General features: G+C 63.1%; 47 protein-coding genes (2 of these 47 only partly in view). 36 read left to right on the top strand and 11 right to left on the bottom strand.

The genetic code is table 11. The annotated features are described in order from the left end of the window. The 4 genes from tsaD to groL all read left to right on the top strand — a co-directional run. On the top strand, positions 1–1,633 hold the 3' portion of the coding sequence (gene tsaD / locus L8V00_RS01290) for a tRNA (adenosine(37)-N6)-threonylcarbamoyltransferase complex transferase subunit TsaD (protein ID WP_269943990.1). 929 nt of this gene lie to the left of the window's left edge; only the last 1,633 of its 2,562 coding nucleotides appear in the window; the start codon falls outside the window, past its left edge; it ends in the stop codon at positions 1,631–1,633. Between the two features lie 74 nt (positions 1,634–1,707). Next, positions 1,708–2,136, top strand: coding sequence for a hypothetical protein (locus L8V00_RS01295; RefSeq protein WP_035003066.1), 429 nt, complete (start codon positions 1,708–1,710; stop codon positions 2,134–2,136). Between the two features lie 177 nt (positions 2,137–2,313). Next, entirely contained in the window at positions 2,314–2,613 is a 300-nt protein-coding gene (gene groES, locus L8V00_RS01300; protein WP_011274097.1) for a co-chaperone GroES, read from the top strand. A 12-nt stretch (positions 2,614–2,625) separates the two neighbouring features. Beyond that, on the top strand, positions 2,626–4,245 hold the full coding sequence (gene groL / locus L8V00_RS01305) for a chaperonin GroEL (RefSeq protein WP_049049767.1): 1,620 nt from the start codon (positions 2,626–2,628) through the stop codon (positions 4,243–4,245). A 94-nt stretch (positions 4,246–4,339) separates the two neighbouring features. On the opposite strand, the gene L8V00_RS01310 is transcribed toward groL, so the two are convergent. After that, complete coding sequence (locus L8V00_RS01310) at positions 4,340–4,645, bottom strand: WhiB family transcriptional regulator (protein WP_005291806.1); 306 nt, start codon at positions 4,643–4,645, stop codon at positions 4,340–4,342. A gap of 490 nt (positions 4,646–5,135) precedes the next feature. Between L8V00_RS01310 and L8V00_RS01315 the strand changes: the two genes are divergently transcribed. Both L8V00_RS01315 and L8V00_RS01320 read left to right on the top strand, forming a co-directional pair. Further along, positions 5,136–5,705: a sigma-70 family RNA polymerase sigma factor gene (locus tag L8V00_RS01315; protein ID WP_269944071.1), complete on the top strand. Its 570-nt coding sequence runs from the start codon at positions 5,136–5,138 to the stop codon at positions 5,703–5,705. A 45-nt stretch (positions 5,706–5,750) separates the two neighbouring features. After that, positions 5,751–6,686, top strand: a complete 936-nt coding sequence (locus L8V00_RS01320) for a hypothetical protein (RefSeq protein ID WP_049049769.1) — start codon at positions 5,751–5,753, stop codon at positions 6,684–6,686. Here L8V00_RS01320 and L8V00_RS01325 read toward each other — a convergent pair whose 3' ends face one another. Then, positions 6,687–7,085 (bottom strand): DUF5319 domain-containing protein, encoded by a 399-nt coding sequence (locus L8V00_RS01325; RefSeq protein WP_034985018.1) that lies wholly within the window; start codon positions 7,083–7,085, stop codon positions 6,687–6,689. A gap of 270 nt (positions 7,086–7,355) precedes the next feature. Between L8V00_RS01325 and L8V00_RS01330 the strand changes: the two genes are divergently transcribed. The 6 genes from L8V00_RS01330 (at position 7,356) to L8V00_RS01355 (ending at position 14,352) form a co-directional block, all read left to right on the top strand. After that, positions 7,356–8,516: an ATP-binding protein gene (locus L8V00_RS01330; protein ID WP_269943991.1), complete on the top strand. Its 1,161-nt coding sequence runs from the start codon at positions 7,356–7,358 to the stop codon at positions 8,514–8,516. 169 nt (positions 8,517–8,685) lie between these two features. Beyond that, a complete protein-coding gene (gene guaB, locus L8V00_RS01335) occupies positions 8,686–10,221 on the top strand; it encodes an IMP dehydrogenase (RefSeq protein WP_049049852.1) in 1,536 nt (511 codons plus the stop codon). A 27-nt stretch (positions 10,222–10,248) separates the two neighbouring features. Next, the gene (locus tag L8V00_RS01340; protein ID WP_035003074.1) at positions 10,249–11,412 is read left to right on the top strand and encodes a GuaB3 family IMP dehydrogenase-related protein; all 1,164 of its coding nucleotides are present in this window, start codon (positions 10,249–10,251) and stop codon (positions 11,410–11,412) included. A 35-nt stretch (positions 11,413–11,447) separates the two neighbouring features. After that, the gene (locus tag L8V00_RS01345; protein ID WP_269943992.1) at positions 11,448–11,879 is read left to right on the top strand and encodes a hypothetical protein; all 432 of its coding nucleotides are present in this window, start codon (positions 11,448–11,450) and stop codon (positions 11,877–11,879) included. A gap of 49 nt (positions 11,880–11,928) precedes the next feature. After that, positions 11,929–13,518, top strand: coding sequence for a glutamine-hydrolyzing GMP synthase (guaA, locus tag L8V00_RS01350; protein ID WP_269943993.1), 1,590 nt, complete (start codon positions 11,929–11,931; stop codon positions 13,516–13,518). A 135-nt stretch (positions 13,519–13,653) separates the two neighbouring features. Further along, entirely contained in the window at positions 13,654–14,352 is a 699-nt protein-coding gene (locus tag L8V00_RS01355; protein WP_269943994.1) for a hypothetical protein, read from the top strand. Between the two features lie 85 nt (positions 14,353–14,437). Here L8V00_RS01355 and L8V00_RS01360 read toward each other — a convergent pair whose 3' ends face one another. Further along, complete coding sequence (locus L8V00_RS01360; RefSeq protein ID WP_269943995.1) at positions 14,438–14,860, bottom strand: hypothetical protein; 423 nt, start codon at positions 14,858–14,860, stop codon at positions 14,438–14,440. Positions 14,861–15,068: 208 nt separating this feature from the next. On the opposite strand from L8V00_RS01360, the gene L8V00_RS01365 reads away from it, so the two are divergent. Genes L8V00_RS01365 through L8V00_RS01375 form a run of 3 tightly spaced genes read left to right on the top strand, consistent with a single transcriptional unit; the run spans position 15,069 to position 18,768 of the window. Further along, complete coding sequence (locus L8V00_RS01365) at positions 15,069–15,914, top strand: hypothetical protein (protein ID WP_269943996.1); 846 nt, start codon at positions 15,069–15,071, stop codon at positions 15,912–15,914. Further along, positions 15,898–17,703 (top strand): Y-family DNA polymerase, encoded by a 1,806-nt coding sequence (locus tag L8V00_RS01370; protein WP_269943997.1) that lies wholly within the window; start codon positions 15,898–15,900, stop codon positions 17,701–17,703. Before L8V00_RS01365 ends, L8V00_RS01370 begins: the two co-directional genes overlap by 17 nt. 36 nt (positions 17,704–17,739) lie before the next feature. Further along, the gene (locus tag L8V00_RS01375; RefSeq protein ID WP_269943998.1) at positions 17,740–18,768 is read left to right on the top strand and encodes a sucrase ferredoxin; all 1,029 of its coding nucleotides are present in this window, start codon (positions 17,740–17,742) and stop codon (positions 18,766–18,768) included. A 78-nt stretch (positions 18,769–18,846) separates the two neighbouring features. Here the strand turns inward: L8V00_RS01375 and L8V00_RS01380 are convergent, their stop codons facing one another. Genes L8V00_RS01380 through L8V00_RS01390 form a run of 3 tightly spaced genes read right to left on the bottom strand, consistent with a single transcriptional unit; the run spans position 18,847 to position 21,532 of the window. Beyond that, positions 18,847–19,527 (bottom strand): methionine ABC transporter permease, encoded by a 681-nt coding sequence (locus L8V00_RS01380; RefSeq protein WP_034984925.1) that lies wholly within the window; start codon positions 19,525–19,527, stop codon positions 18,847–18,849. Then, positions 19,527–20,627 (bottom strand): methionine ABC transporter ATP-binding protein, encoded by a 1,101-nt coding sequence (locus tag L8V00_RS01385; RefSeq protein ID WP_035003087.1) that lies wholly within the window; start codon positions 20,625–20,627, stop codon positions 19,527–19,529. The genes L8V00_RS01380 and L8V00_RS01385 overlap by 1 nt, the downstream gene beginning before the upstream one ends. A gap of 44 nt (positions 20,628–20,671) precedes the next feature. Then, a complete protein-coding gene (locus L8V00_RS01390) occupies positions 20,672–21,532 on the bottom strand; it encodes a MetQ/NlpA family ABC transporter substrate-binding protein (protein WP_034985012.1) in 861 nt (286 codons plus the stop codon). A 302-nt stretch (positions 21,533–21,834) separates the two neighbouring features. Between L8V00_RS01390 and L8V00_RS01395 the strand changes: the two genes are divergently transcribed. Both L8V00_RS01395 and L8V00_RS01400 read left to right on the top strand, forming a co-directional pair. Beyond that, positions 21,835–25,155: an error-prone DNA polymerase gene (locus L8V00_RS01395; RefSeq protein ID WP_269944072.1), complete on the top strand. Its 3,321-nt coding sequence runs from the start codon at positions 21,835–21,837 to the stop codon at positions 25,153–25,155. Between the two features lie 80 nt (positions 25,156–25,235). Beyond that, the gene (locus L8V00_RS01400; RefSeq protein ID WP_269943999.1) at positions 25,236–26,660 is read left to right on the top strand and encodes a CE1 family esterase; all 1,425 of its coding nucleotides are present in this window, start codon (positions 25,236–25,238) and stop codon (positions 26,658–26,660) included. Between the two features lie 51 nt (positions 26,661–26,711). On the opposite strand, the gene L8V00_RS01405 is transcribed toward L8V00_RS01400, so the two are convergent. Then, positions 26,712–27,920 carry a DUF4272 domain-containing protein gene (locus L8V00_RS01405; RefSeq protein ID WP_269944000.1) on the bottom strand — a complete coding sequence of 403 codons (1,209 nt, stop codon included), beginning with the start codon at positions 27,918–27,920 and terminating at the stop codon, positions 26,712–26,714. Positions 27,921–28,021: 101 nt separating this feature from the next. Between L8V00_RS01405 and L8V00_RS01410 the strand changes: the two genes are divergently transcribed. Next, positions 28,022–29,815 carry an alpha/beta hydrolase family protein gene (locus tag L8V00_RS01410; RefSeq protein WP_269944001.1) on the top strand — a complete coding sequence of 598 codons (1,794 nt, stop codon included), beginning with the start codon at positions 28,022–28,024 and terminating at the stop codon, positions 29,813–29,815. A gap of 176 nt (positions 29,816–29,991) precedes the next feature. Beyond that, the gene (locus tag L8V00_RS01415; protein WP_049049782.1) at positions 29,992–31,269 is read left to right on the top strand and encodes an alpha-hydroxy acid oxidase; all 1,278 of its coding nucleotides are present in this window, start codon (positions 29,992–29,994) and stop codon (positions 31,267–31,269) included. A 10-nt stretch (positions 31,270–31,279) separates the two neighbouring features. Here L8V00_RS01415 and L8V00_RS01420 read toward each other — a convergent pair whose 3' ends face one another. Next, positions 31,280–32,563, bottom strand: a complete 1,284-nt coding sequence (locus tag L8V00_RS01420) for a saccharopine dehydrogenase family protein (protein WP_269944002.1) — start codon at positions 32,561–32,563, stop codon at positions 31,280–31,282. A gap of 30 nt (positions 32,564–32,593) precedes the next feature. On the opposite strand from L8V00_RS01420, the gene L8V00_RS01425 reads away from it, so the two are divergent. The 8 genes from L8V00_RS01425 to L8V00_RS10045 all read left to right on the top strand — a co-directional run bounded on the left by L8V00_RS01425 (position 32,594) and on the right by L8V00_RS10045 (position 42,284). Continuing rightward, positions 32,594–33,109 carry a tRNA (cytidine(34)-2'-O)-methyltransferase gene (locus tag L8V00_RS01425; RefSeq protein ID WP_269944003.1) on the top strand — a complete coding sequence of 172 codons (516 nt, stop codon included), beginning with the start codon at positions 32,594–32,596 and terminating at the stop codon, positions 33,107–33,109. 236 nt (positions 33,110–33,345) lie between these two features. Further along, positions 33,346–36,576, top strand: coding sequence for a DUF6923 family protein (locus L8V00_RS01430; protein ID WP_269944004.1), 3,231 nt, complete (start codon positions 33,346–33,348; stop codon positions 36,574–36,576). Positions 36,577–36,823: 247 nt separating this feature from the next. Further along, on the top strand, positions 36,824–38,314 hold the full coding sequence (locus tag L8V00_RS01435) for a SpaH/EbpB family LPXTG-anchored major pilin (protein ID WP_269944005.1): 1,491 nt from the start codon (positions 36,824–36,826) through the stop codon (positions 38,312–38,314). Positions 38,315–38,347: 33 nt separating this feature from the next. Then, a complete protein-coding gene (locus tag L8V00_RS01440; protein WP_269944006.1) occupies positions 38,348–39,265 on the top strand; it encodes a class C sortase in 918 nt (305 codons plus the stop codon). 12 nt (positions 39,266–39,277) lie between these two features. Further along, positions 39,278–40,195, top strand: coding sequence for a pilin N-terminal domain-containing protein (locus L8V00_RS01445; RefSeq protein ID WP_269944073.1), 918 nt, complete (start codon positions 39,278–39,280; stop codon positions 40,193–40,195). 262 nt (positions 40,196–40,457) lie between these two features. Beyond that, positions 40,458–41,000: a hypothetical protein gene (locus L8V00_RS01450; protein WP_269944007.1), complete on the top strand. Its 543-nt coding sequence runs from the start codon at positions 40,458–40,460 to the stop codon at positions 40,998–41,000. A 74-nt stretch (positions 41,001–41,074) separates the two neighbouring features. Continuing rightward, entirely contained in the window at positions 41,075–41,932 is an 858-nt protein-coding gene (locus L8V00_RS01455; RefSeq protein WP_269944008.1) for a bifunctional methylenetetrahydrofolate dehydrogenase/methenyltetrahydrofolate cyclohydrolase, read from the top strand. Next, positions 41,925–42,284: a DUF3017 domain-containing protein gene (locus L8V00_RS10045; protein WP_269944009.1), complete on the top strand. Its 360-nt coding sequence runs from the start codon at positions 41,925–41,927 to the stop codon at positions 42,282–42,284. The genes L8V00_RS01455 and L8V00_RS10045 overlap by 8 nt, the downstream gene beginning before the upstream one ends. Here the strand turns inward: L8V00_RS10045 and metX are convergent. The 3 genes from metX to L8V00_RS01475 all read right to left on the bottom strand — a co-directional run bounded on the left by metX (position 42,281) and on the right by L8V00_RS01475 (position 48,076). After that, complete coding sequence (gene metX / locus L8V00_RS01465; RefSeq protein ID WP_269944010.1) at positions 42,281–43,468, bottom strand: homoserine O-acetyltransferase MetX; 1,188 nt, start codon at positions 43,466–43,468, stop codon at positions 42,281–42,283. The two genes, L8V00_RS10045 and metX, sit on opposite strands and share 4 nt — an antisense overlap. A 34-nt stretch (positions 43,469–43,502) precedes the next feature. Then, complete coding sequence (locus L8V00_RS01470; RefSeq protein WP_269944011.1) at positions 43,503–44,834, bottom strand: O-acetylhomoserine/O-acetylserine sulfhydrylase; 1,332 nt, start codon at positions 44,832–44,834, stop codon at positions 43,503–43,505. Positions 44,835–45,847: 1,013 nt separating this feature from the next. Next, entirely contained in the window at positions 45,848–48,076 is a 2,229-nt protein-coding gene (locus L8V00_RS01475) for an NADP-dependent isocitrate dehydrogenase (RefSeq protein WP_269944012.1), read from the bottom strand. A 259-nt stretch (positions 48,077–48,335) separates the two neighbouring features. Between L8V00_RS01475 and L8V00_RS01480 the strand changes: the two genes are divergently transcribed. The 9 genes from L8V00_RS01480 to L8V00_RS01520 form a co-directional block, all read left to right on the top strand. Continuing rightward, positions 48,336–49,580, top strand: a complete 1,245-nt coding sequence (locus L8V00_RS01480; protein WP_269944013.1) for an MFS transporter — start codon at positions 48,336–48,338, stop codon at positions 49,578–49,580. Positions 49,581–49,639: 59 nt separating this feature from the next. Then, entirely contained in the window at positions 49,640–50,650 is a 1,011-nt protein-coding gene (locus L8V00_RS01485) for an exodeoxyribonuclease III (RefSeq protein ID WP_269944014.1), read from the top strand. Beyond that, positions 50,644–51,510 (top strand): trimeric intracellular cation channel family protein, encoded by an 867-nt coding sequence (locus tag L8V00_RS01490; RefSeq protein WP_269944015.1) that lies wholly within the window; start codon positions 50,644–50,646, stop codon positions 51,508–51,510. The genes L8V00_RS01485 and L8V00_RS01490 overlap by 7 nt, the downstream gene beginning before the upstream one ends. A gap of 11 nt (positions 51,511–51,521) precedes the next feature. Beyond that, entirely contained in the window at positions 51,522–52,553 is a 1,032-nt protein-coding gene (trpS, locus tag L8V00_RS01495) for a tryptophan--tRNA ligase (RefSeq protein ID WP_035004405.1), read from the top strand. Positions 52,554–52,668: 115 nt separating this feature from the next. After that, positions 52,669–53,751: a YhjD/YihY/BrkB family envelope integrity protein gene (locus L8V00_RS01500; protein WP_049049791.1), complete on the top strand. Its 1,083-nt coding sequence runs from the start codon at positions 52,669–52,671 to the stop codon at positions 53,749–53,751. A 47-nt stretch (positions 53,752–53,798) separates the two neighbouring features. Next, complete coding sequence (locus L8V00_RS01505) at positions 53,799–55,118, top strand: adenosine deaminase (protein WP_269944016.1); 1,320 nt, start codon at positions 53,799–53,801, stop codon at positions 55,116–55,118. Between the two features lie 63 nt (positions 55,119–55,181). Beyond that, positions 55,182–56,207, top strand: a complete 1,026-nt coding sequence (locus L8V00_RS01510; RefSeq protein ID WP_420840015.1) for a sugar ABC transporter substrate-binding protein — start codon at positions 55,182–55,184, stop codon at positions 56,205–56,207. After that, entirely contained in the window at positions 56,204–57,199 is a 996-nt protein-coding gene (locus L8V00_RS01515; RefSeq protein ID WP_269944017.1) for an ABC transporter permease, read from the top strand. The genes L8V00_RS01510 and L8V00_RS01515 overlap by 4 nt, the downstream gene beginning before the upstream one ends. Continuing rightward, positions 57,200–57,671, top strand: the 5' portion of a protein-coding gene (locus L8V00_RS01520) for an ATP-binding cassette domain-containing protein (RefSeq protein ID WP_269944018.1). The gene runs 314 nt beyond the window's last position; 472 of the gene's 786 nt are visible here — the first part of the coding sequence; it begins with the start codon at positions 57,200–57,202; its stop codon lies off the right edge, out of view.

The following is a 57,671-nucleotide window of genomic DNA, read 5'->3' on the forward strand; positions in this document are numbered from 1 at the left end:
CGAGGATTCCCCCTGGTCAGCGGAAGCCTTCGCCAGCGAGATCGCCGCGCCGCACACGCACTGCCTCGCCCTGGAGGTCGCCCCCGAGGCAGCTGCAGACTCTGCCGATGGCCCCAGTGAGCCCCAGCTGATCGGCTACGCCATCCTGGCCGTCGGCGGCCCGGCTAACGATCCGGAGGCGGAAATCCACACCATCGGCATCATTCCCGAATGGCAGGGGAGGGGCCTGTCCAAGCTGCTCATGGACCCGCTGGTCGCCGTCGCCGACCGCCTGCGCGCCCCCATCTTCCTCGAGGTTCGCACCGACAACCGCCCCGCCGTGGGGCTGTACGAGCGCTACGGCTTCGCCATCGAAGGCACCCGCCGCGCCTACTACCAACCCTCGGGTGCCGATGCCTTCACCATGGTGCGCCCCGGTTTTGTTTCTGACGCCACCCCGGCCCCAGATACCGAGACTTCAAACCGGCCTACCTACATCATGGGCATCGAAAGCTCCTGTGACGAGACCGGCGTGGGCATCGTCGCCAGCACGGCAACTGCTGGCGAAGGTAAAGCTGGCGGTGACGGTGCTGCAGCCGGTGGCGAAGCAGAAGCTGCCGACGGTGCTGCGAAGTTGGAGATCGTGGCGAACAAGGTGGCCTCCTCCATGGAGCAGCACGCCCGCTTCGGGGGAGTGGTTCCGGAGATCGCCTCCCGCGCCCACCTGGAGGCCATGCAGCCGACGATGCGCGCCGCTCTGGCGGAAGCGTGCGCGAATGTCCCCGGTTTCCGCACTCCGGACGTTGTGGCCGCCACCGTTGGACCCGGCCTGGCCGGAGCCCTGCTGGTAGGCGCCGCCGCCGCGAAGGCCTACGCCCTGGCATGGGAGGTGCCCTTCTATGGCGTGAACCACCTGGGCGGGCACGTGGCTGTCGGAACTCTTGACGAGGGAGCTGCGGGAGGCTCCACCGAGGGCGCTGGCGTTGGCACCGACCTCAGCAACGCCATCGCGCTGCTGGTCAGCGGCGGGCACACGCAGATTTTGCACGTCACAGGCGTGGGTGCCCCGATGGAAGAACTCGGCAGCACCCTGGACGATGCCGCGGGCGAAGCCTATGACAAGGTCGCGCGCTTGCTGGGTCTGGGCTACCCAGGCGGTCCGGTGATCGACCGACTGGCTGCGCAAGGTGACCCCAAGGCCATCGCCTTCCCGCGTGGCATGATGCGCCAGCAGGATTCGCGCTACGACTTCTCCTTCTCCGGGTTGAAGACCGCCGTCGCCCGCTACGTGGAGAATGCGGAAAAAGAGGGTGCGAGCCTGCCCATTGAAGACGTGTGTGCTTCCTTCCAAGAGGCAGTGGTGGACGTGCTCGTCACTAAGGCGCTGCGCGCCTGCGAAGATAAGGGCGCCCGCGTGATGCTGCTTGGCGGAGGTGTTTCCGCGAACAGGCGCCTGCGTGAGGTGGCTGCCGAAAGGTGCGGAGATGTGGGCGTCGAACTAAAAATCCCGCAGGCAAAGCTCTGCACCGACAACGGCGTGATGATGGCGGCACTCGCCGCGCGCCTCGTTGCGGCGGGGGAGGAGCCGAGCGGTTTATCGACGCCTACCGACCCGTCGCTGGACGTGGAAGAGCCTGTCCTGCGCAATCGCTAATTTGCTGGCAAGATGTTCTGTGACTGTCTAAAAACTCACAACTTTTTCATCACACAACAAGCTAGGAGCTCAATATGCCACGCAGCATGCTGGTAACGCCGGACCTGCAGACGAAGGAAATGGACATTGATCTGTCGGAGGCCGCCGACGTTCTGGGCGGTAGCGAGCAGGATCGCCTGCACGTGGTTTTCGTGGAGAGTGGCCTGACCGTCGCCGCGATTTACTCCTCCGACGCACGCAAGGCGGAGAACCCGGAGCCGAACCCGCTGGCTTCCATGGGGCGCAAGGAGCAGGAGACCGGCGACTCCAGCTTCATCTCTGACCCGGCTCGCGCGATCCTCGGCCCCGTGCTGTTCGTCGGCGACGAGGGAGCAGGGCTGACCGACGAGGACATCGAGTCCATCCACAACGGCATCCGCGCAGTTGAGAACTACAAGGAAGACAACGCCAAGGATTACGAGCTGTGGTACAACGCGGTGGTTAACCTGACCAAGGGGGTCTAGCTCCGGGGATCTAGCACCGGGGTTGGTTGAGCGTTAGCACTTGCGAGGGTAGAGTGCCAGATAGGTTGTTTGACTCACAGTTGTTCACCCGCGACGACGGCTGTATCTGGAAAACCAACCGGCACAACAGTTCACAAGAGTGAAACCTACAGCTCGAATACACGGAGGTATTCAATCGTGGCTAACGTCAACATCAAGCCCCTTGAGGACCGCGTCCTCGTCCAGATCGTCGAGGCGGAGACCACTACCGCATCCGGCCTGGTCATCCCGGACTCCGCTAAGGAGAAGCCGCAGGAGGCCACCGTCATCGCTGTCGGCCCCGGCCGCTGGGCAGATGACGACGACCGCATCCCGATGGATGTGAAGGAGGGGGACACCGTCGTCTTCTCCAAGTACGGCGGCACCGAGCTGAAGTACAACGGCGAAGAGTACCTGCTGCTGACCCAGCGCGACATCCTCGCTGTCATCGAAAAGTAAGCGGGTAGCTGCATGTCAAAACTCATCGCATTTGATCAAGAGGCCCGCGAGGGCCTGCAGAAGGGCGTAGACGCCCTGGCGGACGCGGTGAAGGTGACCCTAGGCCCGCGCGGCCGCAACGTCGTGCTGGACAAGGCCTTCGGTGGCCCGACCGTAACCAACGATGGCGTGACCATTGCGCGCGACATCGACCTGGAGGATCCCTTCGAGAACCTGGGTGCCCAGCTGGTTAAGTCCGTTGCCATCAAGACCAACGACATCGCCGGCGACGGCACCACCACCGCTACGCTGCTGGCACAGGCTCTGATCAACGAGGGGCTGCGCACCGTGGCAGCCGGCGCCAACCCGATCGCCGTGAACCGCGGAATCGCCCAGGGCACCGAGCGCGTTGTGGAACTGCTGCGCGAGCTGGCGCAGCCAGTTGCGGACAACGCCGCCATCGCCAACGTCGCCACCGTTTCTTCCCGTGACGAAAAGATCGGCGCCATGGTTGCCGATGCTTTCGACAAGGTGGGCAAGGACGGCGTGGTGACCGTCGAAGAGTCCCAGTCCATCGAGGACGAATCGATCGTCACCGAGGGTGTTTCCTTCGACAAGGGCTACCTGTCTCCGTACTTCGTTACGGACCAGGAGACCGGCCACGCAGAGCTGGAAAACCCGCTGATCCTGCTGGTGCGCGAGAAGATCTCCTCCCTGCCGGACTTCCTGCCGGTGCTGGAGAAGGTTGCCAACTCCGGTAAGCCGCTGCTGATCGTCGCCGAGGACATCGAGGGCGAGCCGCTGCAGATGCTGGTGCTGAACGCCATCCGCAAGTCGCTGAAGGTCGCGGCCGTGAAGTCTCCGTACTTCGGCGACCGTCGCTCTGCGTTCATGGACGACCTGGCTATCGTCACCGGCGGTACCGTCATCGACAGCGAGCTGGGCCACAAGCTCTCCGAGACCACTCTGGAGCAGCTGGGTTCTGCCCGTCGCGTGAACATCACCAAGGAAGAGACCGTGCTGGTCGACGGTGCTGGTTCCGCCGAGGCCGTCGAGGAGCGCCGCAACCAGATCCGCAACGACATCGAGCGCACCGATTCCTCCTGGGACAAGGAGAAGTTCGAGGAGCGTCTGGCGAAGCTGTCCGGCGGCGTGGCCGTCATCCGCGCCGGTGGTGCTACCGAGACCGAGGTCAACGAGCGCAAGCTGCGCATCGAGGATGCGATCAACGCTGCACGTGCCGCCAGCCAGGAAGGTGTAATCGCCGGTGGCGGCTCCGTGCTGGTGCAGATCGCCGCTGAGATCGAGGAGCTGTCCCGCCAGGCAGAAGGTGACGAGGCCATCGGCCTGCGTTCCCTGGCTCGCGCTCTGCGTCGCCCGGCATACTGGATCGCCGACAACGCCGGCCTGGACGGCGCCGTTGTGGTCTCCAAGATCGCCGAGCAGCCCAACGGCTCGGGCTTCAACGCCGCCACCCTGGAGTACGGCAACCTGCTGGAGCAGGGCATCATCGACCCGGTGAAGGTAACCCACTCCGCTGTGGTTAACGCCACCTCCGTCGCCCGCATGGTGCTGACGACTGAGACTGCCGTGGTGGACAAGCCGGCCGCTCCGGCTGCCCAGGCAGGGGCACACGCTGGCCACGCCCACTAGTGGGATAGCCGCTGTAGCCCGCTGCTAGGCAGCGCAGCATTAAAGGGAGAGGGATAGTCCCTCTCCCTTTATTCTTTGTGCACCCAGTCGGCTGCTAGGAGGCTACGCGGCGGTTGCGGTTGCGAGAAGTGGGGCGCAGGATAGCGTCGCGCTCGGACTCGCTGAGGCCGCCCCAGATGCCGTAGGGCTCGCCCACGCTGAGTGCGTGGTTGCGGCACTGCTCAATCACCGGGCACTCACGGCAGATGGCCTTGGCGCGGTGCTCGCGCATGGCACGGGCACGGCCACGCTCGCCATCCGGGTGGAAGAAGACAGAAGAATCAGCCCCGCGGCATGCGCCATGGAGTTGCCATTCCCAAGTCGAAGAAGCAGGTCCCGGAAGCTGGCTGGGCTGTGGCATTAGGTGGTTACTCCTCGTGAAAAGTCAGATGCTCACTTGTAGTGACGTCTGAGAGGTTCCAATCCTTAAATGAACTCTAAGTAAAGAACGAGTGCCTTTTGGGTATCCAAAACCTGTTCCGACATACCTATTTCACACAGCGGTAGCCGCCTACCTGCGGGAATGCGGCTAGTTGAACAATGGATTAACTTGTTTCTACGCCACGCCTAGATTCCCCCAAAGGGGGTTAAAAAATTCGCTGCTTGCTGCCATCTTCCCGTGATCTTGCTGGGGGATTGCCAAATAAGGCTGCCAGGAAGGTTGAGGTTAGCTGAAAAACCAGAGCAAAAATGGGAACATGTTTCAGGTTTGTTCCATTGCATCCGCGTGAGGAGTAATCGAACAGTCCCCTTTTTAGTCGATCTGGGGCTGTCGGCGCGGTGTGATAGTTTCAATCCACATTGATAAAGACGTTGATAAAGACGTTCGAGCATTTGACGGAGTAGAGGCGATGGCTGCAGACCAGGAAACCGACGAGGAGATTCGAGATCTCCTCCCGGCGGCCATTGATCAAGACCGTCGTGCAGTTAATCGTCTTATTCAGCTGATCCACCCAAAGGTGGTTCTCTTCTGTCGCGGCAAGCTGAGCATGAATGGCTACCCCACGCCCGATGACGTTGCACAGGATGTCTGCATTGCGGTTGCTAAGGCTCTACCCGGGTATGAGGATCGTGGGGCACCGTTTATGGCCTTCGTCTACCAGGTGGCGCGAAACAAGATTACTGACGCCTACCGTTTCCAACAGCGGGACGTATCCGATCCGACGGAGGAGCTGCCAGAGGAAGAGAGTTTCCAGGATTTACCTGAAGAGGTGTACTTAAGCCAAGATTCATGTAACGATTTGGCTAGGAAGCTCGATATTCTTAGTGAGAAATCACGAGAAATCCTTCTTCTTCGAGTTATTCACGGCTACTCCGCAGAGGAGACTGCGGAGATCGTGGGTTCGAAGCCAACGGCCGTTCGCGTAGCTCAGCACCGCGCGGTTATGAAGCTAAAGAAACACGGAATTATTCAACAGTAGGCAGCTACCTTCGGGTAGTTCAGGAAAGAAAAGAGCTCAACAGCCATGGCGCAGAATGACGGCTTCCGGGAGGGCGAGGAAAACTTCGCTTCCATCCTGGATGTAGATCGCATCCTTGATGCGATCGGCCGCGGCGAGGCGATTCCGGAAACGGAAAACTTTGACTCCAACGACCCTGTTATCGCGGATCTAGTTGCGCACCGTGAGGAGCTCTACCGGGATATTCCGCCCGCGCCGGACGTAAGCTTCCTGTTTGCGGAAGACGGTGGCGAAGAATCTGAAGCTGAAGCGGCTGAGGCAGCTGAGGGTGCCAACAACAGTTCGCGTCTGCTGCGCACCAGCGCCAAGGCGGCCGCTGCCGGAGGTATTTCTCTGACCAGCATGCTGATCGCCGGCGGAGTGGCCGCCGCTATCGCTGTGGGAGGTCTGGGATACGCTGCCTACTCCAGCTCGCAGGGTGCGCACGTGAAGCGCGAGACCGTGGCAGAAGAGGATGCTGTCGAGGCGGAGGGCTCCAACAGTCTTGCTGAGAGCTCCGCTGGCGGGCAAGGTGGCGTCCTCAGTGAAGAGAGCGTCGCAGACGAGCAGAGCCGCGGCGAACAGGGCGACCGTAAGTCCAAGGGCGAGCAGCGCCAGGAGGAAAAGAGCAAGCCGAGCAAGGCTGCCACGAAGAGCTCCAAGGCTCCTGAGGCGCCGGCTGGGGAGGCGATCCCAACGACCACCATCCTGCTCGGTGGAACGGAAACCCCTGGAGGGGCGGAAGCCCCTGGGCAGCTGGGGCCGGCGATGCCGATGGGTGCCCCGGCACCGACGAACCCCACTGATACGACGTCGAAAACGACGACTTCGAAGACCCAGAAGCCAAGCGAGCCTGCGTCGCCCCGTCAGGATCGACCTACCCCGACCACGGGCGGGCCACGTAACCCGGAGTCGCTGCCGGTGCTCACCGACTACAACGCCCCGCGCGCGGAAGGTAGCTAACTACTTCCCCCAGAGGAACGGCGGGCGCAGACCGTGGAACGCGAAGTCGATCGCGTCCGCGTATCCCAGGCAATAATCCCAGGTCACATAATCATTCGGGTTTGGCTGCGCTGACGGCTCGTGCACCGGCACAAGCTCGTTGTTCAACATCGTGCGAATATTCGACTCGATGATGTCCCAGTCGTAGAAGTGACTGTCCTCGCAATCCTCACACAGCATGGTGATCCCGCGTACCCCGCGCGGCTCCAACAGCTTGCGGAAATCACGGACATTCTGCAGATCCTCCCGCAGAGCCTGAACCTCATCGGGAGACAACGGCGGAACGGCCTCATCAAACTCGTCGGGATCCAGGAACGACGCAGGGTCGTTCGGATCATCGGCGAAAGGGTCCGGCGGCATCTGATCGTGGTTAAAGCTCACACCAACACCGTACCCTGTGGCCGGTCATGCAAGGCAAGAGCATCACCTCACCGCAGACTGGTGAATGAAACGCGCCTAAACTGGTGAATGAAAGTCGCTCAAACTGGTGAATGAATTGCTGATAAAGTGGGGAATGAAACGGTGGTAAACTGATGGATCAAGTGAAAGCGGCTGGTGAGGATGGCTGTGGAATATCTTCCTAGAGTTGAAGATCAACGGCTGCAGAGTGCCTTAGAGCGTGCCGGTGGAGTGCTCATCGAAGGGCCGAAAGGTTGCGGAAAGTCCGCGACGGTACGCCAGGTGGCGGGCAGCCTCGTGCAGGTGGATACGGACCTTAATCTAGAGACGCAGCTCAACACCATGCCAGACCTGGCGCTCAGCGGCGCCACTCCCCGCGTTTTCGACGAATGGCAGGAGGAGCCCCGACTATGGAACCTAGTGCGGCATGAGATTGACCGGCGCCAGGCACCGGGGCAATTCATCCTTACGGGCTCAACTGCGCCGGGGGAGGAGAAGTCCCGCCACTCCGGGGCGGGAAGAATAGCCCGGTTGCGAATGCACACCTTCAGCTTCTACGAGTCTGGCCATTCCAACGGTGCTGTGTCCCTTTCGAAGCTGGTGGAAGAAGGCGAACTGGCGCACAACAGTGAAACTGTGTTGGATATCCGAGGAGTCATCGACCGTATGGCCCACGGAGGTTGGCCTGGAAACCGACATTTTTCTACAACTGCGGCTCAGGAAAACCTGCGTAGCTACGCAGAGACCGTGGCGCACGTAGACATTAATGTCACCGACGGCAAACGTCGGGACCCCGTGAAGGTTCAGGCGCTCCTGCGCTCCCTGGCGCGAGGGGTGGCGACAGAGCAGTCCATTAGCGCGATCGCTACTGATATTGATATTGATCGAGCAACTACCAGGGAGTACCTCACCACGCTACAGCGGATTTTCATTGCCGAGGAGCAGCGTGCCTGGTCTTCTCATCTGCGCTCGCGTGCCAGCCTCCGCAAGGTGCCGAAACGGCACCTCGCGGATCCTGCGCTGGCTGCAGCTGTGCTGGAGGCATCTCCGGAAAAGCTACTGCAGAACCTTGAATACGCGGGCCAGATGTTTGAATCCCAGGTGGTACACGATCTGCGTGTGCTCACAGGGCGGCAGATCTTCCACGCCCGTGATGCATCCGGGCTAGAGGTAGACGCGGTCTTTGAATTAGCAGGCAGAACGGTGCTTGTGGAGGTTAAGTTGGGGCAGAGTTCCCAAGTGCTGGATAGAGCTGCACAAAACCTCCAAGCCTTCGCCGATAGATTTGCCTGGGACACTCCTCCGCTGTTGCTGATCGTTACGGGAGGGAACTTGAGCGTTCGGCTTCCCAGTGGCGCATTCGTCACCTCGCTGACCCACCTGGCGCCGTAGTACGCGCCCCGCCGCTACCTAACCCCGGCACACAAAAACGCGCTGCAAAGGGTTATTCTGTAGTACATCGGCGAAAAGACGGCGAGAACTCCCAGGCACCCAAGCCCTGGTAAGGAAGCGCCGCAGAATTTTCTAGAGGAAGGTCGGGCAACCTGTGACGAACCCAGAGATGAACGCGAAGATTTACCCAGTTTCCACCGGCGGCGACGACCCCAACAAGGTTGCACTGGTTGGACTTACTTTCGATGACGTCCTGCTGCTGCCCGCCGCTTCCGAGGTGATCCCCTCCGGCGTGGACACCTCCACGAAGTTCACTCGCAACATTGACCTGAACATCCCGGTGGCCTCCGCCGCCATGGATACCGTCACCGAGGCCCGCATGGCCGTCGCCATGGCCCGCCACGGCGGCATCGGCGTGCTGCACCGCAACCTGTCCATCGAGGACCAGGCACAGCAGGTGGAGATCGTCAAGCGCTCCGAAGCTGGCATGATCACCGACCCGGTTACCGCCTCCCCGGACATGACCATCCAGGAAGTAGATGATCTGTGCGCCCGCTACCGCATCTCCGGACTGCCGGTCGTGGATGACGAGGGCGTGTTGGTCGGCATCCTCACCAACCGCGACATGCGCTTCGAAAGCGACTTCAGCCGCAAGGTCTCCGAGGCCATGACCCCCATGCCGCTGGTCGTCGCCCAGGAAGGCGTGTCCGCCGAAGCTGCCCTGAGCCTGCTTTCCGAGAACAAGGTAGAGAAGCTGCCGATCGTCGACGGTGCTGGCAAGCTGACCGGCCTGATCACCGTCAAGGATTTCGCCAAGCGTGAGCAGTACCCGCTGGCTGCCAAGGACTCCTCCGGTCGCCTGCTGGCCGCCGCCGGTATCGGCACTGGCGAGGATGCCTGGACCCGCGCGGGCAACCTAGTGGATGCAGGTGTGGACGTGCTGATCGTCGACACCGCCCACGCTCACAACCGCGGCGTGCTGGACATGGTCTCCCGCGTGAAGAAGGAGTTCGGCGACCGTGTGGACGTCGTGGGCGGCAACCTCGCTACCCGCGAGGCAGCGCAGGCCATGATCGAGGCCGGTGCGGATGCCATCAAGGTCGGCATCGGCCCGGGCTCCATCTGCACCACCCGCGTCGTCGCGGGCGTTGGTGCCCCGCAGATCACCGCCATCATGGAGGCAGCCGTCCCGGCCAAGAAGGCGGGCGTGCCGATCATCGCCGACGGAGGTATGCAGTTCTCCGGCGACATCGCCAAGGCACTGGCGGCTGGGGCGTCCACAGTAATGCTGGGCTCCATGCTCGCCGGATCGGCCGAGACCCCCGGTGAGATCGTGACCATCAGCGGCAAGCAGTACAAGCGCTACCGCGGCATGGGCTCCATGGGCGCCATGCAGGGCCGTGGCCTGACCGGCGAGAAGCGCTCCTACTCCAAGGACCGCTACTTCCAGGCCGACGTGCAGTCCGAGGAGAAGCTGGTGCCGGAAGGCATCGAGGGTCGTGTGCCGTTCCGCGGCTCCATCGGCTCGATCCTGCACCAGCAGGTCGGTGGCCTGCGCGCTGCCATGGGCTACACCGGCGCAGCGACGATCCCCGAGCTGCACAACGCACGCTTCGTGCGCATCACTGGCGCGGGCCTGCGCGAATCGCACCCTCACGATGTGCAGGGCATCATGGAAGCGCCGAACTACAACCCGAACCGCTAAAGCACGCCTTTAAGGAGCAATCCAGCCATGCAGGAATACGTTGACATCGGACGTGGGCGCGCTGCCCGTCGGGTGTACGGCCTGAACCAAATCGACATCGTGCCGTCCCGACGCACCCGCAGTTCGCACGATGTGGATACGTCGTGGAAGATCGACGCTTATTCCTTCGATATCCCGGTGATGACGCACCCGACCGACTCGATCGTCACGCCCGAGTTCGCCATCGAGTTTGGTCAGCTGGGCGGCCTTCCGGTGATCAACGCCGAAGGCCTCTGGGGTCGCGTCGATGACTTGGACGCAGCCCTGCGCGGGGTTGTTGAAGCTGCTCGCAAGGCTGAATCCGCGCTATTCGAGGAGGATGACGCCGCCTCGGACTCAGAGATCTTCGGCGCCAACGCGGAGCTGCAGCGCCTCCACTCCCTGGACCTGAACGTGGACCTGCTGCAGGAACGGCTGAACCAGGTGCGGGAATCCGGCGTGCGCTTCGCCGTCCGCGTGTCCCCGCAGAATGCCCGCGAGCTCGCGCCAGCGCTGATCAAGTCCGGCATGGACCTGCTGGTGGTTCAGGGCACCCTGGTCTCCGCGGAACACGTGCACCGCGACGGCGAGCCGCTGAACCTGAAGGAGTTCATCGGCAGCTTGGACATCCCGGTGATCGCCGGTGGCGTGGTGGACTACACCACCGCCATGCACCTGATGCGCACCGGCGCGGCGGGTGTGATCATCGGCTCTGGCCACACCACCAACAACGATTCACTGGGCATCGACGTGCCAATGGCCACCGCCATCGCCGATGCGGCCGCTGCGCGCCGCGACTACCTGGACGAAACGGGCGGCCGCTACGTCCACATCATCGCCGACTCCTCGCTGCGTAATTCCGGTGACGTAGCTAAGGCCATCGCCTGTGGCGCGGATGCCGTATCTCTGGGGCTTCCCTTGGCCACCGCTGCTTCCGCAGGTGCTCCGAACTGGTACTGGCCGTCCACGGCGGGCCACCCGAAGCTGCCGCGCGGCCTGGTGGAAGAGGTAGGCCTGGGCGACGAGCCGCTGCCGTTGAAGGAGCTGCTGTTCGGCCCAACTGCCAACCCGGTTGGTGGAGAGAACATCATTGGCGCCCTGCGCCGCTCGATGGCTAAGTGTGGATACACGGACATCAAGAGCTTCCAGAAGGTCGACCTAGTCGTTCGTTAGTCGTCCGTTAATACAGAAAGACACAACTGATCTGAATGAAGATTTCCCAGTGGTGGCAGCGCACAACTGACCGGTTGCCGATGCAGCTAGCGGTGCTTTCGTGGGCGTCAATAGTAATCGGCGTGGTGGGCATCATCGCCACGATCGTGCTCTACCTCGGCTACCAGCCGCAGCATGGCGACGAGACTGTGAAGATGAACGTCGGCGCGACCGGCGTGATGGTGGGGCTGTACTTCTTCGCGTTTGCGCTGTTTGGGACGATGATTATCCAGGGGCGCACGTGGGGTGTGTCCGGGCTGGTGCTGACGCACATCACGCTGGTGCTGATTACGATTACGGTGATCCAGTCTGGTGTGTTCTGGCTGGCTATGATCCTCGGCGTGGTGGCGGTGGTATCGCTGGCTCTGATTTTCTCCCCGCAGTCGATGGACTGGTACAAGCAGCGCTTCACGGACGGTCGCGGCTAGCTAGCGACCGGTGTGCCCCGTGGCGCGCAGGTGCGTTAGAGTTAGGGGCGTGACTCAACAAGACCCAGCTGCCGCCGCTCCACGGCCCGTACTTGTCGTGGATTTCGGTGCGCAATACGCACAGCTCATTGCCCGCCGGGTGCGCGAGGTGAACCTGTACTCCGAGGTCATCCCGCACACCATGCCCGCCGACGAGGTTGCCGCGAAGAACCCTGCGGCCCTGATCTTGTCCGGTGGACCTTCTTCTGTTTATGCAGATGACGCCCCCTCGCTCCAGCCGGGACTGCTGGAGCTGGGGGTGCCGGTATTCGGCATCTGCTACGGCTTCCAAGCAATGACCCAGGCCATGGGTGGAACCGTGGCAAAGACCGGCCTGCGCGAGTACGGCCGTACCGAGCTGCAGATCCAGCCGGAGGCTGGCGTGCTGCACGAAGGTATGGGGGATAGCGAGCAGGTGTGGATGAGCCACGGCGACTCCGTCTCTGAAGCGCCGGAGGGCTTCACCGTGACCGCCCGCACCGAGGGTGCGCCGGTGGCCGCCTTTGAGTGCCCGGAGAAGCGCATGGCGGGCGTGCAGTACCACCCTGAGGTGCTGCACTCTCCGAAGGGCCAGGAGGTGCTTCGCCGCTTCCTGCTGGAAACCGCTGGGCTGGAGCCAACCTGGACCGCAGGCAACATTGCCGAGCAGCTGATTGAGCAGGTGCGCGAGCAGATCGGCGACGAGGGGCGCGCTATCTGCGCCCTGTCCGGTGGCGTGGATTCCGCTGTGGCGGCCGCGCTGGTGCAGCGCGCGATCGGTGACCGTTTGACCTGTGTGTTCGTAGACCACGGTCTGCTGCGCGCCGGTGAGCGCGAGCAGGTGGAGAAGGACTTCGTTGCCGCCACTGGCGCGAAGCTGGTGACGGTGGACGAGCGCGAGGCGTTCCTGCAGAAGCTGGCCGGCGTGACTGAGCCGGAGGCTAAGCGCAAGGCCATCGGCGCGGAATTTATTCGCTCCTTCGAGCGTGCCGTGGCGGGTGTGCTGGCCGATGCTCCGGAGGGGTCCAGCGTGGACTTCCTGGTGCAGGGCACCCTGTACCCGGATGTCGTTGAATCCGGCGGCGGCACCGGCACCGCGAATATCAAGAGCCACCACAACGTCGGCGGCCTGCCGGACGACGTGGAGTTTGAGCTGGTGGAGCCGCTGCGCCTGCTGTTCAAGGACGAGGTGCGCGCCGTGGGTCGCGAGCTGGGCCTGCCGGAGGAAATCGTGGCACGCCAGCCGTTCCCGGGGCCGGGTCTGGGCATCCGCATCATCGGCGAAGTGACGGAGGATCGCCTGGAGACTCTGCGTGCCGCTGACGCTATTGCCCGTGCTGAGCTGACCGCCGCGGGCTTGGACGATGTGATCTGGCAGTGCCCGGTGGTTCTGCTGGCGGACGTGCGATCCGTGGGTGTGCAGGGCGATGGCCGCACCTATGGCCACCCGATCGTGCTGCGCCCGGTATCCAGTGAGGATGCGATGACGGCCGACTGGACCCGCATTCCTTTCGACGTGTTGGAGAAGATCTCCACGCGCATCACCAATGAGGTGGAGGAAGTAAACCGCGTGGTGCTGGACGTCACCAGCAAACCGCCGGGAACCATCGAGTGGGAGTAAGGGCGGTTTTTCGCCCGGCTTAGAGGTTTTTTAGAGGAAACTTCCGAAATACTGATTTTGCATCGCTAACTAGGCTATGCTTTAGCGCAAAGTCGTTTGCAGACCCATGCAAAGTTGATCGAAAGGTGTTCCTCTATGGCTTCTAAGTTTGTTCGTAGCGCAACCGCTATTGCCGCAGCATCTGCACTGGCTTTCGGTGGCGTAAGTGTTGCATCCGCCGCGCCGGCTGGTTCCCTGGGTGGCCTGACTGGCTCCCTAGGTGGCAAGAAGGATCTGGACGTCCCGCAGGGTGACAAGGTCAAGCTGGGCAACGTGGGTGGGCCGGCCTGGAATGTTGACGTGTACAAGCAGGTTCATGGTGCAACCACCGTTGCTCCGGGCGCTACTGTGAAGACCCGTGTTTTGATTCAGGGGGTGAAGGGTAAGACCCGCATCGACGAGATCCTTGAGTGGATGCCAAAGGGCTTCAAGCTGGTCAAGGTTGAGCGTATTAAGGGTGGTCTGCTGGGTGACGGTGTCCACGAGCTGGGTCAGGGCGAGTACGCGGTTACTGAGAACAAGGATCGGACCGAGGTTCGCGTTTCTTGGGAGGAGGGTCTGCTGATTAAGCAGAAGCCTACCGTCGATACCGCCACTCCACTGCTGCTGGACTTCACTTGGAAGGCTCCAGAGAAGGAAGGTACCTACAAGAACGGTGCCGGCGCTAAGGTCGGCGCTGCTGTGAACAACAACAAGGTCTTCGACAATGGCACCCCGATCGTAGTGAAGAAGGGGGCAGCTCCGGCCGGCTCCGGTGCTTCCGGTAGTCTGTCTGGAAGCCTCTCTGGCTCCTAATAGAAGCTGAAATAGTTTTTCGGCCCGCACTCCCCAAGCGCCGGGGAGTGCGGGCCGTTTGCTTGCGCGCAGTGCTCTTTGAGCGCTACTTCTTCTTGGTTTTGTCGATCGGCTTGATGTGCGCGGTGCCGTCGATGTGTGGGTAGATGAACCAGGTGTACGCGCTGGCGATGACCCACATGATGGCCATGAGAACCCACGAGCGCGTATTCAGTAGCGGGAGCGCCATCAGTGCGATCCATAGTGGGAACAGGGGTGCGACCTGCGCTGCGCTGGTGCGGTAGCGCTCGCCACGCTTTTCCACCTCTGCGCGTACCTGTCGGCGGTAAGGGTGGCTAAACGTCAGGAGTAGTGCCGCGCCGACGTTGAGGATCAGCACGATCACTTGAAAGCCGGGCGCGAGCGGCGCGACCATAATGCCCACTGCCAGGCCGAAGAGTGCCGAGGCGGCGGCGCGCACGGGCGTGGGCGGGGCGATGACGGGCTCGTTGCGGTTTGTTGGGCTCATGGTTGCCCATTTTAGGTGACGCCACCTTCTCCGCCCCTTTCAACCTGCGTCTTTGTTTCTGCGCTTGACGCTGCTGCGCGGGGAGGGATATATTCGACCCCAGCAAGTTAGAACAGGTGTTCTAATATGTGTTGCGCGCGGGGTAGCCCTGTACGAGGGCGCTGATAGAACATGCGGTGTCGGAAAAGAGGGAAGGGAGGTGGCAACCATGGCGCAGTCTGCAGGGGAATCTGCGGCGCAGGCGACGATTGCCAGCTTGCGGCGTAAGATGCAGCAGATCGAATCCGGGGGAGCTCCGATGGCCAGCGCCTCGAGTGCGGCGGTGCTGGGATCGGCGCCGGTGGGGAAGGGGGCGTCACAAAGAAAAGAATCACAAAGAAGAGACAGCGTGCGTGTCGCACCGGTTCCGGCGTGGCTGGCCGAGCACCTGCCGGGTGGCGGGGTGGCGCGTGGGCAGGCAACGCAGATTTCGGATTGCCCGGCGGTGCTGGTGGATGTGCTGGCGCACCTGACGGCGCAGGGGATGTGCGTGGCGGTGGTCGATTATCCGCGGCTGGCGATCGCGGCGGTGGCGGCCGCTGGCGGCGACGTGGAGCGACTGGTGCTGGTGCCGGATTCCACCCCGCACACGGCGGCAGTGCTGGGCACGCTGGTGGAAGGGATGGATGTGGTGCTGTTTGCGGCGGGTGGGCAGCTCGGCAAGCAGGGCGGTGGCGGGGCCGTGAGCTCGACCGTAGCGCCGACCTTCGCGCGACCCGTGGAGGCGCGGCTGCGGAAGAGCGAATGTGCCTTGCTGGTGTGTGGGAAGGCGTGGTCGCAGGCCAGGATGCACGTGGAGCTGCAGGTATGCGGTGTGCTGGGGCTGCGTCGCGGGAGTGGGCGCATCCGTGCCGTGGAGGTCGCGGGGCGCGTGTGGGGTAAGGCTCAGCCGCCGAGTGCGGTGCGGGCGACGATTGGTGCAGAGGATGTGATTGGTGCAGAGGGCATAGAGAGCACAGTGGGCACAGCGGGCACAGTGGGCACAGAGGATACGGCACATGCGTACTCCGGATAGCGCGGTGCGGGTGGCGCCTGCAACCCACAACAGGCGGGTGGCAGTGCTGTGGTTCCCGGATTGGCCGGTGTACGTCCAGGCGCAGTCGCGCGGGTGGGACGTGCTGGCGCCCGCCGCAGTGATCGCCGATTACCGGGTGCTGGCCTGCAATGCGGCCGCGCGCGCCCAGGGGATCAGGATTGGAATGAAGCAGCGGCATGCCCTGGCGGCGTACCCGCAGCTGAACATCGCGGCGGACGATCCCACCCGGCAGGCCTCCGTGCACGAGGACGTGCTGGCCGCGCTGCAGGACGTCAGCGCGGTCGTGGAGACCCTACGGCCCGGACTACTTGCCTTCCCCGTAGATGCACTAGCCAGGTACTACGGCGACGAGGCCAGTGCGGTGGAGAAGCTGCTGGATGCCGCCGCGCGGATACACGCCGACTGTCTGGCCGGCGTGGCCGATGACTTGGTCTCGGCGGTATGGGCGGCCCGGCTGGGCAAGAGTATCCCCGTGGGCGGCAGTGCGGAGTTCATCGCGGAGCTGCCGATCAGCGTGCTGAGCATCGAACCGGAGCTGCGCGCCCCCGCACACCTCAGCGCCACCTTGCAGCAGCTGGGGCTGCGTACGATGCGCGACTTTGCCGGATTGCCACGCGCGGACGTGGCCGTGCGCTTCGGACAGGAGGCCGTGGAGTGGCACCGCATCGCCAGCGGGCACGTCGACCGGGATGTTGCACCCCGGCGGCACCGGGAAGACCTCGAGCTGCGCTACGAGGCTGACGAGCCCATCGCGCGTACAGAAACCGCCGCATTCATTGCCCGGCACGTGGCCACTGCGCTGCACAACAAGCTCTTCGCCGCCGGCGAGGCCTGCCTGCGTCTGGCCGTGCGGGCCTACCTGGAACCCCCGGTGGGATACACCGGGCCGACCGTCATCGAGAGGCTGTGGCGCTGCCGCGAACCGCTCTCGGAACAGGACACCGCCCAGCGGGTGCGCTGGCAGCTCGACGGCTGGCTCACCCGGCTGCGCGCCGGGGTGGGGACGGCTGGCGGAGCTACCGGAGAGGTCGACGAGGCCGACTGGGCGGACAACACCGTCGGGGTGACGTGCATCGAGCTTGTACCCGTGGAAACCGTCCCGGCGGGCAGCCTGGCTGCGCCACTGTGGGGCGGGCCAGATGAAGGCATCCGCGCCGCCCGCGCCGCCGCCGGGCGGGCGCAAGCACTGATCGGCATGAACCGCGTGCTCCGTCCCATCCACCGCGGAGGCCGTGCCGTAGCCCGGCGTATCGCCACCGTGCCCTACGGCGAGGACGACCCGGAGGAGGTGACCGCCCTGCCGACCCGCCAATGGGAAGGGCAGCTGTTGCCCCCTCTGCCAGGGCTGATCGGTTCGCCAAACAGTGATAATGGCGCCCCCGGTGCCAGCGGTCGCAACTCCGGCGGCCGTGGCCCCAGCGAACGCAATCCCAGCGCCGCGCATCCAGCAGCGCGGCTGGCGCTGCTGGACCGCCAGGGTGATGCCGTGTACGTCACCGGCCGCGGGCTGATGAGCTCCCCGCCGGAAACCCTGCAATGGGGCGCCCGGCGGCTCCGCATCACCGGATGGGCCGGCCCCTGGCCGGTCGACGAGCACTGGTGGGCCGAGGGGAAGCGCTACGCCCGGCTGCAGGTCGCAGCCCGCGAGGAAACCCGCGAAGAAACCCATAGTGAGCCCCACAGCGGACACCGCAAGGATGCTCCGAAAGACCACGCATTTCTGCTGGTATGCAAAGGGAAGCAGTGGCGGATCGAAGCGACTTACTAGCCCGCCTGTAGCTTCCAACTTGGTACTGTTGTAGGCATGCCTACAACTAGAAACGCGCAGGCCGGACAGCCCGAAACTGGGAAGCCCGCCACTCAGACCTCCGGCGGAATCTACGCGGACATGTGCTCCCAGCGGACCGATGAGGCTCTCCCCGGCACCGCCAAGCCGGGCAAGATCATCCTCGCCCTCGAGTTCGTCACCAACTGGGGCCACGACATCCTCGACGGCACCGCGCTAGGGGAGGAGCTCACCGAGAAGGTCGAGAAGTTCCTCAAGGACAACGGCGCTCAACTGCAGTTCATCCGCCGCCCCGGCCGCGAAGGTCAGCAGCGCGCAGCCAGCTCCACCCGGCAGCTATACATCAGCTGGGCCGAAGGCTACGGCGACGACCCCACTCCCATCCTCGAAAGCCTGCAGGTCTCCGGACCTGAGGCGCTGCTGGACCTCGACCTCAGCGCCCCCGGCGCCGCCGGAGGACAGCGCATCGACGGCCCACTGCTGCTGGTGTGCACCCACGGCAAGCGCGACAAGTGCTGCGCGGTCTTCGGCCGCCCGGTAGCCGACGAGCTCACCGCCAAGTACGGCCAGATGGTCTGGGAATCCTCCCACACCAAGGGCCACCGCTTCGCCCCCTCCATGATCCTGCTGCCCCACAACTACTCCTATGGACAGCTCGGCACCGCCGGCGCCAGCAGCATGCTGGAGCGCGCCAAGCAAGGCGAGCTGTGGATGGAGGGCTGCCGCGGCCGCGGAGTCTGGGACCCAGTCGGCCAGGCCGCGGAGCTGGCCGTGGCGGAGAAGCTGGCCAGCGAAGGCCGCCACGTCAAGCTCGCCAGCATGCGCGTGACCAAGCCGGAAGCGGCCGGAGACGCAGACGGCACCACCGAGGTGCGCGTCGTGACCGTTGCGGCGGAAGCGAACCCAGAAGCGGGTGCGGAAGCGAACCCAGATGCAGGTACAGAACAAGAAATCACGGTCCGCCTGAGCGCGCACCCAGGCGGAACCTCCGTTCCCTCCTGCGGTAAGAAGCCCAAGCAGACCGTGACGTGGGTCGCGGAATTCTAAACGCAAGACGAAACCCCGGGGCAGTTCACTCACTGAACTAGCACCCGGGGTTTCGCGCTCTCTAGCAGCGCGTGCTGACTAGCGGCGCATGATCTTCTTCGACAGCCAGTTTCCGCCCAGCTGCGCGATCTGCACGATCACGATGATCACTGCGACGGTCGTCCACGTAACGGCGTCATTAAACGAGCGGTAACCGTAGACAATCGCGAAGTCACCCAGACCACCTGCACCGATGTAACCAGCCATGGCGGACATATCCACGATGGCGATGAACATGAAGGTGAAGCCCAGGATCAGCGGGCCCAGCGCTTCGGGGATAATCACCGTGAAGATGATCTTCAGCGGCGAGGCGCCCATCGCCTTGGCGGCCTCGATCACGCCCGGGTCGATCGCCACCAGGTTCTGCTCGAAAATACGCGCAGCGCCGAAGGTGGCGGCGACGACCATGCCGACGATGGCCGCTTCCGTACCGATACGGCTCTGCACCACCAGGTCCGTCAGCGGGCCGATCGCCGTCAGCAAGATGATGAACGGGATCGGGCGGATGAAGTTCACCAGGAAGTTCGTGATCCAGTAGACCACCCGGTTCTGCAGAATGCCGCCCTTGCGGGTGGTGTACAGCAGCAGGCCGATGATCAGGCCCAGTACCGAGGAGATCAGCAGCGTGATCGAGACCATGTACAGCGTCTCGAAAATCGCCTTCTGGAACGTGTTGCCGTAGCGGTCCCAATCCATTTGCGCGAGGGTCATCGTGTTCATCAGATCTCCTCAATCTCGGTGGAATCCTGCATGTGGCCGTGGAATTCCTCGATCGCCTTTTCGCCGTCGGCATTGTGGGCCGTCAGGCGCAGGGTAAGGCGGCCGAAACTGTGGTTCTGGAGGGTGGTGACGCCACCGTGGACGATGTTTACCGTCACTCCTGCAGCGGACAGCTTCGAGATGGCATCGAAAAACCCGATTCCCTCGGCCATGGTCACAGTGAAGAGACGACCGTTTTCGGACTGCAGCGCCTCCGCCTCGACCATGTCGGGGGTGTTGCGCAGCGAGGTGGCCACGAAGTTGGCGGCAGTCTTCGTCTGCGGGTTGGAAAATACCTCGTAGACGCTGCCCTGCTCCACGATGCGGCCGTTTTCCATCACGATCACGGAGTCGGCGATGGAACGCACAACCTCCATCTCGTGGGTGATCACCACGATGGTGATGCCGAGCTCGCGGTTCACTTTACGCAGCAGCTCCAGCACGTCGCGGGTGGTGGAGGGGTCCAGCGCGCTGGTGGCCTCGTCGGCCAGCAGCAGGCTGGGGTTGGTGGCCAGCGCGCGGGCGATGCCGACGCGCTGCTTCTGGCCACCGGACAGCTGCTCCGGATAGGCCTTGCCCTTATCGGACAGGCCGACGAACTCCAGCAGTTCCTTGACGCGCTCTTCCCGCTGCTGCTTGGGCATGCCCTGCAGGCGCAGTGGGTAGGCGACGTTACCTGCCACGTTGCGGGAGGAAAACAGGTTGAACTGCTGGAAGATCATGCCGATATCGCTGCGCAGCTTGCGCATCTGCGATTCCGGCAAGGGAACGATGTCCTGGCCGTCCAGCAGGATCTGCCCGCTGGTGGGGCGGTCCAGGCCGTTGATCTGCCGGACAAGGGTGGACTTGCCGGCGCCGGAGTAGCCGATGATGCCGACGATGGAGCCCGCCGGGATCTGCGTGTTGATGTCCTGCAGGGCGTGAATTTCCTTCTTGCCCTGCTTGAAGACCTTCGTCACGTCACGGAAGACGATCTCCGTGCCGGTACTGCCGGTACTGCCGGCAGCGCCGGTGTTGCCGGCGCTGGGCTGGTCGACGCCAGGTTGTGCGTCTGTAGCCATAGGGAACCTCTTTTAAGAGTTGGGGTTAGTAGTGCCGATTGGGCCTACTTCTTGATCTGGTCCTCAGTGTCCTTCAGAACCTTAGCCAGCTCCTCCGGGCCCATCTGGACCTGGACGGAGGTGCCCTTGGACTGCTCGTTCAGTGCATCCTGAACGTCCTTGGAGTGCCAGACCTCAACGAGCTTCTTCAGATCCTCGTCGTCCTTGTTCTCCTCGGTGGTGACGAAGGCGTTGATGAACGGCTTGGCGGACTCTGCCTTCGGGTCATCCTCGACGATGGCGGACTTCGGGTCGATGTTGCCGCGCTCCAGGAAGGAGTTGTTGATGACGGCCGGGGTGCCGTCCTTGTAGGCGGTCACAGTCTGGGCGGCGTCCACCGGGGTGACCTTGACCTTGGACTTACCCTCGTCGATGTCGGCCGGGGTCGGGGAGAGGATCTTGTCATCCTTCAGCTTCACCAGGCCAGCGGATGCCAGCACGTGCAGGGCGCGGCCCTGGTTGGTCGGGTCGTTCGGGATGGCAACCTCGCCGGCTTCCTCGATGTCCTTGACCTCGCTGTGGTCCTGGTAGTACACGCCCAGCGGGATGATCTCGGTGGCGCCGATCGGCACCAGGTTGGAGTCGTTGTTGACGTTGTAGTCAGCCAGGAACATCAGGTGCTGGAAGTTGTTGACGTCGATCTCGCCGTCGGCCAGCGCGCGGTTCGGCAGGCTGTAGTCGCCGAACGGAACCAGTTCAACGTTCAGGCCTTCTTCCTTGGCCTTTTCCTCAAACACCTGCCACTGCTTCTGGCCCTGGTCGGTGGTGCCGACCTTGATCGTGTCGTCGTCACCGCCGCAGGCGGTCAAGCTGAAGGCCATAACTGCTGCAGCTACACCGGCTGCTACTTTACGGCGAAGGGACATGGGATCCTCCTGGATAGTCATGGGGCCCGGTGCTCTGTCGAATGTCCGGGCTGAACTGTGCGATTAAAGTAGCACTCTAAACCAGAATGAACAACTTAGTCTAGTCTCAGTTTTGGCCGCCCTTGAGGGGAGTTTGCCCACTCTGGCGAATAATAGAATGGGTGTTCTATAATCGCTCTGTGTCTGTTGAACCCCGCGACCCCGCCGGCGAGCCGAACCCTGCGCCCCGCCGCACGCTACGCAAGCCGCAATCCAGGAGCTTTTCGCAGGGCCGGCCGCTTAGCTGGGCGCAGCTCGAAAGCGTGCTATCCGGCAGGGGGCCAGGACTGCGGAACCTCCGCGCGGTCGGAGTAGGGGAAGGCCAGCAGCGCATCACGTCGCTCGGCCCTGCGGAGGCGGATGGCACTGGGGCCGAAGGGGCGTCACGAAAAGGAATAACCACCCCCTTCGCAGAGCTCCACGCCTGCAGCGCCTACAACTTCCTACGTGGCGCGAGCCAGCCCGAGCAGATGGTTGCAACGGCTTGTGAACTGGGGCTAAGCGCGCTTGCGTGCGTGGATCGCGACGGTTTCTACGGGGCGGCGCGCTTCGCTACGGCGGCGGCGGAGAGCGAAACGGACCTCGCCACGGTATTCGGCGCGGAGCTGAGCCTCGACGTGCCACTCACGGTGCTGTGCAAGGGGCGCGAAGGCTACACGCGGCTCAGCCGGGTTATTTCGGACGCCCGCATGGCCGATCCGGACAAAGATTCCGTCCGGTACCCCAGCCTGCCCCAGCTGGCAGAGGCAGCCGGCGGCCACTGGCTAGTACTGCTGGATTGGCGCTGGGCGGACGCACGGCTCGTGGACATCTTCGGCGCGGACAACGTCGTCGTGGAGCTGCAACACACGATGAACCCCGCCGACGCCGACCGCAACGAGCGCCTCCATACCCTGGCAGTGCGCCACGGCCTACGCGAGATCGTCAGCAGTGCCCCGGCGTGCGCCACCCCTAAGCACTCCCGGCTGGCTGGGGCGAAGGCCGCGCTGCGCGAGCGGAAAGACATGGCGGCCGCGGAGCCGACCACCCACCCGGTCGGCGGCTCGTGGCTGCGCTCGGGCGAGGAGATGCTGCAGCTCGCGGGCGATTGCGAGTGGCTGGCGCGCGCCGTGGAGACCACCGTGCAGGTTGCCGAAGAATGCGCCTTCACGCTGGATCTTGTCGCGCCGAACCTGCCGCACTTCCCCGTGCCGGAGGGGTACACGGAAATGACCTGGCTGCGCGCCATCACCGAGCGCGGCGGGGCGCAGCGCTACGGCCCGCGCGGTTCTTCCTCCGCCGCCAACCAGGCCTGGGCCACCATCGACCGCGAGTTGGAAACCATCGAGCAGCTGGGGTTTCCCGGCTACTTCCTGATCGTCCACGACATCGTTGCCTTCTGCCACGAGAACAACATCTTTTGTCAGGGGCGAGGGTCCGCGGCGAATTCCGCGGTGTGCTTTGCGTTGGGGATCACGACGGTGGACGCTGTGGCCTCCGGCCTGCTCTTCGAGCGCTTCCTCTCCCCGGAACGCGACGGGCCACCCGACATCGACCTCGACATCGAATCCGGGCGGCGCGAGGAGGCGATCCAGTACGTGTACTCCCGCTATGGCCGCGAGAACGCCGCGCAGGTGGCGAACGTGATCACCTACCGCCGCCGAGGCGCCACCCGCGATGCCGGACGTGCCCTCGGCTACGCGCCGGGCCAGATCGATGCCTGGACCCGCCACCCGGAACAGACCCCCGACGCCGTGCAGCACTTAGCCGAGCAGATGCTGGACCACCCCCGCCACCTGGGTATTCACTCCGGCGGCATGGTGATCTGCGACCGTCCGATCGCGCAGGTCGTGCCGACGGAATGGGCGCGGATGGAAGGCCGCTCGGTGGTGCAATGGGACAAAGACGACTGCGCGGCCGTGGGGCTGGTGAAGTTCGACCTGCTGGGGCTGGGCATGCTGGAGGCGCTGCACCACGCGGTGGATCAGGTGCGCGCCCACCGGGGGCGGGAGGTGGAGCTGTGGCGGCTGGACCCCACGGAGCCGGAGGTCTACGCGATGCTCTCCCGCGCGGATGCGGTGGGAGTGTTCCAGGTGGAATCTCGCGCGCAGATGTCCACCCTGCCGCGACTGAAGCCGCGCACCTTCTACGACCTCGTGGTGGAGGTCGCGCTGATCCGCCCCGGGCCCATCCAGGGCGGCTCCGTGCACCCCTATATTCGCCGCCGCAATGACCTGGAGCCCGTGACCTTCGACCATCCGTGCCTGGAGCCCGCGCTGACGAAGACCCTGGGCATCCCGCTGTTCCAGGAGCAGCTGATGCAGATGGCCGTGGATGCCGCGGGCTTTAGCGGCGCCGAGGCCGATACCCTGCGCCGGGCGATGGGATCCAAGCGCTCGCCGCAGAAGATGGAGCGGCTGAAAAAGCGCTTCTACCAGGGATTAGAGGCGAAGAACGGGATCCGCGGGGTAGTGGCTGACCGGTTGTGGGACAAGATCGTAGCCTTCGCCAGCTACGGCTTCCCGGAATCACACTCGCAATCTTTCGCCTCCCTGGTCTACTACTCCGCGTGGTTCAAGTACCACTATCCGGCGGAGTTCTGCGTGGCCCTGCTGCGCGCCCAGCCGATGGGGTTCTACTCGCCGCAGTCCCTGCTGGCCGACGCGCGCCGACACGGCGTGGAGGTTCTTCCCGTGGACGTGAACGCTTCGGACGTGCAGGTGGATGCGGTTGTTTCCTTAATGACGCCCCCACGTACCAACCGGCCCACGGGAGTTCACGGGCTAGGCCGGGGGACCGGCGAGCCGGTGGGGCAGATCCGGCTGGGGCTCAGCGGGGCGGGCGGGGTGAAGGGGATCTCCGCAGAGGTGGCAGAGCGCATCGTGGAGGCGCGCGAGCGGATCGGCCGCTTCACCAGCGTGGAAGACCTATCCCGCGAAGCTGGGCTGACCGTGGCTCATGTGGAGAAGCTGGCGCGGGCGGGGGCTTTGGGGAGTCTCGGGCTAACCCGCCGCCAAGCCGTGTGGGCCGCCGGGGTGGCGGCGACCGAGCGGCCGGGAATGCTGCCGGGGACGTCCGGCGTGCATGCGCCGGCGTTGCCTGGGATGAGTGCGTTTGAGATGGTGGCGTCCGAACTAGCGACAACGAGCGTGACGACGGCCGAGCATCCGGTGCGTCTGCTGCGCGAGTACCTGAACGAGTGGCATCTACGCCCTGCACCGCGCGGTACACACCCCGGTGATGTCGCCCCGCGCGGTGGTGCGGCGGTGGTGACGGCCGATAGCCTGCTGCGCGTCCCCGATGGCACGCGGGTGCGCGTCGCGGGCGTGGTGACTCACCGGCAGCGCCCCGCAACCGCAGGTGGGGTGGTATTTTTCGGTCTGGAGGACGAGACTGGGCTGGCGAATATTGTGGTCTCGCAGGGGCTGTGGTCGCGGCAGCGGGCGGTTGCGCTAAACGCAAAGATTCTGGTCGTGCGGGGGATTGTCCACAACGCAGAGGGGGCGGCCACCGTGACGGCGGATCTGCTGGAACAGGTGGAGACTCAGCTGCGGCCGGCCGGCGAGATCGCGGGAGCACACGCGGGCTCGCGGGATTTCCGCTAAGTCGGCGCTTCTCGCTGGGATGATGCTGAACACTGGGCCGGTAATTGACACAGGCGTAGCAGCCAAGAACAATCGTCCCCGTGACTCGTGAGCCTTTCGACCCGGATGACCCCCGCGCGCAACGTCGCGCGCGGGGAAACCTGGCTCGGAAGGAGCGCCTCCACCTAGCGGCGCCTCCACAGGTCAGCGATCAGGAAGCTGCGCGCTTCGGGGAGGAATCCTGGCGGGGGAGCCGGCGGCGTCATCAACAAAACCCCGAAAACCGCGCGAAGGGTGGCCGGCACCGCGCGGATCGCCGCAACAACCGCCGTGCCCCGGAGCGCCCCACTGGCAGCCGCCCCACGGAACAGCAATTCCGCCGCAGGCGCATCGCAGCAACCGTACTCGCGGTGTTTCTGCTGCTCTGCGCAGCCGGAATGGGCGTGGCCATTCAGAAAATCGCCCACGCCCCCCACGACGATCCGCAGGCGCACAACACAGTGAAGGAACCGGCGGATTTCGCCCCGACGGAAGCGGTGGCCATTCCGCCTGCAGGCCCCAACGTGCAGGTTTCCCCCGCGGTGGCGCGCATCCCGCAGCACTTCCACCCGATCCGCGAAGTGCCGAAGGCGGGACAGGACAAAACGCTCGAGCTCAAATCCGGCAAGCGCGACCGCCGGTACATCATTAACGTCCCGCGTGGCGCGCAGCGCTACGACAAGAAGCAACAGGAGGGCGCGAAGGACCAGAAACCCCTCCCGTTGATCTTCGCGTTCCACGGCTACCGCGAGCAGGCCACCCAGATGGCGCACTACACCGGCCTGGCGGGCAAAAATGCGATCGTGGTGTACCCACAGGGCATCGGCAACGCATGGGAGGGCGCCCCGTATGCGCAGGTGAAGGCTGGCGAGGACGTGCGCTTCGTCCGCGACATGCTGGACGCAGTGTCCTCCACCTACCAGGTGGATGCGAACCGGATCTACGCGACGGGAATGTCCAACGGCGGGGGCTTCGTAGGCAAGCTGGCCTGCGAGATGCCGGACGAGTTCGCAGCCTTCGCGGCCGTTTCCGCGGCCTACTACTCGGACACGTGGCGCGCCTGTGCGGAGAAGGGTGCGGACCCGAAGAAGCCAGAGGACGTCCGTTTCAAGCGCGGTGAAACCACCCCGTACCTGGATATTCACGGCCGAAAGGATCAGACGATCCAATACGGTGGCGGCGAACGATACAAGGACGAGTACCTGGGAGCTTTCGAGTTCTCGCAGCTATATGCGAGCCGCGCACATTGCGTGGGCGCGCCGATTGCCACCCGCGTGACGGATGCCGTGCAGCGCGTCCAGTGGCCTAACTGCGGCCAACACATGGAGGTCATGCATTTGGCCATCGGCGACGCCGGCCACACGTGGATGGGCGAGCGCACGGGCGAGGCCGGTGCGGGAGCGGTGGATCGTTCGCGCGAGCGCCGCTCCAATGCGGTGACCGCGTCGGGCGAAGTCGCCGCGTTCTTTGAAGCACATCACCGGTGACGCCAACCGCTGCGGTCGCGTACACGCAATGGGGGCAGCTTAGTGCGACCTTTAAGTGGAGAGATCTACGTCGTCGTACGCGATAACCGGATCGGTCAGCCAGGCGACAGCGCGGTGGCGTTCGACAAGGGTGGAGTGGTCCTGAGGCTGGAGGGTGCCAGGGCCGGTCTGGGAGGGACTATCGGACTGCAGCTCCACTGAAACCCAGCGCAGAGAGTAGATGTGCTCCGCAGCATCGCAGATCTCCGGAAGGCTGCGCAGCGGCAGTGCGGAGGCATCGCGCCCTTCTCTATCCACGGCGCGCAGTGCAGCCCGCAGGGCGGGAAGGTCCACGGGGGCGAACCCGAAGACGTCAATGTCGATCAGGCCGACAGCCCAGGCGAGGAACTCTGCAGCGGTGTAGGCCCAGGCCAGCTGGTACGCATCGTCCTGCAGCTCCTGGCTATAGGACGGTGTTCCCTGTGCTTCCTGCGCTCCCTGTGCCCCTTGCGCAGCCTCCGCATTGTCGAGGAAGGAGCGCTCAACCGGGGTGAGGTGGTCGAAGGCCCGTCGCGAGCCAGCGCGCAGTGCGTTGAAGTCCACGGGTTCGCCGTTTAGCACTGCCACGGCAACGGTCGCCACCACGGACAAGGTCACGGCCCGGTTGGAAACCTCCTCGGCGGGGCGCAGCAGCACCTCAGCTTCGCTGCGCACTGGCGGCAGTGTCGTCGCCACCTGGAAACCCTTCCGCCACAGGTCCCCGCGCACGCGGCGCATCCGCTCCACGGCACCCGGGTGCTGCGGCACGGAGTTTGCCTGTGCTCCACTGGACTGGGAACTGCCGATCTGTGCGGGGTCCAGTAGATCCGCGCCGCCTGCATTGCGCACAGTGCCGTCGGTCAGGAAGAAAACCGCGTTGGCCTCACGCGCCCAGTCGGCGAATTCGCCCAGGTGGGAGAAGTCAAAGTCGTCGTCGCGCTCGAACACATAGTGGCGCCGCACGCTGTGGATGTGCTGCATCACCGAGTGGATGTAGGAATTAAAGCTGCCGAAGCGCTCCTCACCCTGCGTGGCGACGTAACCCTCGAAGCCCGCCAGGTGTTCCAGCAGCTCACGGGTCTGCTGCTCCTCATCCTCGCTAGCGCCATTGGCCGTGGTCTTGAGGAACGGCCGGTCCGGCGAGTCGAAGCACAACTCGCGGGAAGCGATGGCGGGCTCGCCCGGTCCGCGGAAGGGCACGTCCGCACGGACGGTGGAGTAGGCGTTCACGTAAATGCTCATGTCTTCACAGCATAGAGTTTCTCCGCTCTACCCGCACCAGCCTGTACCTAAAGGAGAAACTGTTAGGTCAGCCGTTCGGGCTTCGCTAGAATACTGGATTCATGCGCCATACGACCGCCCCCTCGCTAGCCCCCAACGGCACTGCCATCGCCTACATCGTCCGCGATGGCGGGTATCCCTACGCCGTCCAGGCAGCGCTCACCGCGGACGGCGTGGGTAAGGAACGCCCCGTGCAGCTGCCCATCGAAGGCCCCGTCACGCGCGTGCTGCACTCCCCGGACGCACAGTGGATCGCCTGCGAAGTGTCCCCTAAGGGCTCGGAAAAGCTCGAGACCTTCACGGTATCCACGGACCCTGAGGTCGAAGGGGCGTCACCGCTAAGAAACACCTTTGACGCCCGCACGCACCTGGTCGAATGGGACCGCGACAAGCTGGCGATGGATGCCGTGGCGGCCGACGGCATGACGGAGGCGCGCCTGGTCGACCCGAATACGTCGCGCTACCAGGTGATGGACCGGCGCCTCGACGCGCTGCTCGTCGCCTCGGAGGCCGGGTATAGCCTCATGCGCGTCGGCCCGCGTGGCAACCGCGAACTGCTGCTGGTAAACCCCCAAGGCCGCTGGATGCCCCTGCTGCCGCCGGAGCCGGGAGCCACCACGGAAGACGGGCGGATCCTGCCGATCACGGACAGCCGCCTGGTGATCCTCGTGGTCACCGACCACGGTGCGGATCGTCGCCGACTCATGCGCCTGGTGGTGGACATCGAAAGTGAGCGCCCGGTGTGTGTGGAGCGTGAGGAGCTGATCAGTAACCCCGAGGCGGACGTTGATGAGTTCGCAATCAGCGAGGACCTGTCGACCGCCGCGGTGCTGTGGAACCAGGCGGGCATTTCCAATCTGGAGCTGCTGAGCCTTGGCGATGAACAGCGCGTGCAGGTCCGCCGCACCGTCGAGCTGCCGGGCATGGTCGCCGCGGGTCTGTCCATCACTGACGATGGCCAGCTGCTGGCGCTGACTGTCGAAGGGCCGAACCTGCCGCCGACGGTGGAGGTGCTGCGGCTGGAAGCCGGGCGTGTGGAGCCGCTGGACCCGGACCGCACCGACCGCCTGGACGAGCGCGCCCGGCAGGGTGACGTCCCGGAGCTGGTCTACTACACCGCCCGCGACGGCCTGGAGCTTTCCGGCTGGCTGTATCTGCCGGAGGATCCCGCGCCGGGGCATCCGGTGTATGTCCACCTGCACGGCGGCCCCGAGGGACAGTCCCGCCCTGTCCACCACGACGTACTTGCGGACATCGTCGCCGCTGGTTACACCGTATTTACCCCCAATATTCGCGGCAGTAAGGGCAACGGCCGCGCCTTCATCCACGCCGACGACCGTTACGGTCGCTTCGCCGCGATCGACGACGTTGCGGATACGGTTTCTTTTCTTTGTGACGCCGACTTGTGCACCGCCGGGCGGGTATTCCTGGGAGGCCGCAGTTACGGCGGGTTCCTGGCTGTGCTGGCGGCCGCGCGCTACCCGGACATGTTCCTAGGCGTGGTGGATGCGTGTGGCATGACGAGCTTCGAGACCTACTACGAGTCGACCGAGCCGTGGCTGGCGAGCGCGGCCTCCCCGAAGTACGGGTACCCGATGCACGATGCAGAGCTGCTATGGGAAATCTCCCCGCTGCACAAGGCGGAGCTGATCACCACCCCGGTGCTGTTTATCCACGGGGCTAACGACTCGAACGTGCCGCTGCAGGAATCCCAGCAGCTGCATGACGCGCTGGTGGAGCTGGGGCGCACCCCGCAGTTCCTGGAGGTGCCGGGGGAGGGCCACCAGTTTGTGAAGCCGAAGTCCCGGCAGCTGATCGGCGAGCGGATCCTGGAGTTCTTCGCGGAGCTGAGCTAGCTGGTAAGCGGGAGCCGCTGAGCTAGCGGAAGAGTGCTGTGGCGAACCTAGGCAGCGAAGCTTGGGGAAGCGTCCTATCGTGGAATTGTTGGCCTCCAAACGGCGACCTACAAAAACCACGCTAATTCGCGGAAAAGGAAGCCGCGAAGAAACTCTGTGAGGAGAGCGATTTTCCCATGGCACACCAGAAACGCCAGATCCCGAATCCTGTTGAGATTTTCGACCTGCTGAAGTTTAAGAAGCCCACCCTGGATTTCAAGGCCCGTCGTCTCAACGATGCGCAGACCATCTGGGATCTGCGCGCCATCGCTAAGCGCCGCACCCCGGCCGCTGCATTCGACTACACCGATGGCGCCGCAGACGAAGAAATCTCGATGAACCGTGCCCGCCAGGCCTTCCGCGACGTGGAGTTCCACCCGTCGATCCTGAACGACGTATCCAATGTGGACACCACCGCGGAGATTTTCGGCGGCAAGTCCTCCCTGCCGTTCGGCATCGCTCCGACTGGCTTTACCCGCCTGATGCAGACCGAAGGTGAGCTCGCGGGCGCGAGCGCTGCGGGGGCTGCGGGCATTCCGTTCTGCCTGTCCACCCTGGGCACCACCAGTATTGAGGATGTGCACAAGGCCAACCCGAATGGCCGCAACTGGTTCCAGCTGTACGTGATGAAGGAGCGCGAGATCTCCTACGGTCTGGTGGAACGCGCGGCCAAGGCCGGCTTCGATACCCTGCTGTTCACCGTGGATACGCCCGTCGCCGGTAACCGCCTGCGTGACGCCCGCAACGGTTTTTCCATCCCACCGGAGATCTCCCTGGGGACCGTGCTCAACGCCATCCCGCGCCCCTGGTGGTGGTGGGACTTCCTGACCACCCCGCCGCTGGAGTTCGCTTCCCTGACCAGCACCGGCGGTACCGTCGGTGAGCTGCTGGACTCCGCTATGGATCCCTCCATCAAGTTCGAGGATCTAAAGACCATCCGCGAGATGTGGCCCGGCAAGCTGGTCGTCAAGGGCGTGCAGAATCTGCCGGATTCCAAGAAGCTGGCCGACCTGGGCGTCGACGGCATCATCCTGTCCAACCACGGCGGCCGTCAGCTGGACCGAGCACCGGTGCCCTTCCAGCTGCTGCCGGAGGTCGCCCGCGAGGTCGGCAACGACGTGGACGTGGCTATGGATACCGGCATTATGAATGGCGCGGACATCGTCGCTGCGATTGCCAAGGGTGCGAAGTTCACCCTGATCGGTCGCGCTTACCTCTACGGCCTGATGGCTGGCGGCGAGGCCGGCGTGAACCGCGCCATCGAGATCCTGGCCAGCGAGGTGCGCCGCACCATGCGTCTGCTGCAGGTTTCCTCCCTGGACGAGCTGACCCCGGAGCACGTCACACAGCTCAACACCCTGAACCTAAACCAGGTGAACGGTGTGCCCGAGGACGAGCAGAACCTGTTCAGCTAGGCATGTTCAGCTAGTCGCTGAACTTCATGCCCGCGTCGCTGAGGCGGCGCACGTAGGGCATACCCAAGCCGGTGGCAGGAGTGAGTACTCCGCCGCCGGTTTCGCCTTGGTAGGTGGAGCCTGTCGGCAGTTCGGCGTCACAAAGAACAAGAGTGAGCGCAGCCTCGCTAAGCATCATGGACGTGCCCTTGTACCCCGGGTCGGCGTCCAGGCTGATGGTTTGGATGTAGGTGGCCCCGCTCGTACCTACTCCGAAATGAGTGGTGTGGAAGAATCCGGCATCGCGTTCGGCCTCGGAGGGGCCTTCGCCGGGCTCTGGCACCCAACGGGAGAGGAACGTGCGCAGTTTGTCCTGGTTCAACGCCGCCACCGCCGTGCCCAGAACCGCGCCCATGGTGAAGGCGCGCATGCGGCCCTTGAGCCCTTTGCCGGTGTACTGGTATTCGCTGTAGCGCAGCTTGTCGCCGTATTCGTAGCCGAGCAGCGCGTTCGAGCGGCGCACCACGCGCGTGTTGGAGCTCGCCATGATGAAGGGCCCCGCCCAGACGTCCTCGCTGTTGTCGCTAGCGCTAGAACCGCTGATGTCGCTTTCCCGCGCTACGCCGAAGTCCGGCTGTTTGCCCAGGTCCGGCTCGTTGGCGCGGTCAGGGGAGAGGGTGTACGGATCGGCCAGCATCCGCTTTTTCTCCGGGCTGCCCTTGGCAGCGGCGAATTGTTCGCGCATCGAGTCGACCGTGCCGCCGGATAGCCCACCCTTCATCTTCACGATCATGGTGGCGGACTTGAGAGTGTCTTTGTTTTCGGACGCCCTCTTCCCCAGCAGCAGCATTCCCAGGTCACTCGGAACGGAATCGAAGCCGCAGGCGTGGACGATGCGCGCCCCGCTGGCGGTGGCGCGGTCGTGGTAGGAATCAGCGGATTCACGCATGAAGAGCGCCTCTCCGGCAAGGTCGACGTAGTGCGTTCCGTGGGTGGCGCATTCGCGGACCAGGGGGAAGCCGTGGCGGTAGTAGGGACCGACGGTGGAGATGACCACGCGGGTATCGCGGACCATCTTCTCCAGGGAGCGATTGTCGCTGGAATCGGCAACGACTAGCGGGAAGTCCCTGGCCCGTGGGTGCTTTTCAGCGAGCTGCTCACGCAGGGCCTCCAGTTTGGTCTGGTTCCGGCCGGCAAGAGCGATGCGCACATCGGCTGGGGCGTTGGCGGCCAGGTACTCGGCGGTCAGTGCGCCGACGAAACCGGTGGCGCCCATTAGGGTGATGTCGAAGCTGCGGGAGGGGGAGTTGCTCATGGCTACATTTGTACCGGTTAGATTGGGTGAATGACGTCTGAAAACCAGTTTGCGGGTGTGAACCCACCACTGCACGTAGTGTTCGACCGCCCGGAGATTCCCCCGAACACGGGCAATGCGATCCGCATGTGTGCAGGTTCGGGAGCTTCGCTGCACCTGGCTGGGCCGCTGGCCTTTAAATTTGACGACAAGCATGTGCGCCGGGCGGGGCTGGATTATCACGAGCTGGCGGACGTGCATGTCCACGAGGGGATTGATGAGGCGCTGGCTCACGTGACTGATCGGGCTCGCGGCTCGGGGCGGGTATTCGCCTTTACCGCGCAGACGGGCACGTGGTTCACGGAGGTGGACTACCGGCCGGGTGACGCGCTGCTCTTTGGCCCGGAGCCGACTGGCCTGGCCGACGAGGTGTTGGCCGATCCACGGGTGACGGCGAAGGTGCGCATCCCGATGCTGCCGGGGCGGCGGTCCATGAACCTTTCGAACGCGGCGGCGGTGGCGGCCTACGAGGCGTGGCGTCAGTTGGGGTTCGCCGGCGGGGTTTAGAGCGGTGCCGGAAGGGCGCCAGTGCTGTCCGGTGAATTCGAAGTGAAGGTTCGAGTAAGAGTAGCCTAAATCAGCTTTCTACAAGTTGAGCAGCACCTGTGAAGACTGTATTCTTATCCACATTGGGTGTGAACTTGAAGGCTTAACCTTCATCTCGCCAAGAAGGAGTAGGTATCCGTTTTTAGGTAAACCTTAACAGGTGGGTCGAAGAACGGATCTAAGGCTGGAAAAGGATAATGGCTCGCGTATTAACCGGTGAAAACCTTAAGTTGGCCGAAGATCGCCAAGGGGCGGCGCTTAGTCGGGCATGTATTTGTCTTCTAACCGTTGCTGCCCTTCTGGGTGCACTCGTGACCATCGTGGGAGCCATTGGAGGAATTAATGTTCCTTCGGCGCAGGCGCAGACTCCAACGGGAAACTGTAAAGAAGAGAAACTGCTGGATACGCAGCTCTACACACCTCTTTCGGATGCGAGGAATGACGAAGATTTAAAGCAAGTTGCAAGTTCTACAAAGAGCAACGCCAAGAGGTTCCGCATTAACATCAAGAGTGGTACGCGGGGGGTGGATCTGCCGCTGACCCGGGTAGAAATTAGCACTACAAGGTCCTTTAATGTGGATCTAGGCGGGTTTTTTGTCACTAAGAAAGAGACCAGCAACGGGGTTGAATACAACTCGTCTACCACGCCACCGCCCGGAGGCGGTCGGATCGGCACGAACGGTAAGGCTGTGCAAACCACCGGTATTACGGTGCAAAGTCGTAATAGCGCAGGGAAGGTAAATTCCGTCTCTTTTGACCTTGAAGGTACAGGGACGGGATTCAATACTTGGCCAGGAAATACCCTACAGGTGTTGACGAATGCGCCGTCGACACAAGGTAACGATTACTCGGTCAAGGTTTATGGCATTGTGTCCGTGCCGTGTAAGTGTGAGGAGGCGAAAACCCGTAAACCTCCCCGAGAGCTCACCCAAGACGAACTCAATAAGGGCACGGCTGTTTACGTGTCGGCCACGCAGAATGGTAGCCAGGCGGGAAACACGAGCACACAGCTCAACCTGCAGATCGAGGGTAGCAGTACTTTTACCCCCATCGGCAAGCCCTCCAACTGGGTGTACAACGCGCTGTCCTACAACACAAAGGACAACTGGATCTACGCCATAAGCCAGAAGAACCACAATTCGAGCCTCCAGGAATGCCACCCCGCAGGTCATCTTCTGCAGATCGATCCGGTCACGGGTGAGGTGTACGACCTCGGGCTGGTCAAGAATGCTCAAGGGGCGACCCTTTTCCACAAGGCGACCAGCGGAAATCCAAACGACCTGGATCAAATCAACACCGGCACCTTTGACCTACGTGAATCGAACGAAGTGATGTGGGTGGGCAACACCTCAACATCCGGTACCCGACAACTGTATAAGATTCCCCTGCCAGCGGTAGGTGCGAAGGACCCACGTGGCGAGATTGCCCGTAATCAAAACAACGCGCCTTTCCAAGCTGGAGCTGAGGATCATGTTGTCCTCCCCAGTGCCCCACAGTACCTCTGGGGTCTGGTGAGTCCCGCCCGCATGCAGCAAGACGGGGCGAACCCAAGGACACACGTCATGTTTGAGCGCATCAACATGGATACAGGAGAACGGAAGACGTGGACTATCCTCGCGGATCAGCTTCAAGACCCGTCTGGTAATATAGCGATCCCGGAGAAGGTCTGGGGTAAAGCCTGGCTATACGGCAACGGCAACCTCGGCTTTGGTACCGGCGGAAGTACTGCCGATCAGGTGGGCATGCAGATTAGGGTTTTCGACCCAACCGGAGAGCATCCGAGCTTTCAGCTGGTCTCTCGGCTGTCGAAACTTCCTGCTTCCTACAACACCGATGCAACGAGTAACCCCGGGGTGCAGATCCCCTCGGATCTTAAGGCAAAGAAAACTACTTTGGAGCCAGGAGACCCCCGACTGGAACAGGTCTATGCTGCCGGCTTGCCCAGGGACAAGAAGTATTGGGCGCTGGAGGTTGAGAACATCGGAAAAGGTGCTTCGTCAGGTTTCACCTTGTACGACATTCTGCCGGCAACCTACGAAGGCCTTGTGGAATACGACCAGGTTATCTACGAAGGGTACGACGGTGGGAATGTCCACACTCAAGCTGCCACGACTAACCCCCAAACCGGCGAGATAACAAAAACCTACTTCTTTGGTCCCATGCCTGCCGGCGGTAAGGCGACCGTCATTATTGGCGCGACATTGAAGTCCGGTGCGGAATGTCGTCCGAATACGGCGTCTGTGATTAACCACGACAAAGACGAAGACCCGACGAACGACACTGCCTACGATTCCTGTCCAGGTGCATTGAGCAAGACTGCCATCGACACCAACGGTGACGGAAAGGTCGGCTTCGACGACATCGACTCCGATACGGATGGCCAAGGCAACGTTACGTACACTGCCGCCTATGACGTGACGGTTAAGAGCTTTGATGACCTTAACGAATACGTTTACCCGGTGCCCACCGATACCCCGAAACTGCCCAAGGGGGCGAAGCTCACCGGTGCGGAGGTGTACTTCACTGATGAATACACGTCCAAGGACGAGCAACCAGGAAGCACGCCTTCGTGCGTGGTAAAGCCCGACGTGCTGCAAACGGGAAGCTTCCGGCTAGGCAACTGTGACCGAGTACGTTCCGAGGACTCCCCAGAAATGTGGGAAAAGCGCACCATCGACGCAGTTGGACGGCAGACTACCAAGAATGGCGACGGCACTCATCGGTACCGAGTCAAACTGAAGTTCACCCTTGATAAGGCAGAATACGATAAAGCTCGAACTGAATCGGCCGGAGGCGGAGAAGGTGGCGTCACACCCGGTGACGGTGCGGGCACACCAGCGTGCAGTGCAGAGCGCGGCGGCTTCGCCAATAGCGTGAAGATGGGCGACCTCGAAGACGAGGGTTGCTATCCCGGACCCGATAAGACCCGCTTCTACCTGTGGAAGGTCGATTCGGACTCCGCAGGAAACGTCACGACTATCCCCGCGCGCGACGGCGACAAATACGGGGCGCAGTTCGCGATCTACGACCAAGACCCCACGGGACCGGCGGCGAACAAAATTGCCGACCTCAAGGTCACAGAGGATGGAAAGTACCTCTGGACTGAGCTGGACTACGGAACCTACCACTTGTTGGAGACGAAGTCGCCAGACGGCTATCAGCTCTTGCCTACCCCGGTGAAAATCAGCATCAAACGAGATGCCAACGGCAAGACGATCGTGGAGTCGGACCAGCAGAACGCACTGTTTGCTGCGTCTAAGCCGAGTGACCTGCCACAGGACTATCCAGATGGTGCATGGCTGCAGGTGGCCAATGTGCACCAAGGCGTGATGCCAAAGACCGGTGGCGACGGTGTGATGCTCCCCATTCTCGCGGGGCTTCTCATCGCAGCCACAGGAGCCATGGGCATACGCCGACGACTGAACTAACCCTGACGTGCACAACTTCTAAAGAGGAGAACAATGTTTCAACCCAGTACCCCAGGCCGGTGCCGAGATGGACCCGGGTGGGCACGATGACCTGAAGCCAAGAAACCACATTGCTCACACAAGGATCCGTTACGAAGGCGCGCAGTGTTCACCGCAAGTAGCTCGCCACGAGTATTGCCAACCATGTGCCCTCGACCACTCGGATCAACTTCCACTACTCATTCACTTGTAAGAAAGAAGGACTTTCATGTCTAACGCAACTGTCGGCAAGCGCGTAGGCGCGCTGTCCGCTGCATTCGCTATCGCACTGGCTGCCGGCACCGTCGGCGCCGAAGTAGTCTACGAGGCCCCGACCGCACAGGCGCAGGCCGTCAGCACCATCGACAACGACCAGCAACTTTCCCTTACCCTGCACAAGCGCATCGGCGCTGAGGGCGAGCAGGGCGACGGAACCGAGATTACGAACCCTTCTGGTGAACCAGCCAAGGGCGTCAAGTACAAGATTGAGCTGGTTCAGCCACTGAACAACAGCGGCGACTGGGCAAAGGCACGCGAGATTACCAACCCTTCCGAAGCTAAGGCCTGGACAGGCGTCGGTGCGTACTCCAAGGAAGGCGAAACCGGCGAAGATGGCACCCTGAAGTTCGAGGAATTGCCAAAGGGCCTCTACAAGGTCACCGAAACCGAAGTCCCGGCTAATTCGGGTCTGGTGCCCGGCGCACCGTTCCTGGTATATGTGCCGATGACCAACTCGGAGGGCAAGGGCTGGATCTATGACGTTCACGCGTACCCGAAGAACTCCAAGGTGACAATCACCAAGGAAGTTGAGGACCAGAACGCACAGGCAGGCCAGGACTACAAGTACACGATCACCACGGGTGTTCCGGCTGTTGCTAAGAATTCCACGCTGAGCAAGTACATCGTCAAGGATGAGCTTGATCCGAAACTGGACGCTAAAAAAGCTACTGTCGAAGTGAAGTACGGAGCGGCCGCTGACAGCGCTCAAGAACTGGTGGCGGATACCGACTACGAGTTGGTAAAGAACGGCCAGGAGATTAAGGTCGAATTCACCGAAACTGGCCGCAACAAGCTGAAGTCCACCGACCTCGTGTTCACCACCATCACGACCAAGACCAACGGCTTCATCCAGCACGTTCCCAACGACGCAACGCTGATCACCAATAACGGCTCTTCCGACCACGACACAGAGAAGACGTCGGATAAGGTTCACACCTACTGGGGCAAGGTCACCATCAACAAGACCGACGGCAACGATGAGAACAAGAAGCTGAAGGGTGCAGAGTTCCAGTTGGTGCAGTGTGTCGCCGAAGGTAACGGGGTCTGGAAGCAGAAGGAGGGCACCGAGCCGCTGAAGGTCCAGGGTAAGGATACGTGGACCACCAACGACAAGGGCACTGTCACCATCGAGGGCGTGCACGTTACCGACTTCGCCAACAACCAGGCCGACTCGGAGACCAACTACTGCTTGCAGGAGACCAAGGCACCTGAAGGCTACGTGGCCAACGATGCGCTTGAGCACTTCGAGCTGAAGAAGGGCGAGGTGGACGAAAACGGTGCGCCGACCGCCGACATCAAGTACACCGCCAACATCAAGAACTACACCGACGAAAACCACCTGCCGAACACCGGTGGCGCAGGCTTCTGGGCCATTGTTCTGGCTGGTTTGGCGATTATCGGTGGCGGTTTCTACGCAGCTCGCCGAAGCACCCAGCAGTAGGGGCTAGGCAGCTCGAACGGGAAAGCAACGGACATGACAAGCACAATTGGTAAGCATCGAAAGAGCGCACCGCGATCGCTCTTTCGTCGCACCTTCCTCCCCATCCTTTTAGTGGTGGTGGGGTTGCTTGTCATGCTTTATCCCGTTTACGCCACGCAGTGGAACAACCACCAGCAACAAAAGATCGCGGAAAAATACGAACAAGACTTGAAGGAAACGGATCCTCAAGTCCTTAGCCGAGCGGTAGAGGAAGCCCGCAGGTATAACACGACGCACAAGGACGGACCGATCCTGGATCCGTGGCTGGCTCGCGTCAGCGAGGATAACCCCGCATACGAAGAGTATCTTTCCCAGCTCTCTGGGCAGAGCGCCATGAGCCAGGTGGTTATCCCGTCCATCGAATCGCGCCTACCCGTTTACCACGGGACCTCCGACGAGGTTCTGCAAAAAGGTCTTGGGCACCTCTATGGATCCTCCTTACCTGTAGGTGGGAAGGGAACTCACGCGGTTATTACAGGCCATACAGGCCTGTCCAACGCCACACTGTGGGATGACCTCGTGGACGTGCGGAAGGGCGATGCGGTCTACGTGTCGACCTTCGGCGAGAAGATGAAGTACGAGGTGTACGACACAGAGGTTGTCTTGCCGGACGAGGTCGACAGCCTCAAAACCCGACCAGACGAGGACCTACTGACCCTCATCACTTGCACCCCCTACGGTGTGAATACCCACCGGCTCCTGGTGCACGCCCACCGCGTTCCAATGGATGAGGACGAAGGCAACGTGTTCGATGATCGCGGCAAGCTGATGCAGTGGTGGATGTGGCTACTGCTCGCCGCCGCAGTGTTGATCATCGCACTGATTACTTGGTGGTTCCTTCGCGAGCGGAAGAAGCAGAAAGCCAGACGATCCGAACAGGTAGTAGGCGAAGAAGAAATGGAAGAGGAATAAGCCGTGAACCTCATGAATACCGCGTCACAGGTGCAGCGGGCGCCGGTGCACCGTGCCGGGCTGCGCCGCTCCGTGTTCGGTTTGGGCGCAGTCGTGGCTCTGGTCGGCACTCCGCTCGTTGCCCCCGCTCCTGTCGTGCCGCAGGCTATCGCGAAGCAGCACACCATCACAGGCCAGGTCGAAGGCCTGGATGTGAAATTTATTGATGCCACCCGTCTCGGTACTCTCACTGTGGTGAAAAGCGAACCAAATTGGTGGGACGACCGAGGGGGCAAGAAACCCTTTGGGCCTATCGACAACATTCGCTTCACAGCGCAGCGTGTCCAGGGGATTGACCTCACTACCGAGAAGGGGATGAAACAGGCGAAGCGGCTCTCGGTAGCTGATGCTCGTCGGCGGGGATTCGATAGGACCTTTGAAGCGTACACAGATAGTTCCGGTAAGGCAGTGTTCACCGGTCTCCCGGTCGGCTTGTACTTGGTCACAGAATACGAGGGCGCGGATCCCACTAAGGAATACCGCCAGTCCAGTCCTTTCCTCATCACGATCCCTATCGGAGAAACCGGCAGCTGGAACTACAACGTGACGGTGAATACGAAGCCGAAGCCGGAGGACAATCCAGGAACGCCGCCGGACAATCCAGGAACGCCACCGGATAAGCCCGGAACGCCTCCGGATAAGCCCGGAACGCCGCCCGATAAGCCAAGCACTCCAGGTACCCCGCCGCCGGAGCACCCGGATACTCCAGCGCCGCCAAATAGCCCAGGCGGTGGTCATGAAGGCGGCGAGTCTTCAAGCATCATCGATCGACTGGCGCAAACCGGAGCGCATCTGTGGTGGGTGGCGCTCATCGGAGCCATGCTCGTTGTTTTGGGTGCATTTACCTTGCTTCGCCGCCGACGTGATCTGGCTGAATCGCAGGCGAATTAAAGTAACTGTGGGAACATTCCCACAGTGCAGAAACTTCTATAAGTATGGAAGAAAAACCTCATCCTACCCCGCGGCATATTCTCAACGTGCCGCGGTTTTTCATGCTCTTGGCCGTGTTCACCTTAATGCCCAGAATGCCCAGCCAAAGTGTCCGCCTTCTGACAGGATCGGTGGCATGACGTACCCTCACTACGGCTCGCCTGCCCCTATGCCCGCCTACGGGTATACCCCGCCGCCGCAAACCGGCCAAGACTCTCGCTTCATGCCGCTGCTCATCGGCTGGCTCGCTGCTTTCCTCATGCCGATTGTGTATTGCATCCTGCGCTTCGTGTTTTATGGCAAGGACTGGGTGGGGATACTTCTAATCGCCGGCGCGGTCGGCCCGCTCTTCTTCGGCATTCAGTGCCTCCTCAATTTCGTAGCGCTCGCGATCCCGAAGTGGTGCAATGATTCCCTCGCCATTTTTTGGAGCGGCATGCTCGTCTGGTGGGGCGGCGGGGCGGCTTTCGCGGTGGTGCCAGGGTGGGATTTTCGCGAGGAAATCCGGGAGTACGGAGAGAAAGCTTGGCCCACCGGGGGACCTAATGGCCGGGATGTAATGACCGCGGAAGATGGGCAGCGCTACATCGAAATCCTCGATACCTGGCTGGATACCGAAACGACTCTGCAGCATACTCTCACAATGCCCACCTTGGTCGCGCTGGCTGGAATCGCCATCGTCGTCATTGGCGTGGTCGTGGCCGCCACGAACCCTGCTCGTCCAACTGTCGCCTATGCGCCGCACTGGCCGGGTAGGCCCTACTAGTTTCGTGCACTAGTTGCTCTCTTAGCCATGACGCCACCTCGATCCCAGCGAGCCCGCGTGGAATAATGGGGCTCATGGCAGCTACTAAATTGGATGGAAAACTCTACCGCGACGAGATCTTCGCCGACCTGGAACAGCGCGTCGCCGCGCTGAAGGAAAAGGGTGTGACTCCCGGCCTGGCCACCGTGCTGGTAGGCGACGACCCGGCCAGCCACTCCTATGTGCGCATGAAGCACAAGGACTGCGAGCAGATCGGCGTGAACTCCATCCGCAAGGACCTCCCGGCGGACGTTTCCCAGGAAGATCTCAACGCAGTCATCGACGAGCTGAACGCCGACGATGCTTGCACCGGCTACATCGTGCAGCTGCCGCTGCCGAAGCACCTGGATGAAAATGCTGTGCTGGAGCGCATCGACCCGGACAAGGACGCCGATGGCCTGCACCCGGTAAACCTGGGCAAGCTGGTGCTCAACGAGCCCGCCCCGCTGCCCTGCACCCCCAACGGTGCGATCCACCTGCTCCGCCGCTTCGGCGTGGAGCTGAACGGCGCGAAAGTTGTAGTCATCGGCCGCGGAGTGACGGTCGGTCGCCCGATCGGCCTGATGCTCGCCCGCCGCAGCGAGAACTCCACTGTCACCCTGTGCCACACCGGCACCAAGGACCTGGCGGCGGAGACGAAGGCCGCGGACGTGATCGTCGCGGCCGCTGGCGTGCCGCACATGATCACCGCGGACATGGTCAAGCCGGGTGCGGCGATTCTGGACGTGGGAGTCTCCCGCGGAGAGGACGGCAAGCTGAAGGGCGACGTGCATCCGGACGTGTGGGACGTTGCCGGCGCCGTCTCTCCGAACCCCGGGGGAGTGGGGCCACTGACTCGTGCCTTCCTGGTGCGCAACGTCGTCGAGCGCGCGGAGAAGCTGCTGCGTGCCTAATCGCTCCCGCCCCGCCCGCATTGGCGACGCCCGCCAGCGGCTACTCGATAACCCCCACGACCGAAACAACCCGCCCTCCCGGTTCTCTCGGTCCGTCCAGTACGTGCTGTTGGGGCTGTTCGGGCTGATGCTGCTGGCGGTGCTGGCGCTGTTGTTGGTGGACAGGTGGCGTCGAGCTAGCGTCATGCTGGGCAGCGCGATGATCTACCTCGCCGTGCTACGCCTACTCCTGGATTCCCGCGTGCTGGGCGTGCTGGCGGTACGTTCGCGCAAATTCGATACCGCCTTCACCGCCGTCATCGGCATAATCATTCTGTGGATCGCCGTGAGCGTCGACCCGCTGACCAGCTAAGCCCGCGCAGTACCCTCGGCGCCCTCGGTACCTTCGGCGATGATCTCCGCCTTCGCCAGGAACTTCGCCAACACCTGACCCATCTGGCGCGATTCGATGAGGAACCCATCGTGGCCCGTCGGCGAGGTGATCTTCGACATGCCGATGAAGTCTCCCAGGTTGCGCGACAGGTGCTCCTGCTGGTGCAGCGGGTACAGAATGTCGGTATCCACGCCCACCACCATCGTCGGCACCTGGCACGAGCCCAAGGCGGCGTTCATGCCACCCCGTCCGCGGCCGACGTCGTGCCTGTTCAGCGCGTCGGTCAGCACCACGTAGCTACCCGCGTCGAAGCGCGCGACCAGCTTCTCGGCCTGGCGATCCAGGTAACTCTCCACCGCGAAACGCTGATGCGGGTCGCGGTACGGCCCGTAGGGGTTCTCGCCGTTCTGCGGATCCACCCCGAAACGCTCGTCCACCTCCAACTCGCCGCGGTACGTCAGGTGCGCGATGCGGCGGGCCTGCCCCAGCCCGTGCGAAGGAACCTCGCCTGTGCCGTAGTAATCACCACCGTGCCAGGCCGGGTCCGCCTCAATGAAGCGGATCTGGCTGGACTGCAGGCCGATCTGCCACGCAGACGCACGCGCGCTTACCGCGATCGGTAGTGCCGCGTTGATCATCTCCGGGTGCATGAGCGACCACTCCAGCACCCGCGCCCCGCCCATCGAGGCACCAACAAGGGCATGAATCTTTGTGACGCCCACACGCTCCAACAACAACCGTTCCGCCGTAACCATGTCACGGATCGACAGGCCCGGGAATCGCGACCCCCACGCCTGGCCATCGGGGTGCGGCGAACTCGGGCCGGTGGACCCCTGGCAGCCGCCCAGCACATTCGCGCAGAGCACCAGGTAGCGGGTGGTGTCGATCGGCTTGTTCGGACCCACCATGTCCGCCCACCAGTCGGCGGCATTGCCATCGCCGGTGAGGGCATGCTCGATCAGCACAATCGGCCGCTCCTCCGGGGACAGTCCCGGCTCGGGGCCAGCGGAGAACTCGGCATAGTCCGCGGCGCCATCCGGAGAGTCGTAGAACGCGAAGTAGCGGAGTTCGGCGTCAAAAATAGTTACACCCGCCTCCGTGACCACGTCGCCGATAGAGACCGTGCGCGATGCGCCAGAGGCGGGGAGGAACTCGGGGTTCATGGGAATCAGCCTAAAGCCTAGAAACCAACCGGTCTTAAATGGCCGCGAAGCCGCGCTTCAGGTCGTCGATGATGTCGGTGATGTCCTCAATGCCCACGGACAGGCGAACCGTAGCGTGGGACACACCAGCGCGGGCCAGGCCATGCGCATCGGACTGCGAGTGGGTGGTGGTGGCCGGGTGGACCACCAGGGAACGCACGTCGCCGACGTTCGCCAGGTCGGAGTGCAGCTGCAGGGCATCGATGAAGGTCCAGGCCTTTTCCTTCGCTTCCTCCGAGGTCGGGTCGTCGACCTTCAGATCGAAGCTCAAGACAGAGCCGGTGTACTCCAGGCCCAGCTCCTCCTTGACCTTGAACCACGGGGAGGTCGGCAGGCCCGCATAGTTCACGGTGGCCACCTGCGGCTGCTCGGCCAGGAACTCCGCCACGGCCTTCGCGTTCTCGTTGTGCTTGGCGATGCGCAGGGTCAGGGTATCTAGGCCCTGGGCCACAACCCATGCGTTGAACGGGGAGAGGGTGGCGCCCGTGTCGCGGATAATGCCTGCGCGGAGCTTCATGCCGAAGGCCGCCGGGGCCAGGTCCACGTACTTCAGGCCGTGGTAGGCCGGGTCGGGGTTCACGAAGCCGGGGAAGACCGGTTGGCCATCGCGCTCAACGGACCAGTCGAAGGAGCCGCCGTCGACGATGATGCCACCCAGGCCCGAGCCGTTGCCCGTGTAGAACTTTGTCAGGGATGCAACCACAATGTCCGCGCCCAGCTCCAGCGGACGAACCAGGGCAGCGGTGGCCAGGGTGTTGTCCACGATCAACGGGACCTGGTTAGCGTGGGCGACCTCCGCGACGGCCGGGATGTTCAGCACGTCTGCCTGCGGGTTTGCGAAGGTCTCTGCGAAGAAGGCCTTGGTGTTCGGGCGGACGGCAGCCTGCCAGGACTCTGGGTCGTCAGGGTTTTCTACGAAGGTGGTTTCGATGCCCAGCTTCGGCAGCGTGTGCTGCAGCAGGGTCTCGGTGCCGCCGTAGAGGCGCGGGGAGGCGACGATGTGGTCGCCTGCGCCGGCGAGGTTGAGGATCGCGGCGGTCTCAGCAGCCATGCCGGAGGCGAAAGCGACTGCGTGGACGCCGCCTTCCAGGGAGTTCAGGCGGTTCTCCAGCGCCTCGACGGTGGGGTTGGTCAGGCGGGAGTAGATGGGGCCCAGGTCTTCCAGGTGGAAGCGCTGCTTGGCATGCTCTGCGTCGTTGAAGACGTAGCTGGTGGTGAAGTGGATCGGTAGGTTGCGCGCGCCGGTGTCGCCGACGGGCTGGCCCGCGTGGATCTGGCGGGTGGCGAAGCCCCACTGCTCTGCGTTCTCGTTGTTGTACTTCGGCATTGGTGTGGTCCTCTGCTGTTGGGGTTTGTTGTTTGGTTGGCGCTTTGGTTTGCTGTTTAGCTTTGCTGTGTTACGACGATAGACCCACGTGCGCTAAAAGTAAACCGCTCTGTCTACTTTTTTCTTATTGACGCCATAAAGCCCCAGTTGGGAGGGTATTTGCTGCTTGCGAAAACGCTGTACCGCTTGGTCTAGAATTGCTGAAGTTTCCGCAGTGCTTGTTGTCTTTGGGGCCTGCGCCTTCGCTTTCCTGTCGCCTGCCGTCTGCCGTCTCGCTGGTAGTGGGGCGCCTCTACTGGGGTGTGGTGCCCTTATGGGGAGCGCCTTTTCTTGGGTGAAGTGTCGGAAAAGTTGCAGAACGTTATTGGCAGCGATACTCAGTAGTGTAAATGTGCTGGTCACGGGGCTGCGTGACCGAGCCTCGTTTTTGGTCACGAGACGTTTTGCAACTTTTCCGACATTTAAGGCGCTTTGGGATACTGGTGGCACCCCGCCGCCCATGGTTTCGCACCCCTGCCACTCATGATTTTGCAACTTTTCCGACACCTAAGGCCTCGTTGGCGGGCGAAATGTCGCTAGAACGGGAATACGTTATCGACAACCGTTTGCAAATATGCAAAACCGCTGGTCAGGAGGTTGGCGCCGGAGTGATACATTTTTCAGAGGCGGCGTATTCCCGATCTAACGACATTTGGGGTTACTGGGGTCCAGCTGGGTGAAGCTGAGGGGAGGCGAGTGTGAGGATGGTGGGGATTATGAGACTAGCGAGGATGATGGGACTAGTGGGGTGGGGGGATGGGTCAGTGAGAATGGCGGGGATGGGGCGGGTGAGAATGGCGGGAATGGGTGAGGTGGAGGCGGAGTCGGGGCGCGGACTCAGGCACAGGAAAACCCCAGCGCCAGCAGTAAAGTGCCAGCGCCGGGGTTATCGCGAGCCGAGATTCGGCGGGCTCGAGCCGAGAGCCAGTGGGATGGGCCGCGGCCCAGGGTCCAGAGCCCAGCCAGCCCAACGACTACTTGTTGGTGTTCAGACCGTCGATGATCTCGTTGAAAGTAGAGGACGGACGCATCACAGCGTTCGTCTTCTCGTCGTTCGGCCAGTAGTAACCGCCCAGGTCCACCTCGTGACCCTGAATATCCAGCAGCTCTTGGGAGATCTTCTCCTCGTTGGCCTCGAGGGCGTCAGCAACAGGCTTAAAGATCTCCGCCAGCTCAGCATCGCGAGTCTGGTCAGCCAGCTCGCGAGCCCAGAACTTCGCCAGGTAGAAGTGGGAGCCGCGGTTGTCGATCTCGCCGACCTTGCGGGACGGGGACTTCGACTCGTTCAGCACGGACTCGGTGGCAGCATCCAGAGCATCGCCCAGGATCGGGGTGCGCGGGTTATCGTCCGTCTCCTGCAGCTTGCGCAGAGACTCCGCCAGCGCCAGGAACTCACCCAGGGAATCCCAACGCAGGTGGTTCTCCTCCACCAGCTGGGCCACGTGCTTCGGCGCGGAACCACCCGCACCGGTCTCGAACAGGCCACCGCCGGCGATCAGCGGAACCACGGAAAGCATCTTCGCGGAAGTGCCCAGCTCCATGATCGGGAACAGGTCCGTCAGGTAGTCGCGCAGCACGTTACCGGTGACGGAAATCGTGTCCTCGCCAGAGCGGATGCGGTCGAGGGAGAGCTGCATTGCCTCCTCCGGCGGAAGAATGCGGATATCCAGACCCTCGGTGTCGTGATCCTTCAGGTAGGTCTCCACCTGCTTCTGCACGTTCCGGTCGTGCGCGCGCTCCGGATCCAGCCAGAACACAGCCGGGGCGCCGGTGGCGCTAGCGCGCTTCACGGCCAGCTTCACCCAGTCCTGCAGCGGGATGTCCTTGGCCTGGCAGGCGCGCCAGATGTCGCCCTCTGCAACCTCGTGCTCCATCAGCACGTCGCCGGCACCATTCAGCACCTGCACGCGACCCTCGGCCTCAATGCGGAAGGTCTTGTCGTGGGAGCCGTACTCCTCGGCCTTCTGCGCCATCAGGCCCACGTTCGGCACAGTGCCCATCGTGGTCGGGTCGAAGGCGCCATTCTTGCGGCAGTCGTCGATAACGACCTGGTAGATGCCCGCGTAGGAGGAATCCGGCAGAACTGCCAGCGCATCCTCGGTCTCGTCGTTCTTGTTCCACATCTGGCCGGAGGTGCGGATCATCGCCGGCATGGAAGCATCCACAATCACGTCGGAGGGCACGTGCAGGTTGGTGATGCCCTTGTCGGAGTTCACCATCGCCAGATCCGGGCCGTCGGCCAGAGCCTTGTCGAAGGCTTCGCGGATCTCGGCCGCGTTTTCTACCTTGCCTGCGTCCAGCGCGTCCAGGATGGCGCCCAGGCCGTTCTCGCCGTTCAGGCCTGCCGGCAGCAGCTGGTCGCCGTACTGCTCGAACACGTCGTGGAAGTATGCGCGCACTGCGTGGCCGAACATGATCGGGTCGGAGACCTTCATCATCGTGGCCTTCAGGTGTACGGAGAACAGCACGCCCTCCGCCTTCGCGCGAGCCACCTGAGCCCGGAAGAAAGTGCTGAGAGCCTCGGCGCGCATCACCGTGGCGTCAACAATCTCCTTGTCCAGCACCGGCAGCTCTTCCTTCAGCACCTGCGTCTCACCGTTCGGCTTGACCAGCTGGATGCGCAGCGTGTCATCGCCGTCCATAATGACCGACTGCTCGTTGTGGCGGAAGTCGTCGGCCTCCATTGTCGCGACGTTCGTCTTGGAATCCGGCGACCACTTGCCCATGGAGTGCGGGTGCTTGCGGGCGAAGTTCTTCACGGCCTTCGGCGCGCGGCGGTCGGAGTTGCCCTCGCGCAGCACCGGGTTAACGGCGGAGCCCTTCACGGAGTCATAGCGGGCCTGCGCGTCGCGCTCCTCGTCGGTCTTCGGCTCGGACGGGTAATCCGGCAGGTCGTAGCCCGCCTTCTGCAGCTCCGCGATGGCTGCCTGCAGCTGCGGGATAGATGCAGAGATGTTCGGCAGCTTAATGATGTTCGCATCCGGGGTCTTGGCCAGCTCGCCGAGCTCAGCCAGAGCGTCGTCAACCTTCTGCTCCTCGGGCAGCACGTCGGAGAACGCGGCCAGGATGCGGGCGGCCAGCGAAATGTCGCGGGTCTCCACATCCACTCCAGAGGTCGAAGCAAAAGCCTCCACAATCGGCTTCAAAGAATACGTCGCCAAGAGTGGGGCTTCGTCGGTGCGGGTGTAGATGATCTTTGCCATGTGGCGTTCGTCTCCCAGCCTCTAGTTAGTCAGTTGGTCTTTTAGTGGTTTACGATCCAAGAATACGGCAAATATCAAACCTGTGAATGGTACGGGGTTATTGCCCACCGCGTGGCCTGTTCGGTTTTAAAGCTTAAAGATTTTTATTGACGCCTACCCGCCGCGCTTTTGCGACCCACCCGCCGCACTTCCCGCAGCCCCGTCAACCCGCCTATCAACCTGCCCTTTTACCCGTCCCTACAACTAATGAAAGCGAGCGATGCCCGTGAGCGAAACGAAACTTACAAAGTTGCCCTCCCGCCGCCCGGTTCCGCGCCAGACGGAGATCTCCACCCGCCACCGTTACATCGCCATGGTGGCGATGGCCCTGGGCGGTTTCGGCATCGGCACCACGGAGTTCGTGGCGATGGGGCTGCTGAACCTCATCGCGGAGGACTTCGCCATCTCGGAGGACCAGGCCGGCCACGTGATTTCCGCCTACGCGCTGGGCGTGGTCGTCGGCGCCCCGCTGATCACCACGCTCACGGGTTCGATCCCGCGCCGGCGCCTGGCGCTGCTGCTGATGGGTGCCTTCGTGATCGGCAACGGTCTGAGTGTCTTCGCGCACTCCTATGGGATCCTGATGCTCTCCCGCTTCATCGCGGGCTTCCCACACGGCGCGTACTTCTCCGTCACGGCGCTGATCGCCGCCTCCATGGCTCCGAACGGTAAGCGCGGTAAGGCCGTGGCGCTGACGGGCATGGGGCTTTCCGTTGCCACCGTCATCGGAGTGCCGATCGCGCAGTGGCTGGGCTCCACCTTCGGGTGGAACGCGGCCTTCGCGATGGTCGCGGCCATCGGCGTGGTCACCTTCGTCGCCCTGTGGCTCACGGTGCCGCACATGACGTTGATGCCGCGCACGAAGCCACTGACGGAGCTCGGCGCGCTGGTGAACTCGCAGGTGCTCATGACCCTCGCCATCGGCACCGTCGGTTTCGGCGGCATGTTCGCGGTCTACACCTATATCTCTTGGACACTGACGGAGAACGCGGGCTTCAACGGAAACCTCATCTGGATTCCGCTGATGGTCTACGGCATCGGCATGGTCATCGGCACGTATATCGGCGGTGTGTTGGCCGACCGGAACTTGGAGTACGCGATCCTCAGCACCTTGCTGTCCCTGATCGTCGTCCTTTCCGCCTTTTACTTCCTGTCCCACAATGCGGTGGCGGGCATCATCAACTTCGGCGTGATCGGCCTGTTGGGCTCCACCCTGGTACCGAACCTGCAGACCCGCCTGATGGACGTTGCGGGCGAGGCGCAGACCCTCGCCGCGGCGCTGAACCACTCTGCGTTGAACATGGCTAATGCGGCGGGAGCGGCGGTCGGCGGTGCCGTCATCGCCGCTGGTTATGGTTATTCCACCCCTGCGCTCGCTGGTGCGGCGATGGCCGCCTGTGGCGCTCTGCTGTGGATTCCTGCCTATTATTTACGACGCCGTCAGCTCGCAGCCGCCCGGGCGTAGGTTCTAAAGCTTTAAGGAATAGTAAGGGTTAGTTGTCTGGGTTAGTAGGGTAGGGACTCATGAAGTCACTGACTATTGCGACGGTTAACGTCAATGGAATTCGGGCGGCAGCGAAGGTGCGCCATGAGGACAACCGGGGGATCCTGCCGTGGCTGGAGGCCACGCCAGCGGACGTAGTGCTTATGCAGGAGGTGCGCGCGGACGAGAAGCAGACGCGTGCTGCCCTGGAACCCGTCCTGGGGGAGTGGCACCTGGCTCAAGCTCCGGCGGCCGCCAAGGGGCGGGCCGGGGTGGCCATCCTGTCGCGTTTGCCCCTGCGGGACGTGCAGATCGGCTTCGGTGACGGTCCAGGAAGCGAGGAGTTCGCCGACTCCGGCCGCTACATCGAGGCCACGGTGGACGCCGGGGATCTGCCGGTGCGCGTGGCCTCCCTGTACCTGCCCAGCGGCTCGGCGGGGACGGAGAAGCAGGACGAGAAGTACCGCTTCCTGGATTCCTTCGGCGAGTACATGCACAACCGGGCGGCACAGGCCGAACAGGCTGGACACCCCGAGCTGGTAGTCGGCGGAGACTGGAACATCTGCCACCGCCGCGAGGACCTGAAGAATTGGAAGACCAACCGCAAGAAGTCCGGCTTCCTGCCCGACGAGCGGGCATTCATGGATTCCCTATTAGGCACCTTCCCGGACGATGCCACCCAGGTGGCGGACGCCGAAGATTCCGGCCGCAACGGTAACCCCGCAGGCGTGGCCGGGGACTTCTTCGGGGCAGTGGACTACGCGCCGGGGGATCTTGCCAGCGCCCGCCTGGCCGCCGGCGCGACGGAGGAGCCGCACTACTTCGACGTGATGCGCCGGGTGCTGCCCGACCAGGCCGGGCCCTACTCCTGGTGGACCTATCGCGGCCAGGCCTTCGATACAGACGCGGGCTGGCGCATCGACCTACAGGTGGCCACCCGCGGCATGCTGGAACGCGCGCTGACCGCCAACAACGCGTGGGTGGATAAAGCCGCGGCCTACGACCAGCGCTGGTCCGACCACTCGCCGGTGCTGGTGGAGTACGCATGCTGACCGTCCTCTACGTCCTGGGGCTCACCGCCGAATCAATGACGGCGGCCTTGGCTGCGGGACGTCAGCGGATGGACATGTTCGGCGTCATGCTCATCGCCTCCGTGACCGCCTTCGGCGGCGGCACGGTGCGTGACCTGCTGTTCGGCCACTACCCGCTGCGCTGGGTAGACGAGCCGATCTTCCTGGCCATCGTGCTGGGCGCCGCGCTGGTGACGGTGCTGGCCAGCTTCTTGATGGACTACTTCCGCACCATCTTCCTGGTGCTCGACGCAGTGGGCCTTTCCACCTTCGCCCTGCTGGGTGCCCAGGTGGCGCTGGAGCTGGGCTACCACCCCCTGATCGTCGTCGTATCCTCCGTGGTGACCGGCGTGTTCGGCGGCGTGCTGCGCGATGTTTTGTGCGACCGGGTGCCGCTGGTGTTTAGCGAGGAGCTCTACGCCTCCATCGCCATCCTCGTAGCGGTGATGTATATGGGCATGCTGCACTTCAACCTGGACGAGACCATCGGCACCCAGCTGGTCATCGTCATTTGCCTGATCTTCGCCTTCGGCCTGCGCCTGCTGGCGATCTTCTACCGCATCTCCCTGCCGGTTTTCGAATACCAGGAGCGCGAATACGTCCGCGACCCCGCCGGGCGACTGACCATGTGGGCGCTCAACAAAGCCGGGGTGCAGCGCCGTGAGATGCGCCGGCGCAGCGTTGGCGCCCCGAAGGCCCCGAGGACACCTAAGGACAAATCCGGGCAGAAGAAGCGCAAGAGGAAAAACCGGTTCGAATTGGTCGATCGGGGAGAGTACGAATACGGGGACGAGCGGGCGTCACAAAACCCGCCCGAAGAACCCCGGAACAGCGACGAGTAAGGTTACATAATATGAACCAACCTGCGAAGAAACAGCGCGTCGTCTCCGGCCTGCAGCCGACCAGCGATTCCTACCACCTGGGCAACTACTTGGGAGCAGTCAAGCAGTTTATCCAGTTGCAGGAAGACTACGAGACCTTTTACTTCATCCCCGACCAGCACGCCATCACCGTGCCCGGCTACAGCCCCAAGGATCTGCGCAAGCGCACCCTCGCGGGCGTGGCGCAGCTGCTGGCACTGGGCATCGATCCGGAGCGCTCCACCCTGTACGTGCAGTCCCACGTGCCGGAGCATGCGCAGCTGGCGTGGGTGCTGATGTGCATCACCGGTGACGGCGAGGCGCGCCGCATGACGCAGTTTAAGGACAAGTCCGCCAAGCAGGGCGGCGACAACACCACCTCCGGCCTGTACGCTTACCCGATGCTCATGGCCGCGGACATTCTGCTGTACCGCCCGCACCTGGTGCCGGTCGGCGAAGACCAGCGCCAGCACCTGGAGCTCACCCGCAACCTGGCGGAGCGCTTCAACTCCCGCTACAAGAAGACCTTCGTGGTGCCCGAGGGCTTCATCCCCGAGGGCGCGGCCAAGATCTACGACTTGCAGAACCCGACGGCCAAGATGTCGAAGTCCACGGACAACCCCAAGGGCCTGATTAACCTGCTGGACGACCCGAAGGTCTCCGCCAAGCGCATCCGCTCGGCAGTGACCGATAATGACGGCGAAATCCGTTACGACAAGGAAAACAAGCCGGGCGTATCGAACCTGCTGGTCATCCAGTCCGCGCTGGGGGATAAGAGCATCGACGAACTGGTGGAGGGCTACCAGAAGGCCGGCTCTGGCTACGGCGACCTGAAGAAGGACACAGCCGAAGTGCTGGAGGCGTTTTGCACCCCGCTGCGCCAGCGCTACGACGAGTACATGGCCGACCCCGCCGAGCTGAACCGCATCCTCGCAAATGGTGCGGACCGCGCCCGCGAGATCGCGGCGAAGACCATCGAGCAGGTCTACGAGCGCGTGGGCTTCCTGGCGGAAGTAAGGCAGTAGCGAAGCAATAACGCGGAACAAGCAACGCGAAACAGCAAAGCACGGCAGCCCCCGCCGTGCTTTACTAATGTGAAGAACTTTCAAGACGAGACGACCGGAAGGAAGGGCCGTCCCTTTGGCGACCACCGATCCTGATAAGAGCAAGCTGGATAACTATGGCGTGGAGCGATCCCGCAAGGACGATCCAGGCCCGCTGGATAAGTACCGCGACAAGTGGCCGTGGCTGGATCACGTGCTGCGGATGCAGGATCGGTACTCCGAGCAGGGCGGTAACCAGTTCGCCGCCGGCATCACCTACTTCTCGGTGATGACGATCTTCCCCCTGATGATGCTGACCTTGGCCGTGCTGGCCATGATCCTGGCGGGCAACGAGAGGCTGCTGAACGACGTCATGGACAGGGTCGCCAACATGGGCGACGGCAGCATGGGAGATGTGCTGCAGACCATCATCGAGCAGTCCATCGAACAGAGGAAGTCCGTATTCTCCATCGGTCTTCTGTTGGCCCTGTGGACCGGACTGGGCTGGATCGCCCACCTGCGCCTGGGTGTTTCCGCGATGTGGAAGGTCGACGGTACGCCTTCCGGTTTCGTCTCCGGCAAGGTAAAGGACCTGATTGGCCTGGTCGGCCTGCTGGTCTCCCTGATCGCTGCCTTCGCCATCACCACCATCGGCAACTCCGGCCTGACCACCCAGCTGCTGGATGCAGTCGGGCTGGCAGACGTGCCGGGCATCCGCTACATCACCTTCGGCGTGGCCCTGCTGGTGGCGCTGATCGCTAACTTCTGCGTGTTCTTCTGGATGATCCTCTACCTGCCGCGCACCAAGGTGCCTCGCAAGTCCGCGGTGAAGGCCGCTGTTATCGGCGCGATCCTGTTTGAGATCTTCAAGCAGTTCGCCACCATCTTCTTCTCCAACGCGCTATCCAACCCCGCCGGCGCGGCCTTCGGTCCGGTGATCGGTGTGATGGTGCTGATGTACTTCATCTGGCGCATCCTGCTGTACTGCTCCGCGTGGGCTGCGACCACGCCGGAATCCTTGGCTAACCTGCGCCCGGATGCACCGCCGGCCGCCGTTATTCGCGTGCGCCAGGAGGTGCGTGCGGGTAGTGCCGACGCCAACCGTGCCGGTCTGCTTGGCATCGGCGCAGCCGCGGGCGTGGTCGTTGGCGGATTGGTCACCAAGATCTTCAAGCGCTAGCGGCCAGCTGCGAGCGTGGGACGCGAATGCAGCTAGGATCTTTAGACATGATTGACTCTGACATCATCGCGTCCCTTCCCAAAGTAGAGCTCCACGACCACCTCGACGGTGGCGTCCGTCCCGCCACCCTGGTCGAGCTTGCCGAGAAGATCGGCTACGAGCTGCCCACCACCGACCCAGTAGAGCTGGAGAAGTGGTTCTACGAGGCGGCGAACTCCGGCGACCTGCCGACCTACCTCACCACCTTCGATCACACCACCGCCGTCATGCAGACCGCCGAGGGGCTGGTGCGCATCACCCGCGAGGCCGTCGAGGACCTGGCCGCCGATAACGTTTGCTACGCCGAGCTGCGCTACGCCCCCGAGCAGCACCAGGCCGATGGCCTTTCCCTGCAACAGGTCGTTGAGGCTACGGTGCAGGGCGTGAAGGAGGGCGAGCGCCTGGTCGCCGAGCGCGGCGGTCGCATCCACGTGCGCCTGATCCTGTGCGCCATGCGCCACGCGGATCGTTCCGAGGAGATCGCCCAGCTCACGGTGGACAACTATGGCGAGCACACCCCGGGCGAGGGGTACGTGGTGGGCTTCGACATCGCCGGCGCCGAGGATGGCTTCCCGCCGTCAAAGCACGCCGCCGCGTTCGACCTGTTGCGTAAGAACCTCGTTCCTTTCACCATTCACGCTGGTGAGGCCGCCGGTGTGGACTCTCTTCGTGACGCCCTAGCGCAGGGCGCCCGACGTATCGGCCACGGCGTGCGTGTGTACGAGGACTTTAATGCCACCATGAGCGGCATCGAGCTGGGTCCGGTCGCCCGCTTCATGCGCGACCAGCGCATTGCCCTGGAGATCTGCCCGACCTCTAATACGCAGACGGGTATCTGCGACGACGTGGCGGAGCACCCGTTTGGCCTGCTGTACGAGATGGGCTTCTTCTGCACCGTGAACACGGATAACCGCCTGGTTTCCGGCACCACGATGTCCCGCGAGTTCGAGCTGCTGGCCGAGCACTGCGACCTGGAGCTGTGGCAGCTGTTGGAGCTTACGAGCAACGCACTGCAGGTGGCGTACTGCGACGAGGGGCTGCGCGAGGACCTCGAGCGCAACGTGATCTATCCGGCCTACGCCGAGGTTGGCAACAGCCTGCCGGACGAGGCCCTGGACGCAGGCGACGCGGAGGGCACCGAGTTTTCCAACGGCATGCAACGCCTGCACGGCCACGGCCAGCCGCACGGCGCGAGTGTTGCAGCGGGTGCGGGCCAGCAGGATATTGAGCTGTCCATGGAGAACCTCAAGGCCGAGCTGGAGGAGCTGGGCCTTAGCCTGGACGATGAGGAAAGCGATGGCGAAGCAGGCGACCAAACCTCCAGCTAGACGCATCTGAATGCTTTAAGTTAGCCCGCTTAGGGTTGGGTTTTGCCCCTGTGAACTGGCAAAATGCTCTGCATGGCGAATTCTTGGGGAATTAAGTTCAACCTCCGCCGCGCAGTGGCGATGCTGGTGATTATCTGCACGGGCGCGGTGCTTGCCGCGTGCTCGGAGACCGGTGGTCGGCCGCGTGGCGGTGCGTCCGGCGACGGCGGCGGGGGAGTGGATACCCCGCGATACACCGTGGCGATGGTGAGCCACGGCGCGCCGGGCGATACCTTCTGGGATCTCGTCCGCGCAGGCGCGGAGGATGCTGCCAAGAAGAACAACCTGGAGCTCCGCTACAGCTCCTCCCCGCAGGCACCTGACCAGGCGAACCTGGTGCAGAATGCCATCGATTCCAACGTCGACGGCCTGGCCCTGACCATGCCCACCCCGGAGGCTCTGGGCCCGGCGGCGAAGCGCGCGGCGAAGGCGGACATTCCCGTGGTCGGCTTGAACTCCGGCATGGAGCACTACAAGAAGTACGACGTCAGCGCCTTCTTCGGCCAGGACGAGTCCGTCGCCGGCGAGCGCGCCGGCGAGCGCCTGTCGAAGGACGGCGCCAAGAAGGTGCTGTGCGTCATTCACGAGCAGGGCAACCCTAGCCAGGAGTCCCGCTGTGCGGGCATCAAGAAGGGCCTCGGCGGCGGTTCCGTGGAGAACCTCTACGTCAACGGCATGGATCTGACCAGCGTGCAGTCCACCGTGCAGGCCAAGCTGGCGCAGCAGAAGGACATCGACTGGGTCATGGGTCTGGTCGCCCCCGTCGCGCTGACGGCCGTGCAGGCCAAGGAGCAGGCCGGTTCCAAGGCAAAGATCTCCACCTTCGACACCAACGCGGAGCTCGTCGCCGCAATCAAGAATGGCACCATCGAGTGGGCCGTGGACCAGCAGCCTTACCTGCAGGGCTACATGGCCATCGACGCGCTCTGGCTGGCCAAGCGCAACGGGTCCACCGTGGGCGGCGGCCAGCCGGTGCTGACCGGCCCGTCGTTCGTGGATAAGTCCAACGTGGACACCATCGCGGACGCGGCCAAGGAAGGGCTGCGATGAAAGCGATGAGTATCCTTAAGCGCCCCGAGTTCACCTCGGTGCTCGGCGCGGTCCTGATCTTCACACTGTTCATGATCGTCGCCCCGTCGTTCCGCTCCCTCGATGCGTTCTCCACGGTGCTGTACGCCAGCTCCACGATGGGCATCATTTCCCTGGCCGTCGGTCTGCTGATGATCGGCGACGAGTTCGACCTCTCCTCCGGCGTGGCCGTCACCACCGCCGCACTGGCCGCCACAATGCTGAACTACAGCTTCTGGCTGAACTCCTGGGTGGGCGTATTCCTCTCCCTGCTGATCGCCCTGGCCATCGGCGCCTTCAACGGGATGATGGTGATGCGCACGGGCATTCCGTCGTTCCTCATCACCCTGGCCGCGTTCCTGATGCTGCAGGGCATCAACCTGGCCGTGACGAAGCTCGTCACCGGGCAGGTCGCCACCCCGTCGATCGCTGATATGGAGGGCTTCGAATCCGCCAAGGCTGTCTTCGCTTCCTCGATCAACATCTTCGGCGTGGAGGTCAAGACCATCGTCTTCTGGTGGCTCCTCTTCGTGGCCCTGGCCAGCGTTCTGCTGTTCAAGACACGCTTCGGCAACTGGATCTTCGCCGTCGGCGGTGATGCTGAGGCCGCCCGCGCCACCGGTGTGCCGGTACGCCGCGTGAAGGTGATCCTGTTTATGTTCGTCGGCTTCGCCGCCTGGTTCGTGGGCATGCACAATCTCTTCGCCTTCGATTCCATCCAGGCTGGCCAGGGTGTGGGCAACGAGTTCCTCTACATCATCGCCGCGGTCATCGGCGGCTGTGCCCTCACGGGTGGGCGCGGCACCGCCATCGGTACGGCCATCGGCGCGCTGATCTTCGGTATGACGAACCAGGGCATCGTCTACGCAGGTTGGAACCCGGATTGGTTCAAGTTCTTCCTGGGGGCCATGCTGCTGTTTGCGGTGCTCACCAACAACTCTGTCTCCAAGTTCACTTCGGGAGGTCGCAGCTAAATGTCTTCTTCTAATGACGCCACCCCGATTATCAGCCTCCGCAATGTGGACAAGGACTATGGCGATGTCCACGTGCTGAAGGACATTGACCTGGATATCTATCCGGGCAAGGTGACCTGCATCCTGGGCGACAATGGCGCGGGCAAGTCCACCCTCATCAAGATCCTCGCCGGCCGCCACAAGCACACCAGTGGTGAGGTTCTGGTCGACGGCGAGGAGGTCAACTTCAACGGGCCGAAGGATGCCCTGGATAAGGGCATCGCCACCGTGTACCAGGACCTGGCCGTGGTCGGACAGATGTCCGTGTGGCGGAACTTCTTCTTGGGCCAAGAGCTCACCGGGCGTTTCGGCTTGCTGCGCGCCGACGAGATGCGCCGTATCGCGGCTGAGGAGTTGGAGAAGATGGGAGTGCACCTGGACGATGTCGAGGTGCCGATCGCCAACCTTTCCGGTGGTCAGAGGCAGGTCGTGG

Source organism: Corynebacterium evansiae, assembly GCF_027570065.1.
Lineage (GTDB): Bacteria > Actinomycetota > Actinomycetes > Mycobacteriales > Mycobacteriaceae > Corynebacterium > Corynebacterium evansiae.

Coding starts and splice junctions, on each gene's coding strand:
- L8V00_RS01410 (WP_269944001.1), top strand. CDS start 28,022: ATGCGCCATACGACCGCCCCCTCGCTAGCCCCCAACGGCACTGCCATC.
- groL (WP_049049767.1), top strand. CDS start 2,626: ATGTCAAAACTCATCGCATTTGATCAAGAGGCCCGCGAGGGCCTGCAG.
- L8V00_RS01510 (WP_420840015.1), top strand. CDS start 55,182: ATGCTCTGCATGGCGAATTCTTGGGGAATTAAGTTCAACCTCCGCCGC.
- L8V00_RS01515 (WP_269944017.1), top strand. CDS start 56,204: ATGAAAGCGATGAGTATCCTTAAGCGCCCCGAGTTCACCTCGGTGCTC.
- L8V00_RS01505 (WP_269944016.1), top strand. CDS start 53,799: ATGATTGACTCTGACATCATCGCGTCCCTTCCCAAAGTAGAGCTCCAC.
- L8V00_RS01475 (WP_269944012.1), bottom strand. CDS start 48,076: ATGGCAAAGATCATCTACACCCGCACCGACGAAGCCCCACTCTTGGCG.
- L8V00_RS01415 (WP_049049782.1), top strand. CDS start 29,992: ATGGCACACCAGAAACGCCAGATCCCGAATCCTGTTGAGATTTTCGAC.
- L8V00_RS01375 (WP_269943998.1), top strand. CDS start 17,740: ATGCCTACAACTAGAAACGCGCAGGCCGGACAGCCCGAAACTGGGAAG.
- L8V00_RS01325 (WP_034985018.1), bottom strand. CDS start 7,085: ATGCCGCCGGACCCTTTCGCCGATGATCCGAACGACCCTGCGTCGTTC.
- L8V00_RS01445 (WP_269944073.1), top strand. CDS start 39,278: ATGAATACCGCGTCACAGGTGCAGCGGGCGCCGGTGCACCGTGCCGGG.
- L8V00_RS01385 (WP_035003087.1), bottom strand. CDS start 20,627: ATGGCTACAGACGCACAACCTGGCGTCGACCAGCCCAGCGCCGGCAAC.
- guaB (WP_049049852.1), top strand. CDS start 8,686: ATGAACGCGAAGATTTACCCAGTTTCCACCGGCGGCGACGACCCCAAC.
- trpS (WP_035004405.1), top strand. CDS start 51,522: ATGAACCAACCTGCGAAGAAACAGCGCGTCGTCTCCGGCCTGCAGCCG.
- L8V00_RS01440 (WP_269944006.1), top strand. CDS start 38,348: ATGACAAGCACAATTGGTAAGCATCGAAAGAGCGCACCGCGATCGCTC.
- L8V00_RS01425 (WP_269944003.1), top strand. CDS start 32,594: ATGACGTCTGAAAACCAGTTTGCGGGTGTGAACCCACCACTGCACGTA.
- L8V00_RS01355 (WP_269943994.1), top strand. CDS start 13,654: ATGGCTTCTAAGTTTGTTCGTAGCGCAACCGCTATTGCCGCAGCATCT.
- L8V00_RS01470 (WP_269944011.1), bottom strand. CDS start 44,834: ATGCCGAAGTACAACAACGAGAACGCAGAGCAGTGGGGCTTCGCCACC.
- L8V00_RS01295 (WP_035003066.1), top strand. CDS start 1,708: ATGCCACGCAGCATGCTGGTAACGCCGGACCTGCAGACGAAGGAAATG.
- L8V00_RS01490 (WP_269944015.1), top strand. CDS start 50,644: ATGCTGACCGTCCTCTACGTCCTGGGGCTCACCGCCGAATCAATGACG.
- L8V00_RS01320 (WP_049049769.1), top strand. CDS start 5,751: ATGGCGCAGAATGACGGCTTCCGGGAGGGCGAGGAAAACTTCGCTTCC.
- L8V00_RS01485 (WP_269944014.1), top strand. CDS start 49,640: ATGAAGTCACTGACTATTGCGACGGTTAACGTCAATGGAATTCGGGCG.
- L8V00_RS01420 (WP_269944002.1), bottom strand. CDS start 32,563: ATGAGCAACTCCCCCTCCCGCAGCTTCGACATCACCCTAATGGGCGCC.
- L8V00_RS01315 (WP_269944071.1), top strand. CDS start 5,136: ATGGCTGCAGACCAGGAAACCGACGAGGAGATTCGAGATCTCCTCCCG.
- L8V00_RS01380 (WP_034984925.1), bottom strand. CDS start 19,527: ATGAACACGATGACCCTCGCGCAAATGGATTGGGACCGCTACGGCAAC.
- L8V00_RS01390 (WP_034985012.1), bottom strand. CDS start 21,532: ATGTCCCTTCGCCGTAAAGTAGCAGCCGGTGTAGCTGCAGCAGTTATG.
- L8V00_RS01365 (WP_269943996.1), top strand. CDS start 15,069: ATGGCGCAGTCTGCAGGGGAATCTGCGGCGCAGGCGACGATTGCCAGC.
- L8V00_RS01360 (WP_269943995.1), bottom strand. CDS start 14,860: ATGAGCCCAACAAACCGCAACGAGCCCGTCATCGCCCCGCCCACGCCC.
- L8V00_RS01480 (WP_269944013.1), top strand. CDS start 48,336: ATGCCCGTGAGCGAAACGAAACTTACAAAGTTGCCCTCCCGCCGCCCG.
- L8V00_RS01430 (WP_269944004.1), top strand. CDS start 33,346: ATGGCTCGCGTATTAACCGGTGAAAACCTTAAGTTGGCCGAAGATCGC.
- L8V00_RS01370 (WP_269943997.1), top strand. CDS start 15,898: ATGCGTACTCCGGATAGCGCGGTGCGGGTGGCGCCTGCAACCCACAAC.
- L8V00_RS01345 (WP_269943992.1), top strand. CDS start 11,448: ATGAAGATTTCCCAGTGGTGGCAGCGCACAACTGACCGGTTGCCGATG.
- L8V00_RS01340 (WP_035003074.1), top strand. CDS start 10,249: ATGCAGGAATACGTTGACATCGGACGTGGGCGCGCTGCCCGTCGGGTG.
- L8V00_RS01435 (WP_269944005.1), top strand. CDS start 36,824: ATGTCTAACGCAACTGTCGGCAAGCGCGTAGGCGCGCTGTCCGCTGCA.
- metX (WP_269944010.1), bottom strand. CDS start 43,468: ATGAACCCCGAGTTCCTCCCCGCCTCTGGCGCATCGCGCACGGTCTCT.
- L8V00_RS01405 (WP_269944000.1), bottom strand. CDS start 27,920: ATGAGCATTTACGTGAACGCCTACTCCACCGTCCGTGCGGACGTGCCC.
- L8V00_RS01450 (WP_269944007.1), top strand. CDS start 40,458: ATGCCGCTGCTCATCGGCTGGCTCGCTGCTTTCCTCATGCCGATTGTG.
- L8V00_RS01310 (WP_005291806.1), bottom strand. CDS start 4,645: ATGCCACAGCCCAGCCAGCTTCCGGGACCTGCTTCTTCGACTTGGGAA.
- L8V00_RS01455 (WP_269944008.1), top strand. CDS start 41,075: ATGGCAGCTACTAAATTGGATGGAAAACTCTACCGCGACGAGATCTTC.